The organism is Antrihabitans cavernicola, from assembly GCF_008297975.1.
In the GTDB taxonomy this organism is placed as follows: Bacteria; Actinomycetota; Actinomycetes; order Mycobacteriales; family Mycobacteriaceae; genus Antrihabitans; species Antrihabitans cavernicola.
Genome location: NZ_VLNY01000001.1, coordinates 1 through 57,191, shown reverse-complemented (window position 1 = coordinate 57,191; position 57,191 = coordinate 1). Strand labels below are relative to the sequence as shown.

Annotated in this window: 54 protein-coding genes, 1 tRNA gene, 1 pseudogene and 1 riboswitch (1 of these 57 running past the window's edge); of the genes and pseudogenes, 32 read left to right on the top strand and 24 right to left on the bottom strand. The window is 63.7% G+C overall.

The features are described 5' to 3' along the window. From topA to FOY51_RS00235, 9 genes are all read left to right on the top strand, one after another. On the top strand, window positions 1-2,831 hold the 3' portion of the coding sequence (topA, locus tag FOY51_RS00275) for a type I DNA topoisomerase (RefSeq protein WP_235916008.1). Its footprint begins 85 nt before the window's first position; 2,831 of the gene's 2,916 nt are visible here — the last part of the coding sequence; its start codon lies beyond the left edge, outside the window; it ends in the stop codon at window positions 2,829-2,831. Window positions 2,832-2,857: 26 nt separating this feature from the next. Next, a complete protein-coding gene (locus FOY51_RS00270) occupies window positions 2,858-4,054 on the top strand; it encodes a DNA polymerase III subunit delta' (RefSeq protein ID WP_149428218.1) in 1,197 nt (398 codons plus the stop codon). Window positions 4,055-4,176: 122 nt separating this feature from the next. Then, window positions 4,177-4,252: transfer RNA gene (locus FOY51_RS00265), tRNA-Thr, on the top strand. Between the two features lie 63 nt (window positions 4,253-4,315). Further along, window positions 4,316-4,651, top strand: a complete 336-nt coding sequence (locus FOY51_RS00260; protein ID WP_149428217.1) for an SseB family protein — start codon at window positions 4,316-4,318, stop codon at window positions 4,649-4,651. Next, complete coding sequence (locus FOY51_RS00255; RefSeq protein WP_149428216.1) at window positions 4,648-4,962, top strand: hypothetical protein; 315 nt, start codon at window positions 4,648-4,650, stop codon at window positions 4,960-4,962. Before FOY51_RS00260 ends, FOY51_RS00255 begins: the two co-directional genes overlap by 4 nt. Continuing rightward, on the top strand, window positions 4,962-6,113 hold the full coding sequence (locus tag FOY51_RS00250) for a hypothetical protein (RefSeq protein WP_149428215.1): 1,152 nt from the start codon (window positions 4,962-4,964) through the stop codon (window positions 6,111-6,113). Before FOY51_RS00255 ends, FOY51_RS00250 begins: the two co-directional genes overlap by 1 nt. A gap of 182 nt (window positions 6,114-6,295) precedes the next feature. Then, window positions 6,296-6,730, top strand: coding sequence for a hypothetical protein (locus tag FOY51_RS00245; RefSeq protein ID WP_149428214.1), 435 nt, complete (start codon window positions 6,296-6,298; stop codon window positions 6,728-6,730). Beyond that, the gene (locus tag FOY51_RS00240) at window positions 6,717-7,067 is read left to right on the top strand and encodes a hypothetical protein (RefSeq protein ID WP_149428213.1); all 351 of its coding nucleotides are present in this window, start codon (window positions 6,717-6,719) and stop codon (window positions 7,065-7,067) included. Before FOY51_RS00245 ends, FOY51_RS00240 begins: the two co-directional genes overlap by 14 nt. Window positions 7,068-7,113: 46 nt before the next feature. Next, complete coding sequence (locus tag FOY51_RS00235) at window positions 7,114-8,814, top strand: AMP-binding protein (RefSeq protein WP_149428212.1); 1,701 nt, start codon at window positions 7,114-7,116, stop codon at window positions 8,812-8,814. Window positions 8,815-8,820: 6 nt separating this feature from the next. On the opposite strand, the gene FOY51_RS00230 is transcribed toward FOY51_RS00235, so the two are convergent. Next, on the bottom strand, window positions 8,821-9,339 hold the full coding sequence (locus FOY51_RS00230) for a hypothetical protein (protein WP_149428211.1): 519 nt from the start codon (window positions 9,337-9,339) through the stop codon (window positions 8,821-8,823). Between the two features lie 149 nt (window positions 9,340-9,488). Between FOY51_RS00230 and FOY51_RS00225 the strand changes: the two genes are divergently transcribed. From FOY51_RS00225 to FOY51_RS00210, 4 genes are read left to right on the top strand one after another with little or no spacing between them, the layout of a single operon-like run. Beyond that, window positions 9,489-10,511: a YihY/virulence factor BrkB family protein gene (locus tag FOY51_RS00225; protein WP_149428210.1), complete on the top strand. Its 1,023-nt coding sequence runs from the start codon at window positions 9,489-9,491 to the stop codon at window positions 10,509-10,511. Window positions 10,512-10,539: 28 nt separating this feature from the next. Further along, entirely contained in the window at window positions 10,540-11,145 is a 606-nt protein-coding gene (locus FOY51_RS00220; protein ID WP_149428209.1) for a hypothetical protein, read from the top strand. A 41-nt stretch (window positions 11,146-11,186) separates the two neighbouring features. Next, window positions 11,187-12,401, top strand: a complete 1,215-nt coding sequence (locus FOY51_RS00215) for a cytochrome P450 family protein (RefSeq protein ID WP_149428208.1) — start codon at window positions 11,187-11,189, stop codon at window positions 12,399-12,401. Next, a complete protein-coding gene (locus tag FOY51_RS00210; RefSeq protein WP_149428207.1) occupies window positions 12,398-12,868 on the top strand; it encodes an SRPBCC family protein in 471 nt (156 codons plus the stop codon). Before FOY51_RS00215 ends, FOY51_RS00210 begins: the two co-directional genes overlap by 4 nt. Here FOY51_RS00210 and FOY51_RS00205 read toward each other — a convergent pair. Together FOY51_RS00205 and FOY51_RS00200 are read right to left on the bottom strand one after the other, a co-directional pair. Then, window positions 12,845-13,114: a hypothetical protein gene (locus tag FOY51_RS00205; protein WP_149428206.1), complete on the bottom strand. Its 270-nt coding sequence runs from the start codon at window positions 13,112-13,114 to the stop codon at window positions 12,845-12,847. The genes FOY51_RS00210 and FOY51_RS00205 overlap by 24 nt on opposite strands. Window positions 13,115-13,190: 76 nt before the next feature. Further along, entirely contained in the window at window positions 13,191-13,760 is a 570-nt protein-coding gene (locus tag FOY51_RS00200; protein ID WP_149428205.1) for a hypothetical protein, read from the bottom strand. A gap of 181 nt (window positions 13,761-13,941) precedes the next feature. Here FOY51_RS00200 and FOY51_RS00195 point away from each other — a divergent pair, with 181 nt between their 5' ends. Together FOY51_RS00195 and FOY51_RS00190 are read left to right on the top strand one after the other, a co-directional pair. Then, a complete protein-coding gene (locus FOY51_RS00195; RefSeq protein WP_149428204.1) occupies window positions 13,942-14,238 on the top strand; it encodes a trypco2 family protein in 297 nt (98 codons plus the stop codon). 17 nt (window positions 14,239-14,255) lie between these two features. Next, window positions 14,256-14,672, top strand: a complete 417-nt coding sequence (locus FOY51_RS00190) for a DUF2752 domain-containing protein (RefSeq protein WP_235916007.1) — start codon at window positions 14,256-14,258, stop codon at window positions 14,670-14,672. 117 nt (window positions 14,673-14,789) lie between these two features. Here the strand turns inward: FOY51_RS00190 and FOY51_RS00185 are convergent, their stop codons facing one another. Beyond that, a complete protein-coding gene (locus FOY51_RS00185) occupies window positions 14,790-15,698 on the bottom strand; it encodes a helix-turn-helix transcriptional regulator (RefSeq protein ID WP_149428203.1) in 909 nt (302 codons plus the stop codon). A gap of 103 nt (window positions 15,699-15,801) precedes the next feature. Here FOY51_RS00185 and FOY51_RS00180 point away from each other — a divergent pair, with 103 nt between their 5' ends. Continuing rightward, a complete protein-coding gene (locus tag FOY51_RS00180) occupies window positions 15,802-17,250 on the top strand; it encodes an MFS transporter (protein ID WP_149428202.1) in 1,449 nt (482 codons plus the stop codon). A 207-nt stretch (window positions 17,251-17,457) separates the two neighbouring features. Here FOY51_RS00180 and FOY51_RS00175 read toward each other — a convergent pair whose 3' ends face one another. The 3 genes from FOY51_RS00175 to FOY51_RS00165 form a co-directional block, all read right to left on the bottom strand. After that, a complete protein-coding gene (locus FOY51_RS00175; protein ID WP_149428201.1) occupies window positions 17,458-18,786 on the bottom strand; it encodes a M1 family metallopeptidase in 1,329 nt (442 codons plus the stop codon). Then, complete coding sequence (locus tag FOY51_RS00170; RefSeq protein WP_149428200.1) at window positions 18,787-22,680, bottom strand: Pls/PosA family non-ribosomal peptide synthetase; 3,894 nt, start codon at window positions 22,678-22,680, stop codon at window positions 18,787-18,789. Between the two features lie 94 nt (window positions 22,681-22,774). Beyond that, window positions 22,775-23,227 carry a MarR family winged helix-turn-helix transcriptional regulator gene (locus FOY51_RS00165; RefSeq protein ID WP_149428199.1) on the bottom strand — a complete coding sequence of 151 codons (453 nt, stop codon included), beginning with the start codon at window positions 23,225-23,227 and terminating at the stop codon, window positions 22,775-22,777. 86 nt (window positions 23,228-23,313) lie between these two features. Between FOY51_RS00165 and FOY51_RS00160 the strand changes: the two genes are divergently transcribed. Continuing rightward, window positions 23,314-24,738: an MDR family MFS transporter gene (locus FOY51_RS00160; RefSeq protein WP_149428198.1), complete on the top strand. Its 1,425-nt coding sequence runs from the start codon at window positions 23,314-23,316 to the stop codon at window positions 24,736-24,738. Here the strand turns inward: FOY51_RS00160 and FOY51_RS00155 are convergent. Then, on the bottom strand, window positions 24,735-24,968 hold the full coding sequence (locus tag FOY51_RS00155; protein WP_149428197.1) for a nickel-binding protein: 234 nt from the start codon (window positions 24,966-24,968) through the stop codon (window positions 24,735-24,737). The two genes, FOY51_RS00160 and FOY51_RS00155, sit on opposite strands and share 4 nt — an antisense overlap. Before the next feature lie 139 nt (window positions 24,969-25,107). On the opposite strand from FOY51_RS00155, the gene FOY51_RS00150 reads away from it, so the two are divergent. After that, the gene (locus tag FOY51_RS00150; RefSeq protein WP_149428196.1) at window positions 25,108-26,103 is read left to right on the top strand and encodes an AurF N-oxygenase family protein; all 996 of its coding nucleotides are present in this window, start codon (window positions 25,108-25,110) and stop codon (window positions 26,101-26,103) included. Window positions 26,104-26,121: 18 nt separating this feature from the next. On the opposite strand, the gene FOY51_RS00145 is transcribed toward FOY51_RS00150, so the two are convergent. Beyond that, window positions 26,122-26,739: a LysE family translocator gene (locus FOY51_RS00145; protein ID WP_149428195.1), complete on the bottom strand. Its 618-nt coding sequence runs from the start codon at window positions 26,737-26,739 to the stop codon at window positions 26,122-26,124. Between the two features lie 97 nt (window positions 26,740-26,836). After that, window positions 26,837-26,953, top strand: a riboswitch (SAM riboswitch). Window positions 26,954-26,998: 45 nt separating this feature from the next. Here FOY51_RS00145 and FOY51_RS00140 point away from each other — a divergent pair. Both FOY51_RS00140 and FOY51_RS00135 read left to right on the top strand, forming a co-directional pair. Then, window positions 26,999-28,330: an aminotransferase class V-fold PLP-dependent enzyme gene (locus FOY51_RS00140; protein ID WP_149428194.1), complete on the top strand. Its 1,332-nt coding sequence runs from the start codon at window positions 26,999-27,001 to the stop codon at window positions 28,328-28,330. A gap of 223 nt (window positions 28,331-28,553) precedes the next feature. Further along, window positions 28,554-29,183 carry an LLM class oxidoreductase gene (locus FOY51_RS00135; RefSeq protein WP_149428193.1) on the top strand — a complete coding sequence of 210 codons (630 nt, stop codon included), beginning with the start codon at window positions 28,554-28,556 and terminating at the stop codon, window positions 29,181-29,183. Here FOY51_RS00135 and FOY51_RS00130 read toward each other — a convergent pair. The 5 genes from FOY51_RS00130 to FOY51_RS00115 are packed head-to-tail and all read right to left on the bottom strand — an operon-like array spanning window position 29,153 to window position 31,210. Next, window positions 29,153-29,644 (bottom strand): winged helix-turn-helix domain-containing protein, encoded by a 492-nt coding sequence (locus FOY51_RS00130; RefSeq protein WP_235916006.1) that lies wholly within the window; start codon window positions 29,642-29,644, stop codon window positions 29,153-29,155. The genes FOY51_RS00135 and FOY51_RS00130 overlap by 31 nt on opposite strands. 5 nt (window positions 29,645-29,649) lie before the next feature. After that, window positions 29,650-30,225 carry a flavin reductase family protein gene (locus FOY51_RS00125; protein ID WP_149428192.1) on the bottom strand — a complete coding sequence of 192 codons (576 nt, stop codon included), beginning with the start codon at window positions 30,223-30,225 and terminating at the stop codon, window positions 29,650-29,652. 44 nt (window positions 30,226-30,269) lie between these two features. Next, window positions 30,270-30,341 (bottom strand): putative leader peptide, encoded by a 72-nt coding sequence (locus tag FOY51_RS27895; RefSeq protein WP_353961350.1) that lies wholly within the window; start codon window positions 30,339-30,341, stop codon window positions 30,270-30,272. A 26-nt stretch (window positions 30,342-30,367) separates the two neighbouring features. Next, window positions 30,368-30,841 carry a YbaK/EbsC family protein gene (locus tag FOY51_RS00120; RefSeq protein ID WP_149428191.1) on the bottom strand — a complete coding sequence of 158 codons (474 nt, stop codon included), beginning with the start codon at window positions 30,839-30,841 and terminating at the stop codon, window positions 30,368-30,370. Between the two features lie 36 nt (window positions 30,842-30,877). Next, on the bottom strand, window positions 30,878-31,210 hold the full coding sequence (locus FOY51_RS00115) for a 2-oxo-4-hydroxy-4-carboxy-5-ureidoimidazoline decarboxylase (protein ID WP_149428190.1): 333 nt from the start codon (window positions 31,208-31,210) through the stop codon (window positions 30,878-30,880). Window positions 31,211-31,352: 142 nt separating this feature from the next. On the opposite strand from FOY51_RS00115, the gene FOY51_RS00110 reads away from it, so the two are divergent. From FOY51_RS00110 to FOY51_RS00100, 3 genes are all read left to right on the top strand, one after another. Then, window positions 31,353-32,174, top strand: a complete 822-nt coding sequence (locus tag FOY51_RS00110; RefSeq protein ID WP_149428189.1) for a crotonase/enoyl-CoA hydratase family protein — start codon at window positions 31,353-31,355, stop codon at window positions 32,172-32,174. An 86-nt stretch (window positions 32,175-32,260) separates the two neighbouring features. Next, window positions 32,261-32,773 (top strand): MarR family winged helix-turn-helix transcriptional regulator, encoded by a 513-nt coding sequence (locus tag FOY51_RS00105; RefSeq protein ID WP_235916005.1) that lies wholly within the window; start codon window positions 32,261-32,263, stop codon window positions 32,771-32,773. Next, complete coding sequence (locus FOY51_RS00100; protein ID WP_149428188.1) at window positions 32,770-34,452, top strand: MDR family MFS transporter; 1,683 nt, start codon at window positions 32,770-32,772, stop codon at window positions 34,450-34,452. Before FOY51_RS00105 ends, FOY51_RS00100 begins: the two co-directional genes overlap by 4 nt. 26 nt (window positions 34,453-34,478) lie before the next feature. On the opposite strand, the gene FOY51_RS00095 is transcribed toward FOY51_RS00100, so the two are convergent. Next, a complete protein-coding gene (locus FOY51_RS00095; RefSeq protein ID WP_149428187.1) occupies window positions 34,479-34,907 on the bottom strand; it encodes a MarR family winged helix-turn-helix transcriptional regulator in 429 nt (142 codons plus the stop codon). Window positions 34,908-35,000: 93 nt separating this feature from the next. On the opposite strand from FOY51_RS00095, the gene FOY51_RS00090 reads away from it, so the two are divergent. From FOY51_RS00090 to FOY51_RS00080, 3 genes are all read left to right on the top strand, one after another. Continuing rightward, window positions 35,001-35,408 (top strand): GlcG/HbpS family heme-binding protein, encoded by a 408-nt coding sequence (locus FOY51_RS00090; protein ID WP_149428186.1) that lies wholly within the window; start codon window positions 35,001-35,003, stop codon window positions 35,406-35,408. A 169-nt stretch (window positions 35,409-35,577) separates the two neighbouring features. After that, window positions 35,578-36,897 (top strand): HNH endonuclease, encoded by a 1,320-nt coding sequence (locus tag FOY51_RS00085; RefSeq protein WP_149428185.1) that lies wholly within the window; start codon window positions 35,578-35,580, stop codon window positions 36,895-36,897. A gap of 100 nt (window positions 36,898-36,997) precedes the next feature. Continuing rightward, window positions 36,998-37,744 (top strand): acyl-[acyl-carrier-protein] thioesterase, encoded by a 747-nt coding sequence (locus tag FOY51_RS00080; RefSeq protein ID WP_149428184.1) that lies wholly within the window; start codon window positions 36,998-37,000, stop codon window positions 37,742-37,744. A gap of 128 nt (window positions 37,745-37,872) precedes the next feature. On the opposite strand, the gene FOY51_RS00075 is transcribed toward FOY51_RS00080, so the two are convergent. Continuing rightward, window positions 37,873-38,949 carry a right-handed parallel beta-helix repeat-containing protein gene (locus FOY51_RS00075; protein ID WP_149428183.1) on the bottom strand — a complete coding sequence of 359 codons (1,077 nt, stop codon included), beginning with the start codon at window positions 38,947-38,949 and terminating at the stop codon, window positions 37,873-37,875. A gap of 120 nt (window positions 38,950-39,069) precedes the next feature. Between FOY51_RS00075 and FOY51_RS00070 the strand changes: the two genes are divergently transcribed. After that, window positions 39,070-39,747, top strand: coding sequence for a TetR/AcrR family transcriptional regulator (locus tag FOY51_RS00070; protein WP_149428182.1), 678 nt, complete (start codon window positions 39,070-39,072; stop codon window positions 39,745-39,747). 9 nt (window positions 39,748-39,756) lie between these two features. Here the strand turns inward: FOY51_RS00070 and FOY51_RS00065 are convergent, their stop codons facing one another. The 5 genes from FOY51_RS00065 to FOY51_RS00045 all read right to left on the bottom strand — a co-directional run bounded on the left by FOY51_RS00065 (window position 39,757) and on the right by FOY51_RS00045 (window position 46,764). Next, complete coding sequence (locus tag FOY51_RS00065; protein WP_149428181.1) at window positions 39,757-40,863, bottom strand: YncE family protein; 1,107 nt, start codon at window positions 40,861-40,863, stop codon at window positions 39,757-39,759. Between the two features lie 222 nt (window positions 40,864-41,085). Then, window positions 41,086-42,234 (bottom strand): YncE family protein, encoded by a 1,149-nt coding sequence (locus FOY51_RS00060; protein ID WP_149428180.1) that lies wholly within the window; start codon window positions 42,232-42,234, stop codon window positions 41,086-41,088. After that, window positions 42,216-43,289: a YncE family protein gene (locus FOY51_RS00055; RefSeq protein ID WP_149428179.1), complete on the bottom strand. Its 1,074-nt coding sequence runs from the start codon at window positions 43,287-43,289 to the stop codon at window positions 42,216-42,218. Before FOY51_RS00055 ends, FOY51_RS00060 begins: the two co-directional genes overlap by 19 nt. Window positions 43,290-43,359: 70 nt before the next feature. Further along, window positions 43,360-45,447, bottom strand: coding sequence for a lipoxygenase family protein (locus FOY51_RS00050; protein WP_149428178.1), 2,088 nt, complete (start codon window positions 45,445-45,447; stop codon window positions 43,360-43,362). Between the two features lie 828 nt (window positions 45,448-46,275). Beyond that, window positions 46,276-46,764, bottom strand: a complete 489-nt coding sequence (locus tag FOY51_RS00045) for an inorganic diphosphatase (RefSeq protein WP_149428177.1) — start codon at window positions 46,762-46,764, stop codon at window positions 46,276-46,278. A gap of 182 nt (window positions 46,765-46,946) precedes the next feature. On the opposite strand from FOY51_RS00045, the gene dacB reads away from it, so the two are divergent. From dacB to hpt, 4 genes are read left to right on the top strand one after another with little or no spacing between them, the layout of a single operon-like run. Further along, a complete protein-coding gene (gene dacB / locus FOY51_RS00040) occupies window positions 46,947-48,332 on the top strand; it encodes a D-alanyl-D-alanine carboxypeptidase/D-alanyl-D-alanine endopeptidase (RefSeq protein WP_149428800.1) in 1,386 nt (461 codons plus the stop codon). Beyond that, window positions 48,317-49,423 carry an Rv3626c family coenzyme F420 biosynthesis-associated protein gene (locus tag FOY51_RS00035; RefSeq protein ID WP_149428176.1) on the top strand — a complete coding sequence of 369 codons (1,107 nt, stop codon included), beginning with the start codon at window positions 48,317-48,319 and terminating at the stop codon, window positions 49,421-49,423. The genes dacB and FOY51_RS00035 overlap by 16 nt, the downstream gene beginning before the upstream one ends. Further along, window positions 49,424-50,416 (top strand): tRNA lysidine(34) synthetase TilS, encoded by a 993-nt coding sequence (gene tilS / locus FOY51_RS00030; RefSeq protein WP_149428175.1) that lies wholly within the window; start codon window positions 49,424-49,426, stop codon window positions 50,414-50,416. It abuts the gene before it with no gap. Window positions 50,417-50,430: 14 nt separating this feature from the next. After that, a complete protein-coding gene (gene hpt, locus FOY51_RS00025) occupies window positions 50,431-50,991 on the top strand; it encodes a hypoxanthine phosphoribosyltransferase (protein ID WP_149428174.1) in 561 nt (186 codons plus the stop codon). Here hpt and FOY51_RS00020 read toward each other — a convergent pair. Beyond that, complete coding sequence (locus FOY51_RS00020) at window positions 50,982-53,093, bottom strand: serine/threonine-protein kinase (RefSeq protein ID WP_149428173.1); 2,112 nt, start codon at window positions 53,091-53,093, stop codon at window positions 50,982-50,984. The genes hpt and FOY51_RS00020 overlap by 10 nt on opposite strands. Further along, entirely contained in the window at window positions 53,090-55,543 is a 2,454-nt protein-coding gene (locus FOY51_RS00015) for a serine/threonine-protein kinase (protein ID WP_235916004.1), read from the bottom strand. Before FOY51_RS00015 ends, FOY51_RS00020 begins: the two co-directional genes overlap by 4 nt. A 156-nt stretch (window positions 55,544-55,699) precedes the next feature. Here FOY51_RS00015 and FOY51_RS00010 point away from each other — a divergent pair, with 156 nt between their 5' ends. Continuing rightward, window positions 55,700-57,046: an amidase gene (locus tag FOY51_RS00010; protein ID WP_149428172.1), complete on the top strand. Its 1,347-nt coding sequence runs from the start codon at window positions 55,700-55,702 to the stop codon at window positions 57,044-57,046. Between the two features lie 21 nt (window positions 57,047-57,067). Here the strand turns inward: FOY51_RS00010 and FOY51_RS00005 are convergent. Beyond that, window positions 57,068-57,191: pseudogene (locus FOY51_RS00005) on the bottom strand (IS5 family transposase); the annotation flags it as partial.

Below are 57,191 nucleotides of genomic sequence, written 5' to 3'. Positions count from 1 at the left end.
CCAAGGCCCGCAAGATCGCGCCCTACCTCGGCAAGGACTACACGGTAGAGGCCTCGGTCGGGCACATCCGTGACCTTCCGCGCGGCGCTGCCGACGTTCCCGCCAAGTACAAAGGTGAGTCCTGGGCGCGACTCGGCGTCGACGTCGACCACGACTTCAACGCTCTCTACGTGGTCAGCCCCGACAAGAAGTCGAAGGTCACCGAGCTCAAGAGCCTGCTCAAGGACGCCGACGAACTCTTCCTCGCCACCGACCCCGACCGCGAGGGCGAAGCCATCGCGTGGCACCTGCTCGAGGTGCTGAACCCCAAGGTTCCGGTCCGCCGGATGGTCTTCCACGAGATCACCAAGCCCGCGATCCTGGCGGCGGCCGAGGACACCCGCGAACTCGACCAGGATCTGGTCGATGCGCAGGAGACCCGGCGCATCCTCGACCGGCTCTACGGCTACGAAGTCAGCCCGGTGCTGTGGAAGAAGGTCATGCCGCGGCTCTCCGCGGGCCGCGTGCAGTCCGTCGCCACCCGCGTGATCGTGCAGCGCGAGCGGGAGCGCATGGCATTCCGGTCCGCCGAGTACTGGGACATCTCCGCCAAGCTCGACGCCGGTGCGGAGGCGTCGCCGCGTACCTTCGGTGCGCGCCTGGTCAGCGTCGACGGCTCGCGCGTCGCCGCCGGTCGTGACTTCGGTCCGGACGGTCAGCTCAAGTCCACGAGTGTGGCCGTGCTCGACGAGACTCGTGCGCGCGCCCTCGCGACATCGCTGGACGGCGTCGATCTGACCGTGTCGTCCGCCGAGTCCAAGCCGTACACCCGCAAGCCGTACCCGCCGTTCATGACGTCGACGCTGCAGCAGGAAGCGGGCCGCAAGCTTCGGTTCACCTCCGAGCGCACGATGCGAATTGCGCAGCGGCTCTACGAAAACGGCTACATCACCTACATGCGTACCGACTCGACCACGCTGTCGCAGTCGGCGATCAATGCCGCTCGGGCGCAGGCCACCGAGCTGTACGGCCCTGAGTACGTGCATGATTCGCCGCGGCAGTACACCCGCAAGGTGAAGAACGCACAGGAGGCACACGAGGCGATTCGACCCTCGGGTGACGTGTTCCAGACTCCGGGGCAGCTGCATTCATCGCTCGACAACGACGAATTCCGTTTGTACGAACTGATTTGGCAGCGCACCGTCGCATCGCAGATGGCGGATGCACGCGGTACGACGTTGACGTTGCGGATCACGGGAACCGCTGCCACCGGCGAGGAATGCACGTTCTCCGCGTCGGGTCGTACCATCACGTTCGCCGGTTTCCTCAAGGCGTACGTGGAGAGTGTCGACGAAGAGGCGGGCGGTCAGTCCGACGATGCCGAGTCGCGCTTGCCCGTGCTCACCGAGGGTCAGGCCGTCACCGCGGCCGAGCTGTCGCCCGACGGACATACGACGAATCCGCCTGCGCGATATACGGAAGCGTCGCTGATCAAGATTCTCGAAGAGATGGGAATCGGGCGACCGTCGACGTATTCGTCGATCATCAAGACCATTCTCGATCGCGGATACGTCTACAAACGCGGCAGTGCGCTGGTGCCGTCGTGGGTGGCGTTCGCTGTGATCGGTTTGCTGGAAGTGCATTTCGGCCGGTTGGTCGATTTCGACTTCACCGCCGCCATGGAAGACGACCTCGACGCAATCGCCGGCGGCCGCCAGCAACGCGGAAACTGGTTGAGCAGCTTCTACTTCGGTGGAACCGACGGTGCCGAAGGTTCGGTCGCCAGCTCGGGTGGACTGAAGAAGATGGTGGGGGAGCGGCTCGAAGAAATCGATGCCCGCGAGATCAACTCGATCAGGTTGTTCAAGGACGATCAGGGGCGCGACATCGTCGTCCGGGTCGGTCGGTTCGGGCCGTACCTGGAGCGGATGGTGCAGAATCCCGTCGAAAATCCAGTTCCTGATGCCGAATTCATCTCCCAGCGTGCGAACCTGCCCGACGATCTGCCGCCCGACGAGCTGACCGTCGACTACGCCGAAAAGCTGTTCTCCACACCGCAAGAGGGGCGCAAGCTCGGCGCGGATCCGGTGACCGGAAACGAAATCGTCGCGAAGGAAGGACGTTTCGGCCCCTACGTCACGGAGATCCTGCCCGAGCCGGAACCCGAACCCGAGCCGGACATCGTGCCTGTTTCCTCAGGGGAGGGCTCGGTCGCGACGAAGGCTCCCGCGAAAAAGGCCAAGAAGGCAGCGAAGAAGGCGGCCGGCCCCAAGCCGCGCACCGGCTCGCTGCTGAAGTCGATGGATCTGGCGACGATCACGCTCGAGGATGCTCTCAAGCTGCTGTCGTTGCCCCGCATCCTCGGCGAGGACCCGGAATCCAAGGAAGAGATCACCGCGCAGAACGGCCGCTACGGCCCATACCTGAAGAAGGGCACCGACTCTCGTTCGCTCGAGAACGAGGAGCAGCTCTTCACGGTATCGCTCGAGGACGCGCTGAAGATCTATGCGGAGCCGAAGCGTCGTGGCAGGCAGTCTGCTGCCACCGCGGCGTTGCGTGAACTCGGCAATGACGCGAACTCGGGCAAGCCGATGGTGATCAAGGACGGTCGGTTCGGTCCGTATGTCACCGATGGCGAAACCAACGCCAGCCTGCGCAAGGGCGACGAGGTGGAGTCCATCACCGACGATCGTGCGTCTGAGCTGCTTGCCGATCGTCGTGCTCGTGGCCCGGTGAAGAAGAAGGCCACCAAGCGTGCGCCCGCCAAGAAGACGGCGGCGAAGAAGACTGCCTCGAAAACCACGGCAACCAAGAAGGCGCCCGCGAAGAAGGCTGCTGCGAAGAAGGCGTGACGGAGCCCGTCGCTAAGGTTGACGCCGTGGCGGGAGTATTCGATCGACTTGTCGGCCAGGACGCCGTCGAATCCGAGTTGACGGCTGCCGCCGTCGCGGCCCGTCGCGGTCGGGCCGACGCCGGATCGGCGATGACGCACTCGTGGCTGTTTACCGGTCCGCCCGGGTCCGGTCGGTCGGTGGCGGCGTTGGCCTTTGCGGCGGCGTTGCAATGCACGGACGAGGGCACGCCGGGTTGCGGTAACTGCCATGCCTGCACCACGACGATGGCGGGCACGCACGGCGACGTGCGTCGCGTCATTCCCGAAGGGTTGAGCATCGGCGTCGACGACATGCGCGCGATCGTGCAGACCGCTGCCCGGAAGCCGAGCACGGGACGTTGGCAGATCGTCGTGATCGAGGATGCCGATCGGCTCAGCGAGCAGGCGGGCAACGCGCTACTGAAGGCCGTCGAAGAGCCGCCGGATCGAACGGTGTTTTTGCTGTGTGCGCCGTCGGTGGATCCGGAAGACATCTCGGTGACGCTGCGATCTCGTTGTCGCCATATGCATTTGGTGACGCCGTCCGTCGATGCGATTGCCCAGGTGCTGCGTGAGCGGGACGGGCTGGAACCGGATCGTGCGCATTGGGCAGCCTCGATCAGCGGCGGTCACGTCGGTCGCGCTCGACGGTTGGCGACCGATGACGAGGCGCGGGCGCGTCGCAAGCGGGCCCTGGGACTGGCAGCGGCGGCGTCGAAGCCTGCGGCGGCGTACGAATCGGCGGAAGAGTTGGTCAAGGCTGCCGAGGCCGAAGCCAAGGAGATGAGCGCGGCCCGCGACGAGCGGGAAACCGAGGAGTTGCGGACGGCGCTCGGTGCAGGCGGGACGGGAAAGGGTGCGGCCGGTGCACTGCGTGGCTCAGCAGGGGCGTTGAAGGATCTGGAGAAGCGGCAGAAGTCCCGTGCCACCCGAACCGGTCGCGACTCGCTGGATAGGGCCCTGATCGACCTCGCGGGCCTCTACCGCGACGCCCTGGCCCACTCGTTCGGCTCGATGGTGACGCCGACCCATCCCGACATGGCCGACGAGGTTGCCCGGCTCGCCGACAATGCCGGTCCGGAGGGCTTACTGCGCTGTGTGGAGGCAATCCTCGACTGCCGCGAAGCGCTCGCAATCAACGTCAAACCCAAATTCGCAGTAGCTGCCATGGTCGCAACCCTTGCGACCACCGGTGCACGTTAGCCCGCTCAACTGGGTGAATGTACCTTTCGTTCGGTTAGATCGAACCGAAGGCGCATTCGCTCATGAGGTCGTTTTCGCATCCGGAGGGGTCACGCGTTAGACTCGCCTGCGCCGTAAGGCACGCCGCCTTAGCTCAGTCGGTAGAGCATTTCACTCGTAATGAAAAGGTCAAGAGTTCGATTCTCTTAGGCGGCTCCACAACTAGCATCGCTCACCTTGGACACCAGGTGAGTGCTGCTGCAAGGCCTCGGGGGAGGGCTGATGGACGAGGAAGACGTCGTATTCGTTCCGACGCGCGCGCGTGACGATTCCGGCAACTTGCTGGTCGAGATTCGCACCCTTGCCGACGGCCAGCGAGCGCTTCCCGCGTACACGTCGCTGGATACCCTGGTCCGAGCTCTCGGGCAGCGGCAACCCTGGGTCGCGCTCGATCAACGCGGTATGACGCAGGTCCAGGTCGCCACCGACTACGAAATTGTGCTGATCAATCCACCGAAACCAGAACCGTCCCCGATTGTCGAACTGATCGAGGAACCGGAACCTGGGGATCAACTTCCACATTCGTGGCTCGAGCCATCGAAGCGAGGCAGGCGATGACGACACCGGGAACGAAGATCAAAGTCGATGACCTCAACGCAGTTGCAAGAGCATTGGTCACCGGTGCGCAAGGTTTCGAGGACGCTCCGGCACCGACTGCGCCCGACGCAGGTGTATCCGCCGGCCCGATCGGAGAATTCATGGCGTCGCTCGCGGATGCAACATCGACCGCTGCTGTCTCGACCGGAAACGCAGCGGACACCGTTCAGGCTGCCCTGACGAAGTACGACCACGTCGATCACAGAAATGGTCAACAACTCGACGACGCCGGCCAAAACATTCAGGGAACGGCACGGGGGTCGACGCGCTGATGGCAATCGACTTGTTCGTTGCGGGCGATCCGCAGTCCTGCTATTCCTGCGGCACGGGTCTTTCCGCTTACGCGACTGGAATCGACGGTGGGTCACATGCCATCTCCGACGCGAAGACGAAGTCCGAGCGCGAGTGGGAAGGCGACGCCGGCAATAAGTTTCGTGGTCGAATTGCCACGATGAGCAAAGGCGCCGATGGTTTGGCGGACCAAGCCCGAGCAGCAGGCAAGGCCATCGATGCGCTCGGCGACGGTCTGACCAATGCAAAGGCCCAAATGCGTCAAGCGGCGAACATGGCTGCCGAAGCGGGTCTCGCGGTGACACCCGACCTGTGCAATCCGGAGATGATCGCGGAGCCGCAGCGAATCTTGGGCCCGATGACGATGCCGCAAGAGGTGAGATACGCCAACCAAGTTCGCGCGTACAACGAAGCTCTACTTGCGACGATCACTGCACGCGATATCGAGAAGAAGGCCCATGCCGCGCTGGCTGATGCACTGAAAGTCGTTGGCACCGTTGTCGAGGATGCAAAGAGCCAACTCAAGTTCTTGGTTCTGGGCGAGACCACCGGCGTGATCGGAACAGCAATCGGTCAATCAGATAAATGGGCTGCGGTGGGCGAAGAGAACAGGGCGAAGGCCGCGAAGTTTCGCGCCATCGCGCAGGAAGCCATCGACAGCGGAGATCCGTTCTGGGAGTCGAAGGCATTGAGTCCGGTGCGCTTCTATGAAGGCCAGGCCGATGATGCCGCAAAGGTGGTTGCGGCGAATACCAAACTTGCCGGAGGGGACGGTCTCATCGGGAAGGCGTTGAGGCCGCTCGAGTGGAACCCGGGTAGCCTCGCCCCAGAGGGAACGGCGCTACGTGCGGCAGGTTCGAAATTGCCAGTTGTCGGATTGGCACTGACCGCATGGCAAACCGAAGAAGATCTAAACAAGGCGCAGGACGGCGGACAGGTCGCAAAGGCGATTGGTAAGAATGTTGGCGGGTACGCGGCCGGGACTGCCGTGACCGAGTTGATACTGGCGAGTACTGCGGGCGGGCCTGCGACATTCTTGGCTGTGACCGCTGGGGTAGGAGTCGCTTTCGGCGTCGGCGAGGTCGTCGATCATTGGGGACCCATCACACGATGGATGGCGCACCCATGGTGACAAGCAATGACTTGCCTCCAATGCCCGACTGGACGACTGGCCGACCACGGCCACCAAAAGCGCCGCGCTTGGAAAGCGGATCGGGCTTGACTACGCCCACTGGTGATCCGCGTGGCCGCCCGCCGGCACCCCCCACTGGGTTAGGGACAAGGCTGGAATGGACGCAACCTGCATCGTTCACGATGAAGTCGATTCCGTTTACCATCGCAGTACTCTTCGGTGCCTTTTTTACGATCACCGATGGTGGATTCGGATGGATCCACAATTGGTTTGCATGGTTCCTGTACGTCGTCGTCGTTGGCCTTCTGCTGTTGATCGGCCGACGGATGTGGGTTGCCGCGGGCGCGAGTTGGCTTCAGTACGGCAAGGCGACGCTCGATACATACAATTTGGTATCGATCGAATGGAAAGCGGCGGGTGCGAGCCGTGTCCTCGATCTCGTTGACGTTCACGGTGTTCGGGTTAGAGCAGTCCCGGTTCGTGAGTTGCAAGAGAACCAGGCGCTTTGGGATCTCGTTTATAACGGGATCCTGCATTCGGCAGCATCTGGCAAGTGTGATGTTTCGGACAGGGCAACGATGTTCCTGAAGATTCCCCGGGGCCTTGGTCATTCGTAAATCGCGCGATTCGCTTCATTGCCTTGCTTGGTGTTGTTGCTCGCCGCCTGCGGAAATTCCGAGCAAGAACCCTCGCCGCCACCAACTCGTCCACCAGCGCAGCAGAGTCGCCGCTCGATGCGTTCGTTCATCTCAAAGTGATCTCACGAGCGAAGAAGCGACGAAAGAATTTGCCGAGAATCCGAAGAACAAGGACTTCGGCGACATCACCAGCGGCATGACTTTGGCACCCGAATTCAAAATCCGTGTCGGGTCGCAGGCCGTGTACGAGGAGCTCTACTCAAAACTGATCGGCAAGCCCGGTGTCGAGCAGGTTGGATACGGCCGGGTTCGCTAGCGCTTCGGGGGAATAGGCTCGAATCACGAAACCGAGGAGCGACCCAGTGAGTCAATCGCCCGCACATCAAGCCTTCCGCACCGCCCGCAACACCCTCCTCGACGCCTATGGCGACTACGAGAAAGCCCTGGACACCTTCGCGTGGCCCCAGTTCGACGGTCAATTCAATTGGGCGATCGATTGGTTCGACGCTGTTGCGCGCGGCAATACCAACACCGCCCTGTGGATCGTCGAAGAGGATGGGACGGAGGCGAAGTACTCCTTCGCCGACATGGCCGACCGCTCGGATCAGGTCGGGCGGTGGCTCCTGCAGATCGGGGTGAAGCAGGGCGACGCTGTGATGCTCATGCTTGGCAACCAGGTCGAGCTGTGGGAGTCGATGCTGGCCGTCATGAAGATCGGCGCAGTGCTGATGCCGACCACCACCGCGGCCGGACCCGCTGATCTCACCGATCGCGTTGCCCGTGGCGGAGCGCGCGCTGTCATCGCCAATTCCGCCGACGCCGACAAGTTCGCCGACGTGGCCGGCGACTACCTGCGAATCGTCGTCTCCGGCGCGAGTGACGGTTGGCTCGACTACCGACAGGCGTATGCGGTCCAACCTGAACCGTTCGAAACTGTCACCGCCCCAACGGATCCGATGCTCTACTACTTCACCTCGGGTACGACGAGCCGCCCCAAGCTGGTCGAACACACACAGATTTCGTACCCGGTGGGCCATCTGTCGACGACGTACTTTCTGGGTCTGCGACCGGGCGATGTGCACCTCAACATCAGTTCACCAGGTTGGGCGAAGCATGCGTGGAGCTGCTTCTTCGCGCCGTGGATCGCCGAGGCGACCATCTTCATCTACAACTACACGCGATTCGACGCCAACGCGCTGCTGCAGCAGATCCGTCGCGCCCACGTGACGACCTTCTGCGCGCCACCTACGGTGTGGCGCATGCTCATTCAGGCCGACCTGGGCGGCGGAGCAGGGTCGCTTCGCGAGGCCATCGGTGCCGGTGAGCCGCTCAATCCCGAAGTCATCTCACACGTTCAGCGCGAGTGGGGCCTGACCATCCGCGACGGCTTCGGGCAGACCGAGACCACGGCGCTGGTGGGGAACACTCCGGGATCTGCGCTGAAGTCGGGCTCGATGGGCCGACCGCTGCCCGGCGTGCCCGTCGTCATCGTCGACCCGGCGACCGGCGAACTGGCCGACGAGGGCGAGATCTGCCTCGATCTCGCTTCCGCGCCAACGAATTTGATGACCGGCTACGTCAACGACCAGGCCAAGACGCAGCGGGTGATGGAAGGCGGTTACTACCACACCGGTGATGTCGCGGCCCGCGACAGCGACGGGTACATCACCTACGTGGGGCGAACCGACGACGTCTTCAAAGCATCCGACTACAAGATCTCGCCGTTCGAGCTGGAGAGCGTCCTGATCGAGCACCCGGCGGTGGCAGAGGCAGCCGTCGTGCCCGCACCCGACGAAACACGACTCGCCGTGCCGAAGGCCTACGTCGCCCTCGCCGCAGGATGGGAACCCAACGAGCAGACGGCAATCGAGATCCTGTCCTATGCTCGCCAGCACCTCGCGCCCTACCTGCGCGTCCGTCGCATCGAGTTCTTCGAGCTCCCCAAAACGATCTCCGGGAAGATTCGACGGGTCGAGCTGCGCGCCCGCGAAGAGGCCGCGACCGAGCGAATCGCCACCGAATTCCGCGACGACGGAATCAGGGGCGACCGCGCGTCCGGCTGATCGGGGTCAGCGACCGGAGAGGGATCCGAAGTCCGGGAGCCCGGGTATGGCCGGCGCCGACGCGCCGGGAACTGTGACCACCGGAGATGCCTGCTGAACGGCGAAAGAGGGATTCGGGAACAGCTTCAGCACCGTGTCGAGACCGGGGTAATCCGACACCCACATTGCCGGGTCCGATTGGTCGCGAGCGCAACTCGCCAGCGCCACATAGGAACCGTCCGGAACCGCCGTGACGGATTGCGTCGTAGACCCCGGCTGGATGTCGCTGTGGTCGTAGAGAGTTTGACCGCCACCGAAGACCACCTCGATGGGCGGAAGTACTCCACCCGGGGCAGGCGCGAGCGACGTTGTGCAGCTGATCACCGAGCCTGAATTGTTGGTGATCGTGTTCTTCACGGTCGACCCGCTGACCGAAAATGCATAGGTGACATCGCTTGCCTGTGAGGCCGATGCCTGCGGGGTCGCAGTAAGAGCGAGCGGAATCGAAACTGCGGCAACAAAGGCCGAGCGCGTGATCAATCGCATCCTTATGTCCCTTTTGTCGAGTGCAATGTCTGATTTGTCAGTGTGCACGAGAAGAGACGGGGCCGCGTCCGTTGCGGCAACGACTCGGTTACGGTGCTCGAACCCACTGTCGAGCGGATAACGCCACCGGCGGGATACCGTATTCGCAAATGAACGTCGCAGCCGGCATCGACCGCTTCCAGCAGAAGTATCCGGCTGCGTCGTTCCCGCTTGCGGTGGTCTACAAGTACTTCGACGATCAGGGCAACTACCTTGCCGCCACGCTGACGTACTACGCATTCGTGTCGATCTTCCCGCTGATGCTGCTCGGCACGTCGATTCTCGGGTTCGTGTTGCGCGGCCGGCCACAGCTCCAGCAACAGATCATCGACTCGGTACTGAGCCGATTCCCGATCATCGGCGACGAGATCGGCCGACCGGATGGCTTGCAGGGCTCCACCTCCGGCCTGATCGTCGGTGTGGCGGTTGCGCTCTACGGTGCGCTCGGCCTGGGACAGGCGCTGCAGAACACGCTCCACGTGGCGTGGTCGGTCCCACGGAACAGCCGACCGAACCCGCTGCTGTCGAGGTTGAAGAGCCTGATCTTGCTCGTGACGGTCGGGTTCGCACTTCTGGTGCTGACGGCGGTGTCCGCCATCGGCACCGCGATGTTGTCCCGAGTGTCGATCCGGGGCTGGGATTGGCTCAATCCTGTTCTGCGGTGGGGTATTCCCATCGCTACCATTTTGATCACCGGCGCCATGCTGAGCGTGTTGTTCCGGCTGGGATCGGCGCGCAGAGACAGCGTGGTTCGCACAGCGCCGGGCGGATTCGCGCTCGCCGTGATGTGGCAGGTGCTGCAGATCGCTGGTGCACAATATGTTTCGCGCGTGCTGGTCGGCTCCGCGACGATGACCCGCACGTTCGCATTGGTGCTCGGATTGATCGGCTTCATCTTCATCGGCGCGGTGATGGCGGTAATGGCGATGGAGATCAACGTTGTGCTCACCCGCCATCTGTATCCGCGAGCGGTGTTGACGCCGTTCACCGACAACGTCGAGCTCACCGCCGCCGACAAGCGCGCATATCGCAATTACGCTCGGGCCCAACGGCACAAAGGGTTCGAGACCGTCAGCGTGCGCTTCGGTAAGAAGTCCGACGACGACGATGACGACGGCGATACCCTCGACTGAGCCGCACAAACTCGAGGACGGTCGCGCCATGACGAAAGAGCTGCTCACCGACGAACAGATCGCTGCGATGACACCCGGGGAGCGCAAGGTGCTCATGGAGCGATTGGCGCGTCCGCTCGATCAGATACTGCCTTCGGCCGGATTCGTGGAGTGGGTACGGCGAATTCGGTTGGGGCTGATGATCGGCGGGTCGATCCTACTGACCCCGTGGGTCGTGTTTCTCGCTGTGACGCTTCCCAATTCGTACGAAGCTCGCAATTGGTCGCTCACCTGGGTCGGCTTCGACCTGCTGCTCGTGCTGTTGATGGTGACGACAGCGATATTGGGCTGGAAGCGCAGGCAGTTACTGATCCTGACCGGTTTTGCGACAGGTGTGCTGCTGGTGTGCGACGCCTGGTTCGATGTCATGACATCGGCGCCCGACGACATCTGGGTCTCGATCGCGACCGCCGTGTTCGCGGAACTGCCGTTGGCCGCGATCCTTATCGGCGGAACGTTGCGGTTGATTCGCGTGGTCGCGATGCGGAACTGGCTGTTGGATCCCGGAACGCCGCTGTGGCAACTGCGCCTACCGAACCTTGCCGCTCCCCGAAACTGGGGTACGGGCGCGGCCGGGAATCTTGACCTACGCTAACTGTGTCGGGATTGCAGTCGGTCGATCTGGGGGATTCGCAAGTGGCTACGGAAACGATCATCGAACTCGGCACGGATTTCTACCGTGATCCACACGAGTTCTACCGCCGGGTGCGCTCGGACGGTGGTGTTCACAAGGTGCGACTCGAGAACGGCGTTGTCGGGTGGTTGATCACCGATTACGCACTCGCCAAGCAGGTGTTGGTCGACCCGACCGTGCGCAAGGACGCGTACTCCGACACCGGGGTTGCAGCACGTATCGTCGCCGGTCAAACCGATGCAGGGCAAATCCTCAACCGCCACATCACCGAGCACATGCTCAATTCGGACCCACCGAAACACACGCGACTCCGGAGTCTGGTCAACAAGGCTTTCACCTCGCGCGCCGTCCGGGCGTTGGAGCCGCGCATCGTCGAAATCGCCGATCGGCTACTCGATGACATGGAACGCCACGATTCCGTCGACCTGCTCGACAGCTATGCCTTTCCGCTCCCGATTACGGTGATCTGCGAACTGCTCGGTGTTCCGGTCGCCGATCGCGACGACTTCCGCGACTGGTCCAATGCTGTGGTCAGTGTGGGCAGGCCCGCCGATATGCGCGATGCGAGCGATCACCTCGACCGATACCTGACCGGGCTCATCGAAGGCCGGACGGCTGCGCCCGGCGACGACCTGCTCTCGGAATTGATTGCGGCGACCGAAAACGGTGATCGGCTCACAGCCGACGAACTGGTGTCGATGGCGTTTCTGTTGCTGGTTGCAGGCCACGAAACGACGGTGAATCTCATCGGCAACACGATGATTGCACTGCTGGACAATCCGGCGGATCTGTCTGCTCTTCGCGAAGATCCGGAACGTATCCCAGCTTTCATCGAAGAGTCGCTTCGCCACGAAGGCCCCGTCCACATTGCGACGCTGCGGTACACGACGGAATCGATCACAGTGGGAGACACCGAGATAGGCGGGCGAGAGATGATTCTGGTCTCGCTCAGCGGTGCAAATCGCGATCCCAAGCGATTCGACGACCCCGAAGAGTTGGACCCGACACGGCTGCGCAACAGCCACCTGGCGTTCGGCTACGGCATCCACCATTGCGTCGGCGCACCACTTGCTCGGCTGGAAGGCCGAATCGCGTTGGAGCGGTTGATTGCTCGATTCCCGGACATCGCGCTCGACGCTGCTGCCGACGATCTGGAGTGGCGGCACAGCCTGTTGATTCGCGGTCTGACGTCGCTGCCCGTGAAGCTGGCGCGATGACAGACAAATTCGTCCAAGTAACAGCAGACGTAGCGCCGTCGGCCGCGAGTATCTTTGCGGTACTGGCGAATCCGGCGAAGCACGTTGAGATGGACGGTTCCGGGATGCTTGTCCTCGCACGAGCACCGGAGGTCATCACGGCGGTCGGGCAGATCTTTGCGATGAGCATGAAGGACGAGCAGGGCAGGTCGTACGAGGTGGACAATCACGTCGCGGCCTTCGACGCCGATCGGCATATCGCCTGGCTTCCGGGTGCGGCCGGCGCTGAGCCCCTGGGCATTCGATGGGACTGGGTGCTCGAGCCGACCGAGACGGACACCCGTGTCACGCAGCGATGCGACTGGTCGCAGGTAACCAACGAGCGCTACCTGGCGACGTTCACGTTGCCGCGCGTCTCGGCGGAGAAGATGCGGGCAAGCATCGAGAAGGTGGCCGACTTGGCATCACGCGTCGGGGAACAGCCCTAGCAAGTCCGGGAGCACTAGCGACACCTCGTCGAGTGGGTGAAAATCGCCGACCGTGCCTGCGGCGTGAACCGGGACACGCACGAAAATGACGTCCGATCCGGTCCCGGAATCCAGCTCGATCGCAACAAGCTGGGTGCGCTGGGAGTACTCGGCCGATCCGTGCCACTGGCCGACGTGACCGAAATTGAGTTCGCGCGCCGGCAGGTACTCGGGTGTGCCTGATTGGAGACGATCCACGACTCCCACTCGGCCAAGGATACTCAGCCGAGCGGTCTGTGGCCACCCCTCCAACCAGGACTTACCGCCAGCAGCGAATGATCCGCTACTTGTCGAACTGGGGGCACTGGTACTTCAACGCGGCCTTACTGACCGCCGCGCTGTCGTCGAATGCCTGCTGGTAGGTGACCGACGCTCCGGGTGGGCTTGCCGGCGAGACGTCGGTAAGCGACTTCCCTGCTGCCTTCAGGCCGTCCTTCAGCTGGGCTGTCGTGCGCTCGATCGCCGCTGCGGCGTTCGGATCCTTCTGAGCCGCTATCGACGAGCAAAACGCGCGGCCCATCGCGGGCAGCGCGAAGCTCGACTTGCGCTGATCGTCGGAGAGCGACACCAGGTCGCAGACGGCCTTCGTGAACTGGGCATCGCCGTTGGCGGGCGGCGGATCGAGATTCATGCTCTTCGCGTTGTCCACAGCCGCCTTTGCACCGGGGTCGGTGCTCTCCTCCAGGTTGGGCAGCGTCGAGGCCGCGCACTTGCCGCCCGTGGACGTGTCGACGGCTGCCGCCGCGGTCGTGCCGGAGTCGGACGAGGAATCCGACGAGCTACATCCCATCAGCCCGACCGTCGTCACAGCAGCCAGCCCGGCCACTACCAATTTCACGCCCTGCAAACGCATGTCAACCCTTCCGAAACAAACCGACCGAACGACGGTCAATGCTTGCACGCCCAAGGGGCGATTGTCCTTTCGAGTGACGAACGACGCGTTATCGGACATCGCACGGGATCCAGTCACCGCGCCGAAAGCGCGATCCTCAATTAAGGTCCACATCCATCACGCCCGAGTAGGAAGGCTGTAGATGAGCAATCGCGAGTGGATCGAGCTGACCGACGCCATGCAAATGTTGGAAACGCAGCTGACGGATGCTCAGGAATCCGGTTCCAATGGGCTTTCGCGCTTCGAACTCGGCAAGATCGAAGTGGAGTTCGGAATCGACCTACGCACCAATGCGACAGGCGATACGGGCCTCGAATTCGGTGTGCTGTCGATCGACCCTCTCGGCGAAACGCTGCCGGAAGCGGCGCACCGCATCAAGTTCACGCTCCACCCGAAGGATCCTGCCGCCCAGCTGAAAGGCGCCAGGCACCGCCGCTGACCGGTAGCGTTGATGGGGTGAACCTCACCACCGCATCGCGCCGCAACATCGGCGCGCCGCTCGCCGTCGCGGGCATCGGGCTGGTGGGGGCAGCGATGCTGCGCGTGCGCGATCCGCACGTCGACGGTGCGTACGGGTATTGCCCGTTCCATGCCATCACCGGGTGGTGGTGTCCGGCCTGCGGTGGCATGCGGGCGATCAACGACCTGACTCACGGAGATGTTGTGGCCTCGTTGTCCAGCAACATTTTCGTCGTTCCGCTTCTCGCCGTACTGCTGGTGGTCTGGGTGCGCTGGCTGCATCGTCGGTGGCAGGGCAGCGACATTCGGCCACTCTCGATCGGCACGCGGACGGTAGTCGTCGTGGTCGTCGTAGCCACCGTTTTCACGATCGTCCGAAACACCCCGTGGGGGAGCTGGCTTGCGCCCGCATAAGAAAGGTGAACCGATGTTGCTGCAAATCTTTTCGGTCGTAGTGCTGGTCGGTGCGTTGATCGCGTTGATTCCGGTTGCGCGGCAGGCGTTTCGAAAGTCCGACGACGAGAAGTAGCTTCAGGCGCTGGCGGCGTGGTATTTCGCCTGGTGCGCGAGCAGCGGTGCCAGCTGCTCGTCGTGTGACATCGCCAGCAGCTCTTCGAGTTTGCGCCGATCCGCGTCGGCGGCGGGCGTGAAGATCTGTATCCACGAGTTGGTGAGAGTGGGCACCGTCAGGCTGGTGATGTACATCTCGATGTCGCCGACGGCAAGGCTGCGCAGAATTCGGACCTTGCGCATGATGGGCACGGCGACGTCGTTTCGCTCCCACAGCGCAGCGAATTCCGGACTGGCAGTAGACAATCGACCGATGAAGTCCAACCAGGTCGGATCGCCGACGTTCTTGCCGTACGCGCCACGCAGATAGGCGACCATTCGGCCCTTGTCATCTTGCTGCGGAGCGAATGCGTTGCAACAGCCGGGTGTGGTGAAGACCTCCCACAGTGTGTTTCGCCCGCTCGATATGCAGCCCGGGCACAGTGCCTGATAGGCGTCGTTGTAGCGAAGCACGTCGTAGCGAGGGCCCAGCAGACACGCGGGCAGTGCGCCCAGATGATCCAGGATCGTCTGCAACTCCTCGGGAATCTGCTCACAACCCGACGCGGGCACGGTCGGAACATCGGCGAGCCGATAGAGATGCGCGTGTTCGGCCGCATCGAGGCGCAATGTTCGAGCCACGGCGTCCAGCACCTGAGTGCTGACATTGATGGATCGGCCCTGCTCCAGCCACGTGTACCAGGTGATGCCGATGCCGGACAGCTGCGCGACTTCCTCACGCCGCAGGCCAGGCGTGCGCCGACGCGGACCCGGTGGCAGTCCCACCTCGTCCGGCGATATGCGTCCACGGCGCGATTTCAGGAATGCACTCAGCTCGTCGCGGAGCGCTTTGCGCTCGGCCCTGCGGATATCCACGGCGTCTGGCGTCATGTCACTCATCGTGACCTATCGACAGCACCTGTGCCAGGTGCCACCAGTACTAGTTTCAACGGGCTCCTGTTACCCGTATCGGATCTGCCGCACGCTCGGTCCCATGACTCGAACTCTTGCTCGTCCGATACCGATCCCCGACAACGACGTACCCGACAACAAACCTGGCAGCAAGCGCACCGGCGTTCTGCTCGCCGTCATTTTGACCGGCCAGTTCATGGCAGTACTGGACGCCGCGATCGTCAACGTCGCGATTCCATCGATCCAGACCTCGCTGCATGCTAGTGGCGCAGGCCTGCAGTTGGTGATCGCGGGCTACGTCATCGCGTACGCCGTGCTCCTGGTGACCGGTGCCCGACTTGGGGACCGGCTCTCTCAACGCCGGGTCTTCATGATCGGGCTGGCGCTCTTCACGGCGGCATCGCTCGCGTGCGGACTGGCATGGACCACGGAAGTGCTTGTCGCGTTCCGCTTCGCTCAGGGGATCGGCGCGGCGTTGATGGTTCCGCAGGTGATGACTCTGATTCAGCGCACCTTCACAGGACCGGCTCGCGCACGAGCTCTGAGCGCGTACGCGGCGGTGATCTCCGGGGGTGCCGTCGTAGGGCAGGTTCTCGGCGGTGCCATCGTGACCGCTGACCTGTTCGGATCCGGTTGGCGCGGAGTCTTTTTGGTCAACGTCCCGATCGGTGTCATTCTTTTGGTCTTCGCCTTCCGGATCCTGCCGCGCACCACTGCGCAGCAACCGCGCAAGCTCGACGTCGCAGGCTTGCTCACGCTGTCGCCTGCCGTGCTGCTGCTCGTGTTCCCTCTGGTGCTGGGCCGCGACGAGCACTGGCCGGTGTGGGGCTGGATTGCGCTCGTGGCCAGCGTCGTAGTATTCGGCGCCTTCGTCGTTGTCGAGCGCGGCGTTGCCGCCCGCGGTGGCGCGCCGCTCTTCCCAGGGCGCCTTTTGCGTGTGCCTGGGCTGTTACTCACTGCCGCAACGATGTTCCTGGTGATGGGTACCTTCAGTGGCTGGTTGTTCGTTATGGCGATTCACCTGCAGAACGGGTTGGGCAACAGCCCGCTGCAGGCCGGCCTGCTGTTCATTCCGAACGCAGCCTGCTTCGCGATCGCGAGCTTGAACTGGGAACGGATTCCGGAACGGTTGCACAGCAGCATGATTCGACTGGGAATGGCCGTCGCGGCGATCACGATGGTCGTGTTGGGCGTATTGCTACGCGGCGGTGGTCAATTCGGCCCGGTCGAGCTGATCGTGTTCGGATTCTTCGGTTTTGGTTTCGGCTTTGCATTCAGTCCGTTGATGAATCGGGCGTTGTCGTCGGTGCCTGTCACGGCCGCCGCCGATGCCAGCGGAATTCTGGTCACCTCGGTTCAACTCGGCATGGTGGTCGGTGTCGCCTCGTTCGGCACTCTGTTCCTCGGCATCGTCGACCGCGGACATTCGACGGGATATGCGGTCGGGATCACCGCGATCGTGGAGGGCGTGACCCTCGCGGTGGCAGCCTTTTTGGCTCACCGTGCCGTCAGGACACATCGGGCGGCATAGCCTAGGCTTTTACCCCGGGTAACGAATGCTTTCGGGCGCTCGACATACACCGCAGAGAATCATCGAGGGGAAGGAGCAGGCATGGAGTCTTTGTACGACGTTGCGGTTGCACTCGTAACGCTGTTCTTCCACGAGACGCTGCCGCTACTCGGCCCCATTTGGAGCCAGTTCTGACCGGTGCCGCCGCGCTCTCCTGATCGGATCGACTCAGGCAGAGTGCGGCGGCAACTCCGGTAGTTCCTTCTCGCGAAGCCAGGCATCCCACAGTCGCCGCAGCGGAATGCTCGTGAAATGTGCTGCCAGGTCGGTGAATTCCTGTGTGGTGACCGACGAATGCCGATGTTTCGCAGTCCACTCGTGCAGCAGCGCGAAGAACTGCTCGTCGCCCAGCTCGATGCGCAAGGTGTGCAGGGTGAGCGCGCCGCGCTTGTACACACGGTCGTCGAACATCAACTCCGGGCCTGGATCGCCCACCACGATGTCCTGCGGCAATCGAGCAAGATTGTGCCGAGCCGCTCGGGCAAGTTGCTCCGCCGTCGGACCGCCTGATTCCTCCGACCACAGCCATTCCGCGTAGCAGGCGAAACCTTCGTGCAGCCAGATGTCTTTCCACGCCGTCAGCGTCAGGCTGTTGCCGAACCACTGATGTGCCATCTCGTGTGCCACAAGGCGTTCCGCACCGCGACGGCCGTCGCAATGGTTGGCGCCGAAGATCGAAATACCCTGTGCCTCGATGGGAATCTCGAGATCGTCGTCGGTGACGACCACTGTGTATTCGGCGAACGGGTACGGGCCGAAGAGTCGCGTGAAGGTCTCCATCATCTGCGGCTGCCGTTCGAAGTCGTGCTCGAACGGAACCCGAAGGCGCGGAGGCAGAATGGCACTCATCGGGACGATGCCGCCCACAAATCGGCGGCGCTCGTAGGAGCCGATCTGCACGGTTGCCAGGTACGTCGCCATCGGTTCGGCCTGTTCGTAGACCCACGTCGTATGGCTTGCCTTGGTCTGCTTTCGCAGCAGCGACCCGTTGGCGAGCGCGTAGAACGGCGAGTCCGTGGTGACCGAAATTCGGTAGCTCGCTTTGGAACTCGGGTGATCGTCACAGGGAAACCAGGACGCGGCGCCGTTGGGCTGGCTCGCGACGATGATGCCCTCGGTGAGCTCCTCCCAGCCGACCTCGCCCCACAGGCTGCGAATCGGTTTCGGGGTCCCGCCGTACTGCACCGAGATGGACAGCGCGCCACCGGCCGGAATCTTCTGCTGCGGAGTGATGGTGAGCTTGCCGTGCTGGTGGCCGTGTTTGGCCGCTCGAGCACCGTTGACCGACACCTTCGTCACGGACAGGCTCTGCGACAGATCCAGAGCGAACTTGGTGAGTACCTCGGTGGTGACAGCCGTGATCGTGGCCTTGGCGGTAAGTCGATTGCTGTCGACCTTGTACTGCAACTCGAGGTCGTAGCGCGAGACGCGGTAGCCGCGATTGCCGTTCTGCGGCAGATACGGATCGATGGGGTCCTCGTAGAACTTCGTCGGCATCTAGGCCCTCCCGTCTTTGTCCACGGGCGTCGTCCACGGCGCGATCGGGTTGCCTTGCCATCGCGTCGACGCCGGGACGGTGTCGCCGCGCATCACCAGCGATGCCGGACCCACCGTGGCGCCGTCGCCGATTCCGGCGGCCGGGAGCGCCACACAGTGCGGCCCCAGCGTCGCACCCGCGCCCAATGTGACCGTATCCATAGCCATGATCCGATCATGGAACAGGTGAGTCTGCACGACGCACCCCCGCTCCACGGTCGCTCCGTCGCCGAGAGTTACGAGATCTGCCTCTGGGAGCCAATAGGATTCGCACCACACGCCCTTGCCGATCGTCGCGCCGAGTCCGCGAAGCCACACGTTGAGAACCGCCGTTCCGGTGGCAGCGCGGGCAAACCATGGCGCGGCAACGGTCTCGACGAACGCGTCGGACACTTCGTTGCGCCAGACGAACGAGCTCCACAACGGATGCTCCACCTTGCCGATCCGGCCTACGACCAGCCACTTCGCGGCAACGGACGATGCGCCGGCAACCGCGCCCGCGATCAGCAGCACGATGCCGCTGAGCAGCGCGGCCAGCCAGTAACCGACGTCGGCGGCAAGCGCGGCGAGCGAGAACAGCACCGCGAGGCCGATGCCGAACGTCAGCATCATGGGCAGCAACCGGCAGGTTTCCACCAGCGCGCGGGCGATCTTGAGCCCGCGTGGGGGATCGAAAGTCCGCTCGGAATCGGCGTCGTTGGCGGCCCTTCGCAGCCGTACCGGCGGGCTACCCAGCCACGACGAACCCGCCTTCGCCTTTGATGGCGCTGCGGACAGCACCGCGACCAGCCCGTTCTTCGGGACGCGTCGCCCGGGTGCCGTCATCCCCGAGTTGCCGAGGAACGCGCGCTTGCCCACCTTCGCCTCGGCGATGTGCATCCAGCCGCCGCCCAGCTCGTAGCTGGCGATCATGGTGTCGTCGGCGAGGAAGGCGCCGTCGGCGACGGTGGTGAATTTCGGGAGCAGCAGCACGGTCGATGCCTCGACGTTCTTGCCGATGTCGGCCCCGAGCAGCCGCAGCCAGCCTGGCGTGAGCAGGCTCGCGTAGAGCGGAAACAGGAAGGTTCGCGCAGAATCCATCAGACGCTCGGTTGCCCAGACCTGCCAGCCGACTCGACTCCGCACGGGGTAGTAGCCCTCGTGCAATCCGATGCCGAGCAATCGGACCGCGATGACCGTCACCACGGCAAAGGCCAGCAGGCTCACCAGCGTCGCCACCGGGAGCATGACCAGACCGCGCAGAAACGCGTCGCCCGCGCCTGCCGAGTCACGCACCCACCACGCGATCAGGGCCAGGCCTGCCGCCAACCCGAGAATCGGCATGGCCGCCAGAGCCATGGACGTGATCCCGAAGACCGCGATCCACTGCGCTGCTCGCGGCGGCGTCTGATCGGGCCACAGGTGGGTCGCCTTGCCGACCTTGACGGCAGGCGAACCGGCCCAGTACTGGCCTGCTTTCACCTTGCCGAGAACGGCAGATCCGGCCGCGACTTCGGCGTTCTTGCCGATCTGCGCACCAGGCAACAGGGTGGAGCGCGCGCCGATCACCGCGCCTGCGCCGATGCTCACAGCACCGATATGGATGACGTCGCCGTCGATCCAGTGGCCGGACAGATCGACCTCCGGTTCCACGGAGCAGCCGTCGCCCAACTCGAGCATGCCGGTGACGGGTGGCAGGGTGTGCAGATCGACGCCCTTGCCGACCTTCGCGCCGAGCGCGCGGGCGTACGGCACCATCCACGGTGCGCCGGAAAGGTTTTCGGCACCGCTGGCTTCGGAGAGCCGTAGCGCGACCCAGAGCCGCAGATGCTCCGATCCGCCGCGTGGGTAGGTGCCCGGTTGCACGCCGTGCAGCAGAATCCGCGATCCGATCACACAGATCGCCATCCGGCCGATCGGCGTGATGAACAGCAAGAAGGCCAGCGTGGTCCACCACCAGGACAGCGTGGGCAGCCAGGCAATCGACGGATGCAACAGATTCGACGCGATCGCCAGCCACGTCACCCATTGCAGGCCGGTCAGGGTGGTCAACGGCACCGTGAGGGCAACCTGCAACAGCTGACTCTTCACCGGCGTGGGCGCGACGATGCGGGGTTCGCCGGCCTCGATGGGAGCGAACTCGTCGAGCATGTCGGCCAGCGACCCCAGCCGTGGGTGATCGTAGAGTTGGGCGACCGTGACTTCGGGGAAGCGCTCGCGTAATGCAGTGACCAGCTGGGCCGCCGCCAACGACCCGCCGCCGACCTCGAAGAAATCGTCGTCCGGTCCGGTGATTTCGGCGCCGAGGATCGAACCCCACAACTGCGCGACCCATGCCGACGTCCCGGTGAGCCCCAGGTCCGCGGCGGCATCGCCCGCACCGGGCAGCGGCCAGGGCAGTGCCGCTCGATCGACTTTGCCCGACGTGCGTGTCGGCAGCTCGTCGACAACGGCAAGACGGGGAATCAAGGCCGCAGGCAGCCGGCCAGCCAGGTGATCGCGCGCTGCCTTGACGTCGAAATCGGCGTCGGTGCTTGCGAGGTAACCCACCAAGATCTGATGCCCGGTCGCGGTGGTCCGCACCGCCGCTGCGGCACCGCTGACGCCGGGCAGGTTCTGCAGCGCGGCGTCCACCTCGCCGAGTTCGATGCGGCGGCCACCCAGCTTCACCTGGTCGTCGGCACGGCCTTGGAAAAGCAGACCGGCGCTGTCGAGTTTGACCAGATCGCCACTGCGGTAGGCGCGATCCCAGCCCAAAGTTTCCATCGGAGCGTACTTTTCGGCGTCCTTCGCCGGATCGAGGTAGCGGGCGAGGCCCACGCCGCCGATGACCAGCTCACCCGAATCGCCCTCCGAGACAGGATTGCCGTCGCCGTCGACGACCGCCAGGTCCCAGCCGTCCAGGGGAAGGCCGATACGAACCGGGCCGGTGCCGGTCAGCGGCGCCGCACACGCGACAACGGTGGCTTCGGTGGGGCCGTAGGTATTCCAGACTTCACGACCTTCGACCACCAGACGCTCGGCCAGCTCCGGCGGCACTGCCTCGCCACCGAAGATCAGCAGGCGCACCGCTTCCAGCGCTTCGGCGGGCCACAGCGCGGCCAGGGTGGGCACGGTCGACACGATGCTGACGTCGTGCGAGACCAGCCACGGGCCCAGATCCATGCCGCTGCGGACCAACGCGCGCGGGGCGGGCACCAGGCACGCACCGTGTCGCCAGGCGAGCCACATCTCTTCGCACGACGCGTCGAACGCGACGGACAAGCCGGCGAGGACGCGGTCCCCGGGCCCGATCGGTGCATCCTGCAAAAACATTCGAGCCTCGGCGTCGACGAAAGCTGCCGCATTGCGATGGCTGACCGCGACACCCTTCGGTGTGCCCGTCGAGCCGGAGGTGAAGATGATCCAGGCGTCGTCGTCCGGTGTCGGAGTGCGGGTGGTGCCGTCCGCGCGCTCGTCCTGCAGCACCAGCCCGTCCGCGACGACGATGGCCCGCACCTCGGCTTCGCCGAACACCAACTCCGCGCGCTCGTCCGGATCGTCTGCGTCGACGGGCACATACGATGCGCCCGCGGCGAGGATGGACAGAATCGCGGCGTAGAGGGAATACGAGCCGGACGGCATCCGCACGCCGATTCGGTCACCCGCCTGCACACCTTCGCGGCCCAGCCAGGCGGCGCCGTCGTCGATCGCATCCATCAGTTCGCTGTAGGACAGGCTGTTTCCACCGTCGTCGATCGCGGGCGCATCCGGATATCTGCGTGCCGTGTCGGTCAGGATGTCGATCAGCGTTCGCGCCGGTGGCGCAAAAGATCCGCGCAGCATCTCGCCTGGAATCTGTTGCGATCTGTCGGCGTCCTGCGACTGAATGGACAAGCGGCGTACCTCTCTCGGAGCGAGCCTGCCAAGCGGCGGGTGAACCGTGTTTATCCCATGCTTTCCTTGCCAACGGGTTAACAGATCACGCACCTCACTCGGGCGGTGGAGCCAGATCCTCCGATCGTCCGAGTGCTTTGAGGGCCAGTCGGTGCAGCGTGTACCGCTCGTCGGGGTCCAGAGCAGCGAGCGCGTGATCCGTCGACTCGCGAATCAGACTATCGACTCGACGCCGTTCCGAGCGTCCTGCCGCGGTGATCGACAGCTGGTATTTCCGTCGATCGGTCGAGTCGCGGGTGCGCAGCACGAAGCCGTCGCCCTCCAGACCGTCGATCAGGCGAACGACGTCGCTGCGGTCGATGCCCAGCGAGTCGGACAGATCTTGCTGGGACAGGTTCTTGCTCTCGTCGAGGCAGACGAGCACCCAGTGCTCGCGCAACGACTCGTCGATCTCGGTATGGAAGCCCTTGTGGAGCTGGCCGAGCACGTAGGTAGGGAATCGAAGCAGGCCATCGGGGTGTACGGAATGCGGCTTGGCTTCGGGCATGCGCCGAATTCTACGTATTGCGGGCTCGAAATATTGTAGGTAAGTTCAATGATTGATTGTACCCACTAAATACGTTGGAGAATCCGATGTCAGATCGTGTTGCCGACAAACCGGTAGTAGCGGAGCCGATCCCCGCCCACGTCTGGCGCCTGGCCGTGGTGGTGGTGTTCGGCGCATTCATGGGAACGCTCGATACGTCGTTGGTGAACATCGGCCTGAAATCCATCGGCACCGATCTGCACGCATCGCTGGACTCGGTGCAGTGGGTCGGCAGTGCGTACCTGCTGGCGCTCGCGGTGTCGCTGCCCGCATGCAGCTGGGTGGGAACTCGCATCGGCGTCGGCCGGTTGTGGTTGACGGCGATGGCGGGATTCACGGTTACCTCGGCCATGTGCGCGTTCGCGCCGACGATCGACTGGCTGATCGTGGCGCGAGTGGTGCAAGGCCTGACTGCCGGCCTGCTGTTGCCCGCCGGGCAGACGATCATCGGTCAGGCCGCAGGCCCGCATCGCCTCGGTAGGGTGATGAGCACCGTCGGTATCGCCGTGATCGTGGCGCCGGCGATCGGGCCGACCGTCGGCGGTCTGATGCTCGAGCACCTCGGCTGGCAGTGGCTGTTCCTGATCAACATCCCGTTCGGCATCGTGGCGCTCGTGCTCGGGAGTCGGATCCTGCCCCGCGGAACAGTGTCGGCGGCGACGCCGTTCGATCTAGGCGGGTTCGTCGCGGTGTCGGCGGGGCTGTCGTTGACGGTGTACGGGCTGGGGGAAGTCGGCATCAGGGGAACCCTCGCGACTCCGAGTACATGGATTCCCTTGCTGGCGGGGGCGGGTGCGCTGGCGATCTTCGGGCTGCGATCCGCCCGGCACGCGCATCCGCTGCTGCATCTGTCGTTGTTTCGCAACCCTGTCTTCGCCGCTGCCAACGTAGCGACGGTGTTCTCGGGAGCGTCGCTGTTCGGCGCAATGTTGTTGTTGCCGCTGTACTTTCAGCAGGTGCACGGTGAGGGCATGCTGGCGACCGGGCTGTTGCTCATGTCGTTCGGCATCGGTGGGATCGTCGCGATGCCCGCCAGTGGCAGGCTGACCGATCGCTATGGTGGCGGCATCGTCGCGACGGCCGGCAGTGCACTCGTCGTGGTATCCACGGTGCCGTTCGCTCTGTTGGATTTGTCGGCGAATCCCGTTCTGGTGCAGGCGCTTCTGTTCCTGCGCGGCATTGCCCTCGGGCTTGCGTCTATGCCGGCGATCACCGCTGCGTACGCGTCGGTATCTCGAGATCAACTGCCCGACGCCACCTCGTTCGTCAACGGACTGCAACGCGTCGGCGGTGCGGTGGGTGCTGCGTTGTTGGCCGTAATCCTTTACCGCGGAACGATATCGGGGCTGAGCATCGATAGTGCGTTCCAGCATGCGTTCTGGTGGCTCACTGCGGCAGCTGTCGTCGCGACGGTGGCGTCGGGCTGGTTGTGGCGGACGCAGGCGAAAGGCTCGGTCCGCGGGGGAAGCTAGTGCAGGCTGCCGACCTGTTGCACAGGGCCGCACTGCACACCGAGCGCCTCGTGGTGGTTGCGGATCGCGTCCGCGTCGGGGCCGTCGAGCAGGCAGTAGGCCACACCTGCATCGTTGTAGTAGAGCTCCACCTGGCGGACGCCGAACTCGTCTGTCTCGCCCTTGGCCAGCTCTGCGATGGCTTCGGCGGGCAGATGCAGACCTTCGTGAACATCTATGAACAGGGCCATGTCAGCCTCCTTGCTTGTATGGACTGCGTTGTTGCAGTGCGAGTAATACGGCACAGGCCGATGATCGGTTCATCGAGATATTGCATGAGACTCGCAGTTACACTAATCTGACAGAACCGGTCGAATAGGAGTGATTGCAATGACTGCGACAGCGTTCTCACGGACCAACGGTTCGGACATCGACAGCGCGTATGCAGACCGACTCGTCGGCCTGTCGATAGCCTCGGTCGAGAAGAACTTCGATCCTTTTCGCGACATCGATTGGGACTCGCCAGATTTCGCTGTCGACCCCACCGACACCCGGTGGATTCTGCCGATGGCAGATCCGCTCGGCAGGCACAGTTGGTACAAGTCCTTGCCGGTGGAGCGGCAGATCGAGATCGGGATGTGGCGACAGGCAGGCATCGCGAAGGTCGGCCTGAACTTCGAGCAGCTGCTCATTCGCGGTCTGATCCACTACGTGTCGAAACTCGACAACCAAGATCCGGAATTTCGCTACATCACCCACGAGGCTGCCGAAGAGTGCAACCACACGATGATGTTCCAGGAGATGATCGACCGGATCGGCATGAAAGACGTTGTCGGCATGGGCTCGATCGACATGTTGCTCGCCAAGGTGATCACGCCGGCCGTCAACTTCTTCCCGTCGTTCTTCTTCACCATGGTCCTCGGCGGCGAAGAGCCGATCGATCACCTACAGAAGTCGGTGCTGCGCGGCGGTGAAGAGTTGCATCCGATGGTGTTGCGAGTCATGCAGATTCACGTGGCGGAGGAAGCGCGTCATATTTCCTTCGCGCACGAATACTTGGAAAAGAACGCGTCCGATCTCGCGTTGGTGCCGAAGTTCGCGTTGTCAGTGCTGATGCCGATCACCATGCGCATCATGGTGTCGATGATCGCAACGCCGCCAAGGGAATTCCGCGACAAGTTCGACATCCCGGACTCGGTGATGAAGGAGTTGTACTGGAGCAGCCCGGAATCCCAGCGGACACTGACCGACATGTTCGCCGACGTGAGGGCACTCGCCCGTAAGTCAGGACTGATCAACCCGGTCTCGAAGTTGGTCTGGCGAGCGTGCGGAATCAGCGGCCACGAGTCCCGCTACCGCAGCGAACCGAGTCGCGCGGCAAGCTGAACTCGAGTCGACGCGGGTTCAGACCGCTGACGCAACGGTGCCGATGCCGAGGGCGGCGAGCACGCCTGCGCTGATCCGATCGAGCCGTTGCGTCACCTTCGGTCGTCGCAATATTTCGACCGCGCGGGACGCCGCGAAGGCCAGCACGATCAGGAATGCTCCGGCGACGACACACTCGATGGCGCCGAGCGTCATCGTGGATCCGAACGTCACCTCGGTGAGGAACTGCGGGACGACGGCCAGGTAGAACAGGCCGACCTTCGGGTTGAACATCGTCGACAACATCCCTGCGAGCGCTGCCGAACGGATCGAGGCCGCAACCGGCACGACGGGTGCCGACTCCTTGGCCTTCTTGCGGTGCGCCAACAATGCGCGAACACCGAGGTAGAGCAGGTAGACGCCACCGATCAGCTTGATGGTGCGGTAGGCCGACGCCGACTGCTCCAGCAGGGCCGCGAGCCCCGCCGCCACCACGACAGCCCACACCAGACCGCCCACCGACGAGCCGATCGCGGCCGCGATCCCGGGGCGGACGCCGCCGATGCTGTATCGCAGCACCAGGAACGAGTCGGGCCCTGGCGTGATGGCCAGCAGCAGACACAATCCGGCAAAGCTGAGCAGCAGAGTGAGGTTCACTCGACGATGAGAACGCACTGGTCACTCAATTGCAAGGGAGTTCTCGCGAGAGAGTCGCCTTGACAATTCCGCAATCGTCCTGCCAATCTTGCTCCAAGGTCACGAGTACCAGCGTTCAGCCCCGGCTTGCTGGTCGGCAACCCTCCTCCGCGGTGGGGTGCTCCGGGTGACGACCGGGCCGATGTCCAAATTCCGGACACGGCAAGCGCGGACTCGAAAGGTTTCTCCTGCGGGTCCCTGGTTTCGATGGGATGTCGTGATGACTGCTGTATTGACCGCCGACCGCACCGCCACAGCGCCGATTGCCCGCGTCTCGGGCTGTGAGCTGCAGGTTCCGCTGGTTGCGGGCGGGACCTGCCGATATGCAAATTTCGATTACGCCGCCAGTGCGCCTGCCTTGGAGCTGGTCACCCAGCGTGTCACCGAACTGCTGCCGACTTATGCCAGCGTTCATCGCGGTGCCGGCTTTGCATCGCGAGTGTCGACGGATGCCTACGAAGGCGCCCGTGCCACGGTGGCCCGTTTCGTGAATGCGGCGGACGATCAAGTGGTCGTTTTCACCCGCAACACCACCGATTCGCTCAATCTGCTCGCCGGGTGCGTGCCTGGTGACACTGTGGTGCTCGACGTGGAGCATCACGCAAACCTGTTGCCGTGGAAGAAGAACGGCCGCCGAGTCGTCGAGGCCGCCGACACGATCGAAGAGACGGTTCGCCGCCTGATCGCCGAACTGTGCACCAAGCCTGCAGCATTGGTTGCGATCACCGGAGCCTCCAACGTGACCGGTGAAGTCCTGCCGATCGAACGGATCGCCACTATCGCGCACCGCTGCGGTGCGCGGATTCTTGTCGACGGCGCGCAGCTGTTGCCGCATCGTCGAATCGACCTGATCGCTTGTGGCGTCGACTATCTCGCGTTCTCCGGCCACAAGCTCTATGCGCCGTTCGGCGCAGGTGTTCTGGTCGGTCGGCGCGACTGGCTCGACGCCGCCGAGCCGTACCTGGCGGGTGGGGGAGCGGTGCAGGAAGTCACTCTCACCGAAACCCGTTGGGCGCCCGCGCCGCAGCGTCACGAAGCGGGCAGCCCCAACGTACTGGGTGTCGCTGCGATCGCCGCCGCCTGCGAAGCGTTGTGCGATATCGGCTCGGCTGCAACGACCAAACACGAGCGGGCACTTGCCGATCGGCTCCGGGGCGGTCTCGATGCAATCGACGGCGTCCACCAACTGCGCCTGTGGGCCGATTGCGACGAATCCGTCGGCATCGTCACCTTCACTGTGGACGGCTTCCAACCCGGCCAGGTCGCCGCCTACCTGTCTGCCGAGCACGGTATCGGCGTTCGGGACGGCCGGTTCTGCGCGCACCCCGTGCTGGCTCGCCTCGGTCTGCCCGGCGCGGTGCGGGCGAGCCTGGGGCTCGGCAGTTGCGCCGACGACGTGGACAGGTTGATGTCGGCGGTGTCGACACTCGTCGAGCAGGGTCCGTCCCGGGAGTATGCGAAAACGGATGGCCACTGGAATCCGACGCCCGAGACCCGCGTGTTTCCCTCCTTCGGTGCGCAGCACGGTGACGGAAGTGCTCCGTGCGCGTAGGGCAGGTATCATCGGCGGCATGACAGGGCAGCCCACGGCGCGCGAGATCACATCTCTGTGCCAGCGTGAGGTTGCGCAGCGCTCCCTGCGGAGTGCGAACGTTTTTCAGCGGCGTCGGCATGTGGATCTGTGCCGTACCGCGTCGGGTAGTTGTTTGCGCTGAGGCCTTTTCACGGCCTACCGCGGCACCCCCACCACGTTCGCACGATTTCCGAGGAATCCCATGTCATCTGTTACTGCCGTCGACACCCGTCTCGTCCGCGTTGCCGTCGAGTTGGCGGGTCGCGGACACCACCCTGCCCTTCGCGGCGGGCTCGATCCGAGAAGCCCGCTCGCACAGTCGGATTACTGGATCGAGCTCACCGGTAGGGATCACACCGATCCGCTCGATCTGGTTGCCGATCCGCCGAACGTGGTGCGGATACGGGCCGCCGACCTGCGCGAAGCGCAGCGGGCACGCGCGGACATCCGAGCCGAAATTGCCGCTGACGGACGCGATCCCGATTCCGTGACGGTACTGCTCGATGTCGACACCTTGATCGGGCCGACCGCTCCTGATGCACGTCGAGAACTGGCGCAGCTGGATTCGACGCTGGACCGCGCGAAGAACGACACCGTCGCCTATGTCGGTACCGCGTCAGGCCTTATCAGCTTGATCGCAGATGTGCAGGCAGCAGAGGTCGCGGACGGCGTCACGCTGCGCCCGCTCGCTCTGCCCGGAACGCTGGAACTCATTGTCAGCGATGTGATTCCGTGGCTGGAGTCGCGTGGATCGACCAACCACTCGGACAAGCTGGCAGAGGTGCTCGCGCGGTTCGGCGCTCACGCGGTCAAGCGTGCCGTCGCATCCTGAGCGGTGTCCACAACGCGGATCCGACGGTCCGGGTCGAATCTGTACCCGGCACCGCGGACCGTGCTGACCATCGTGGCGTAGCGGCCGAGCTTGGCCCTGATTCTCGAGACGTGCACATCGATGCGTCGGCCCGCCGACTGGAGCGACTCGGTCGCGTCGGCGAGCGTGAGCAGTTCCGACCGTGCCACGACCGATCGCGGTCGACGCACCAGTTGGGCTAGCACCTCGAACTCGGAGTAGCTCAGGTCGATGTCGACACCCTGGATCAGCACCTGTCGTGCAGGCAGGTCGACGATCACCGCGGGAGCCGCCGAACTCGGCACGACATGCGTCAAAGTGGTTGCTCGCGGAGCGATTTCGTGCGCGGCCCGACGCAGGGCATCGGCGACGGCGATGACATCGCGAGGGGAGCCGACATCGCCGTCGGGCATCTGGACGACGACGGTGACGGTGGTGGTCACGGCGACTACTCGCCGAGCGGAGTGGGCCGGTGGTAGCGCCCGTTGTGATACAGCAAGGGAGCACCCGACGGCCCGTCGCCGCCGGTGTCGTCGTGCACCCGGGTGACCAACGCGATCACCAACGTGTGGTCGCCGACCGGAATCAATTGCTGCACAGTCACTCGTAGCCAGATCGGTGTGCCGTAGAGGACGGGCTCACCGCTTTCGAGGCGAGTCCACAACGATGTGTCGCTGAAGCGTTCTTCCGCCGACCGAGCGAACCGCTGCGCGAGATGCCGTTGGTGCTCGCCGAGGAAGTGGATGACGTACGACTCGGCGGCATGCAAAGCGTCGATGCTCGACGATGTGTGCGCGATGTTGAACGAAACCAGCGGCGGCGCCAGCGAAATGGAGGCGAACGAGGTGGCGGTGAAGCCGACCGGGCCTGTCGTCGAATCGAGCGTGACGACGGTGACGCCTGCGGGGTAGTGGCGCATTGCCGCGCGGTACTGCTCGGCCGCAATCCCGCTTGCATCGTCGGGAATTGCTATGCCGGCAAACTTTTCGGTATCGGAATAGTCGGTATCGGGATAGTCGGACATCGGTGACTCCGGACTCGAGATGTGGTGTTCGGGCCTGATCTACCTCAGGACGAACACATGCTCGCGGCAGTACGGCACAAGTCTACGTGCCGCCGACTCCACACTCCGATACTCATGATGGATCGACTATATGCGATCGCGGTCAGTCGACGTCGATCGCCAACCCGGCGGTGATACGCAGCAACTCCGCAAAGGTGGTGCGGAAGATCGTGTTCGGATGGCCGCCCGCTGCCCAGAGTTCGGGGAACTCAGCGAGGGCGTTGTCGATGTACGTCGGCAGGTTGGTCGGGTGGCCGACCGGCGCTACCCCGCCGATCGGCTGACCGGTCGCATGTTTGACCGCCGCTGCGGGTGCGCGTGTCAGTGTTCCGTCCAGACGGCTGCCGGTGGCGTCGACATCGACCTGATGTGCGCCCGAGACCAGCAGCAACACCGGATCGTCGTCGAGCAGGAACACCAGTGACTTGGTAATCGCACCGATCGCCACGCCGAGTGCTGCAGCGGCCTCGGCGGCGGTATGTGTGGCCTCCGGTTGCGTGACGATCACGCCGTGGTGTCCGCGCGCAATGAGGGTGTCTGCAACGTGGGATGCGTTGGGGTGCAGAAGCCTCGCCATGTCCCCAGTTTATGGCGATTGCGGGACCCCGTCGCGTCAGTAGTCCGGGTAGCCCTCTTCTGGGCCGAGCATCCGCTTGATTCGAATCCTGTTGATTCTTGCGAGTTCGTCGTAGCAGGCTTTGCGTTCGGCGTGATCGTCGATCAGGTTCCGGTAGCCCTGCATCACGGTGTCGATATCGGTATCCGAGAGCGCGGACAGTTCGGAATCAGCGTGCGTGAACAACGTGGCGTAGGAGTCGTACGGTCGGGCGTCTGCGAGCTTGTCCGCCCACACGACCGAGCAACAACACTCGAACAACGCATGCCGCGCGTGGGTGCGCGGTAGGGCGTTGAAACGGTCCAATCCGATTCCCTGGTGCATCAACATCTTGACCTCCGATGGTGATTGCTTGACTACGACCCTTTCATAGTCTGCTGGTCACCCGCTCCGATACCAGCTCTGACCGGGGAATTTGCATACCTTTAACAGTGCCGTATCGAGGCCGGATGCGGCTGGTTAGGCTGCTGACATGACTGACTGGAAAGCGTTCACCGTCGAGACCGAGAACCATGTTGCGCAGGTCACCCTGATCGGACCGAACAAGGGCAACGCGATGGGCCCGGACTTCTGGCGCGAACTGCCGGAGATCTTCACCGAGCTCGACGCCGACCCCGACGTGCGGGCCGTTGTCCTCGCCGGCTCTGGCAAGAACTTCTCCTACGGTCTCGATCTCGGCGCGATGAGTCACCTCTTCGGTCCGCTGCTGGCCGACAAGGCGCTCGCAGCGCCGCGCACCGATTTTCACAACACCGTCAAGACCATGCAGGCGTCCATCACTGCTGTCGCCGATTGCCGCAAGCCGGTGATCGCCGCTGTCCAGGGGTGGTGCATCGGCGGCGGTGTGGATCTGATCGCTGCCGTCGATATTCGGTACGCGAGCGCCGACGCGAAGTTCAGTATTCGCGAGGTCAAGGTCGCGATCGTCGCCGACATGGGCTCGCTGCAGCGGCTGCCTGCGATCATCGGAGACGGTCATCTGCGTGAGCTCGCGTTGACGGCCAAGGACATCGATGCAGCGCGCGCCGAGAAGATCGGGCTGGTCAACGACGTGTTCGACGACGCCGATGCGGTACTTGCCGCCGCTCACGCCACTGCCCGTGAGATCGCGAACAATCCGCCACTGGTTGTGCAGGGAACGAAGGATGTCCTGGGCGAGGAACGTCGAACCGTCGTCGCCGACAACCTCCGCTACGTCGCTGCATGGAACGCGGCTTTCCTGCCGTCGCACGACCTCACCGAAGCCGTCAGCTCTGTCTTCGAGAAGCGGGAGCCCGACTTCAAGGGAGAGTAAAGCCTCATATATCGGTTGCCCTACGGGGTCGCCCACGCACATAATTGCATCTTGCAACTAGTTGAATACTGCAAGCAAGGAATGTTGTGAGTGGTACCGAGGAGTTTGCCGACCAGATCAGCGAACGGCTGGTCAAGCTGCAACGGATGCGCGATCGAACGGTGGCGCAGATTGCGGCGTACGCCAAGGGCGACCTGGAACCGGCCGCTTACGCCAGCCTGTTTCATCTGATCGCCGACGGACCCATGCGCTCGGGTGCTCTCGCCGAATCGCTGTTCTCGGATCCGTCGACGGTGAGTAGGCAGGTCGCGCAATTAGTGGATCGCAAGCTGGTCGAGCGGCTCGCGGATCCGTCGGACGGGCGGGCGAGCGTACTTGCGATCACCGCCACGGGACGCGAGATGGCCGACCACGTACGCAACCGACGCAATGCCAACCTCGGTCGCGTCATCGCCAAGTGGCCTGCGTCGGACTGTGCCGAGCTGATCCGATTGCTCGACAGATTCATCGGTGACTACGAGAAATGTCGACCGGACATGGTCGCCGCGGTCCGCCACGAAACCGCAGCGCGATCCGATAAAGGAGGTGTCACAACGTGACCGCACAAGAAACAGTCGAGGAATCGCCTGCCGGATTCACTCACCGCCAGATCCTGACGATCCTCAGCGGCCTGATGTTGGGCATGCTGATGGCGGCGTTGGATCAGACCATCGTGTCCACTGCGATCCGCACGATTGCCGACGAACTGAACGGCTATTCGCTGCAGGCGTGGGTGACCACCGCGTATCTGATCACCGCGACGTTGGCGACACCGCTCTACGGCAAGTTGTCCGACATGTACGGGCGCAAGCCATTTTTCATGGCGGCGATCACGATCTTCGTCGTCGGCTCGCTGCTGTGTACGGTCGCGAATTCTATGTACATGCTCGCTGCGTTCCGCGCGTTCCAGGGCGCCGGTGCCGGTGGTTTGATGTCGTTGGCGCTGACGATTCTCGGGGACATCCTCGGGCCGCGCGAACGTGCGAAGTATCAGGGTTACTTCTTGGCCGTGTTCGGAACATCGAGCGTGATCGGACCTGTTCTGGGCGGCCTGTTCGCGGGTCAGTCGACCATTCTCGGCATCTCCGGCTGGCGCTGGGTGTTCTTGGTGAACATTCCGATCGGGCTGTTTGCGCTGGTGGTCGTCTACCGGGTACTGCACCTGCCGAAGGTGCAGAAGTCGCGGGTGCGCGTCGACTGGTGGGGTGCGCTGGTTCTCGCGATCGGCATAGTCCCGATCCTCATCGTCGCCGAGCAAGGGCGCGAATGGGGTTGGGGGAGTGGCAGAGCCATTCTTTGCTACGTGATCGGTGTGGTCGGCGTTCTCGGCTTCATCGGCATCGAGGCAAAGCTGAAGGATGCTGCGCTGATTCCGCTGCGAATGTTCAAGAACACGACTTTCGCTCTGGGCGTTGTCATTTCGATCGTGGTCGGCGCGGCGATGTTCGGTGGCATCTCGTTGGTGCCGCAGTACCTGCAGGTGGTTCGCGGTGCCAGTCCCACGATGGCGGGCCTGCAGATGCTGCCGTTGGTGCTGGGTTTGATGTCGGGGTCGATCGTGTCCGGTCAGCTGATCTCGCGCACCGGTCGCTATCGCGCGTTCCCCTTGATCGGCGCGACGATGCTGACGCTAGGACTTTTCCTTCTGCACTTCGTCGCCGTCGATACTCCGCTTTTGCTGACCATGTTGTTCATGCTGATCACCGGCTTCGGTTTGGGCAACCTGATGCAGCCGCTCACCTTGGCGCTGCAGAATGCGTTGCCTCCCAAGGACATGGGTGTGTCGACCGCGGCTGCCACGTTCTTCCGGCAGATCGGCGGCACGCTTGGTGTAGCGGTGTTCCTCTCGATCCTGTTCTCGCAGTTGACGCCGAACATCGGCAACGAATTGCAATCAGCGGCAAAGGATCCGGTGTTCCAGCAGGCCGTAGCGCTGGGCGTGCACAGTAGCAATCCGGCCGACGCGGCATTGGCAACCGGGCTTGCGAATCACGATGTGTCAGCGGCAGGCAGTGTGCTGAGCGACAGTTCGGTGATCCAAAAGCTGAGCCCGGCGCTGGCGCATCCGTTGAAGGTCGGTTTCGCCGACTCGATGTCGACGGTGTTCCTTGCCGTCACGGCGATCGCCTTGATTGCCCTTGTCCTCGTGTTGTTCTGGAAGGAAGTGCCGCTGCGGCTCAGCGGCGGTATCGCATCCAGGGCGAACGATGATGCTGCTGAGGCGGAGAAGAGTCGGTAGGTCGCAGCTTGGGCATTCACGTTGCCCTAGCTGAGAATTCGGGTCAGCAGAGCGGTGAGGATGTTCCGATCGGCTGTCGATAGCGCCTTGCACAGGTTGTCCTGAACGTCGCTCAGGGCGGCGTCCAACTCATCGAGTCGGTGCCGCCCGGCGGCGGTCAGCGTGATCAAGTTGCGACGGCGGTCAGCGGGGTCAGGCGCACGGTCCACGTGACCTTGCGCCGCCAGTTCGATCACCATGGAGTGCGTATCGCTTTGGTCGATTCCACACCGCTGGCCGATCTGCACCTGACTGCTCGGGCCGAACTCCTCCACGGTGGCGAGGATCGCGAAGTGGTAGGCGTGCGCATTCGCTGCGCCCATCGCTTCTGCGACGAGCTGGTGGGCTCTTGCCGACGCTTTGTTGATCAGCCAGCTGGGCTTGTTGCGCAATCGGGTCGAGGCATCCGTCTCCATGGCGGAATTCTAGCCAATCCCTTGGTCGAACCAACCGATTGCGCTATCCTTGGGCTGACCAAGCTTGGTTGACCCAAGGATTAAGGCAGGGAGATGTCACTAACTCTGAACGAAGCAGGCGCTATCAGCCTCCGGGTGCGCGAGCACGCCGAAACCCTCGGCGCCCTGGTCACCGTCGCGATTGTCGACGGCGGTGGGCACTTGCGGGCTCTCGATCGTATGGACGGGGCATCGCCCTTGTCGGCTCGGGTTGCTCCGGCCAAGGCGTCGAGCTGCGCGCTGTTCCACCGCGACGGCGCTGACCTGATGGCGATGCAGCAGGCGTGGCCTGCCGTGTTTACGCAGATCGATCAAATAGCAGGAGCGCCCATCATTGCCGGCGCCGGCTCTCGGCTGATCAAGCACGGCGATGTCGTCGTCGGCGCGATCTCGGTCAGCGGAAGCACCCCGGAACAGGACGACGAGTGTGCCGACGTTGGGCTCGGTCTCGAAACGACCTGAATCGACTCCGTCGACGATCGCCGGAGTGTGTCGGACCGTGTCACCTCTCAGGACATCGGTGACAGTTCTGTGTCGAGACACCGGTGACGTAGATGTCTTGATGAAGAACTGTCACCCATGTCCTGAGACATCACAAAGTGTGTCGGACACCCGGAGTAGTCTCGAATACATGTTCGATACAGGGGTGGTTGAGGAGGCTGACGCGGCGGGGGTTGCTGCGTTGGTCGGGTGGTTAGCGGGTGTGGGTGGTGATGTCGACGATGGTGCACGGATCGATCTGTTGCGGGCGCTCGAGGATGTGAAAGCGGCGTGTGTGGCGGCGCAAGCGAAGACGGCGGCGGATTTCGAGGCATCTCGGATCGCCTTGCGTGCGGCGGCGGGAGTTCCCAAGTATCGACGCAACCGCGGAATCTCGTCGGAAATCGCGTTGGCACGGCGTGATTCACCGCATCGTGGCAGTCAGCATCTGGGGTTTGCCCAGGCGATGGTGGACATGCCGCACACGTTGGCGTTGTTGGAGCGGGGGTTGCTCAACGAATGGCGGGCCACGATCCTGGTCCGCGAAACCGCGTGTTTGGACCGTGAGGACCGCACCGGGATCGATGCCGAACTCTGCGCCGACCCGACCACGCTCGACGGGTTGGGTGACCGGGCGTTGACGGCGACAGTGCGGGAGCATGCGGCCCGGCGTGATGCCGAGGCGATGGTGAAGCGGGCCAGCAAAGCTGTCGGTGATCGGCGGGTCACGACCAGGCCTGCCCACGACACCATGGCCTACGTCAACGCCCTGCTCCCGGTCGATCAGGCGGTCGCGATCCAAGCGATCCTGGGTCGGGATGCAGACAGTCTCCGGGCCGGCGGGGACGAGCGGACCAGGTCGCAAATCATGGCGGATCTGTTGGTGGAACGGGTCACCGGGATCAGCGCGGTGGTGGGTCCGCCGATCACGGTGAACTTGGTGATCTCCGACGAATCACTCTTCGCGGACGGGACCGATGCTGCCCACGTCGAGGGTTACGGGCCGATTCCGGCGGGGTTGGCCCGGCATTGGGTCAAGGACCGCAACAACCTCGAATTACGCAGGGTGTATGCCAACCCGACGACGGGTGCGTTGACGACCATGGAATCGGTGTCGCGGTGTTTCCCACCGGGATTGGCGCGGTTCATCGATGTTCGGGACCGGTACTGCCGGGCACCGTGGTGTGATGCGCCGATCCGGCATCGTGATCACATCGTCGAACATCAGGCGGGTGGACCGACCACCGCCGACAATGGGGCCGGGTTGTGCGAGGCGTGTAATCATGCGAAGCAAGGCGCAGGGTGGCAGTCGCAACCGGTGACACAGAAACCGGGCGAACGCCATTCCTACCGATTCACCATCCCGACCGGGCACGAGTACACCTCGACTGCACCACCGACACCGACACCACTCGATATCTACATGCCCGCCGAACGATGGGTCAGAACCGTCCTCTACGAAGCAGCCTGACTTCGCGCTGACCATATCGGCCGTCGACGGTGGGCTACCGGTAGCATTCGGGGTCGTTCGCATGCTCGAATGTCGTTTTGCTACGCGAGGAGAAGTTCGAATGCCGCTGCCTGAACCGCCAGAGACAGTGCAGGTTCCAGGGGCGATCTTCACAACATCGTGGCCGGTCCGAAGTGCCGATGTGGATCCGGAACGAAATCTCAGACTCGACGGCGTAGCCAGGTACCTGCAAGACATCGGCTTCGACAACCTCGATGCAAACGGTGCCAGCGAAGCGCATCCGCTGTGGATCGTTCGGCGAACGGTCATCGATGTCGTTCGACCGATCGTGTGGCCGAGCACAGTTCAGCTGACGCGCTGGTGCTCCGGATTGTCGAGTCGCTGGTGCAACATGCGTGTTCGGATCGAATCGGACAACGGCGGCCTGATCGACACCGAGGCGTTCTGGATCAACATCAATCCGGACAGCGGAATGCCGTCGCGAATCGAAGAAGAGTTCATGGCGCCGATGGCCGACACGGCCACCGATCACCGGCTCAAGTGGAAGCGGTTGTTGACCGAAGACGCTCCCGCCGACATCGCGGACGTGCCGTTCGTGTTGCGCGGCAGCGACATCGACCCGCTGCAGCACCTGACCAACTCGATCTATTGGCAGCCGATCGAGGACCTGGTGCGCGTCAAAACCGATCTCCATGCGGCGCCGTTTCGGGCAGTGCTCGAGTACATGAAGCCGATCGAACCCGGTTCGACCATCAACATCCGTTCGCGCGACGAAAGCGACGGTCTCAGTGCATGGTTCGTGTCCGGCGACGACACGATGGCCATCGCGCGCGTGACCGCGCAATAGGAGGTGCTAGGAACCGGATCCCGTACTGGATCCGGTCACTGCGAGCCCTGACGCGGACGCGCCCCAGCTGAGCAGGGTGGTAAGCCAATCGCCGAAGTTCAGTACTCCCATGGTTTTTCGACCTTCTGCTAGTTGGGGACAGGTCCGGTCACGTCGCCCACTCCGGCGAACCCGCAGGTGGCGTCATCTGTCTTGTTTCCGCCTTGACTGACAATGCCCGCAAACGCGATGCCGCAGTTACCGGAAGCGCCCGCGACCTTGTTGTTCGCAACCACCGAATCGCGAATGTAGAGATGGGCCAACTTCGGATCGCGTTGGTTGCTCAACGAGTCGAGATACCCGGGTGCGATCAAGATGCCCGCAGCCGAGTCGGTGGCCGAGTTTCCGGTGATCGTGGTGTTGTCGACATGGACATCCGCGAACCCACGAAGGTCGAGTCCGCCGCCGTAGCCGGCCTGACTCCTACCCAGGTACCACTTGTGCGGATTGCTCACGTGGTTGTCGGTGATGGTCGTATGGCTGATGACGCAGGTGTTGTCACAACGAACGCCGCCGGTCTCGTTCGCATGATTTCCGGTGACCAGGCTGTTCGTCATCACCATGTCCGACCACGGCAGATTCTGAATCGCACCCGCGAAGTCCGAAGTGTTGTTGGACAGGGTCACGTGATCCAGCGTCAGACGTGAGCTGTTGAGAATGCCACCACCGCCGGTGTCGTAGAACGGAATTTCGTGTTCGCGCGCCACGCCGCCGGTGACCGTCAGCCCCCTGATCGTGGACACGGCGGTGACCATGAAGACTCGGTCCACGCCGGCGCCGTCGAGGATCGTGGCATCGGCCCCTGCTCCCTCGATGGTCGTCGGCGCTGCGATGTCGAGATCGCCCCGCGTCGGATCGATGACAGGGCCGTTGGTGGTCAACGGATTCGGCGGCAGCGCAAGGGTGTAATGGCCCGCCGGAATGGCGATGGTGCTGCCCGGGCGAACGTTCGCAGCCTGTATGGCGGCTCGTACGCTGCAACCGCCACTCGCGGTGACGCACCGGCCGCTGAACGGTTGCGTCGAAGCCTCGTCGATCGTGGTGTTCACGGTGAATGTCGGTGCGGGAGCAGCCGTTGCGGTCGCGCTACCCAGGGCGGCAGTCGACGCGCCGATCACAACCGCGATGGCTGTGAATCCAACGAAAGTTCGTGTTCGGTGCGTCATCTGCGTCCCGACTTTCTTCTTCGATCGAACGAATTCCGCACAACCGTATAGTGAGGTGCATCACCTCTGCAACTATCGTTTACAACAACAGTTGCAACGGGTCGGATACTCTTGCTCTCGATGAACGCAGAAACCCCGGCGACGCCCCGATCTCTTGGCGGTCGGCGCGAACAAGAGGATCGAATCGTCAAGGCCGTTCGCGCCCTGTTCGATGAGCGTGGGTTGCGCGACCCAACAACCGACGAAGTCGCGAGGGCGGTCGGAATCAACAAGGCGACGATTTATCGTCACGTGGCCTCGAAAGACGAGCTGTTTCTCCTGGTGTTGTGTAGTTATCAGGACGAGCTCGACGAATGGGTGCGCGACGTGGACGAGGATCTCGATCCGCTGACTCAATTCGATCGCATCATCGAGAAGTACATCGAGTTCTGCCGTCGCTACCCGGCCTACATCGATTGTGTGGCTGGGCTGACGGCCCGTCCGTACGAAGAGTTGTCGCGAGAGGTGTCGCTGGCCGTGATGTTGCAGGTGGGGCGCAGTACCGCACCGGTCAACACTCGACTCGCGCGGGTGATCGCTGCCGGCAACGAGCAGGCGGTCTTCCACGCCGACAACCCCGACTACGTGATGCACATCTGCTATTCGTCGATCCTTGGCGTTATGCAACTGCTCAGGCTCGGGGTCGGGATCCAAGAAGGGCACGGCCAGTTTCCGACCGTGGCAGAGCTGGACTACGAGCCTGCGATCGAAGTGCTCATGCGCACCATGCACGCCCTGCTCGGCGTGCACGGTGCGTGATCGAACGCGTCAGCCCGGGTAGACGCCACCGAGCGGTCCGGCCGCAGTTTCCATCCGGGCGGTTCTGGTGCGGGTCGCGACGTCGTAGGTGTCCAGGTAGCCGTTGGTGTCGGCGCGCAGGTACATCTGCGGAATCTTGATCAAGCCGACGTCGCCGAACGGCAGATTGGAGAAATCGCCGAGGCTGCTGACGTACGCAGTCTTGCCATCGGCCGAGAAGCCGAGATACGTCGGCGTCACGTCGGTCTTGATCACTCTCTGTATTGCACCCGTGTGCGCGTCCATCACGGTGATGTCGTTGGTGCCGAAGTTGCAGATCCACATCTCGTTGCCGTCCGGAGTCAGCGTCGCCGACAACGGCATCGAGCCGACCGGTTCGAACATCGTGCGCTCGATGACCCACTTCTCGGCGTCGATGATCGTCACTCCGGAAACGGCGTTCACCGCGTACACGTGCTTTCCGTCGACACTCATGGCACCCCACCCGGGTCCGACACCGTTCAGGAACAGCGGCGGTGCGAGCAGCGCACCGGTGTGCGTGTCGTACTTACTGACGATGCCGCCGAGTGCGAACACGTACATGACCGAATCGTCGCGAGACAATTCCAGGTGAACAGGTCCGGGCGGCAACACGATCGGCAATGTGCGGACGATCTCGTCGGTGGTCGTGTCGAGAACCTGCACCACCGAAAGCGCGGTGGGAATGAACAGGTACCGGCCGTCGTAGGACATCTGCGACACCGCGTACGGCGGGCCGATTGTCGGAACCTTCTTGATCACCTTGTTCGTGTGCGGGTCGATCACGGTGATGTTCCAGACAAGCGGACCGAAGTTGCTGGCGTACAACTTCGAGTGATCCGGCTTCTCCTTCAGAACGAGCGGATGATCACCGACTCCGGTGATGGTCTTGACGACCTCCTGCTTCGCCGGATCGATCACCTGCACCGAACCTGTGGGCCAAGACGGCAGATACAGCAGATCGTTTCCGGTGGTGCTGCCGGAGATCGTCGGATTCGCAGCTGCGGTTCCGGCGGCGAGGGCGACTGTCGTGACGACCGCCGCGGACGCAAGAGCCGTCCTCGCGACGGCAGCCTGCCAAGGCTTGCGCACTGTCATCTACTTTCTCTCGTTGAATAGTTCGAAACGGTCAGGAGTACAGCATTCGGAGTGGCGGCGAGCGTGCCGAACGACGGGAAGGCCCACCATCAACCATCGACCACGCATGCCTGGCGCCTTTCGCTCGGTGACCCCGAACAGACGAGTGGGGTGATGCCCGGCGGAACCGGCCATCACCCCACTCGCTTCACATCGCCCTCCCCGGGAATCGAAGCATCGATGTCAGCCCGGATATGCTCCGGCGATCGGTGTTCCGTCCAGCGGCAACGACTTCTTCATCTGGAAGGTCGTCGTATCGTACTGATCGAACGAGCCCTTGGTGCCGATCGTTCCGGAGAAGAACGCCGCCCCGAACTTCAAGGCCTGCAACAGGTCCGGGATGTTGCTGGTCCACGGTCCAAGCGAACTCAGATATGCGGTCTTGCTGTCCGGCGAGAATCCGGCATAGATGACCGCGCCCGTCGGATCCTTGAAGATCCGCTCCGTGTGACCGGTCTCCGCGTCCAACACCCGGATCTGACCATCACCGACACCGCACACCCACAGCTGTTTGCCGTCCGGAGTCAGCGTCGCCGAGATCGCTCCCGCGAGCGGTTCGAAGAACGTCGTCCGATCTACCGACCAGGTTGTCGTGTCCACGACGGTGATGCCCGACAAGTAGTTGACCGCGTACAGTTTGTCACCCCGCGCATTCAGTGCGCCCCACGCGGAGACCGCACCGTTGAGGAACAGTGGCGGCTTGGTAACCGCGCCTGTCACGGTGTCGTACCCGGTGACCGTTCCAGGCCCTGACATCACATACAGCGTCTTGTCGTCGTTCGACACCTCGAGGTGCGCAGGGATCGGCGGCACCAAGATGGGCAGCGTTCGCACCACCTTTTCCGTCTGGGTGTCGATGACCTGAGTGACCGAAAGAGCAGTCGGCACGTAGAAGTACCTGCCGTCGTGCGACAACTGCGACACCGCCCATGCGGGGCCGAGCGTCGGAATCTGGGTCACCACACCGGTATCGACGTGAATCACCGCGACCGACCACCCCACCGGTCCGAAGTTGCCGACGAAGACCTTCTTCTGGTCCAGCGACATCTTCAGCACCAGCGGATGGTCGCCGATGCCCGGGTAGGTGCGCACCACCTTGTTGGCCACGGGATCGACGGCGATAACGGAGCCTTCGCCGTACATCGGAAGGTAGACAAGGCCGTTCGGGCCGGTAGTGCTACCCGGGATGGTCGGATTCGCGGCCGCGGTCGCAGGGGCGACGAACAGCCCCAACGCCAATGCCACCACTGCAATCCGACGAGCCGCTCTACCGAGGGAGATCTGCCTGCTCATCATCGTGGTCTTCTCTCTGATCACAGATCCGGAACCCATACCGGAACGCCTGGTGCGAGGCCGGTCGGCGTCGTCGTGACGACGTGGTCGTCGGCCGTGTCGAACGTGATCATCTGACCTGGCGAGAAGACACCGACAGTGACCATGTTGAAGAACGTCGTGTACTCACCGGGAGGGCCCGGAATACCGTTGGAGGAAGGTCCGCTGTCCGAGATGTAGCCGCGGGACCCGTCGCCGCTGAACGTCATTCCGATGACGTAGCCCTGGGTGGGAATCGAGTGGAGGTACCTGTCGGTCTTCGTGTCGAAGACCATCACGCCGGTGCCGCCGAACAATGCCACGTACAGCTTCGACCCGTCCGGCGAGATCTCCGAGGTGAATGCGCCGGGGTTGGACAACCGGCCGACGTTGTCCGGCCATGTCGCGATCGTCTTGGTCAGCGTCCACGACTTCATGTCGATGACACCGATCGAGTTGATCGCATCGGTGTACATCTTCGACCCGTCCTTGGTGATGCTGAACCAGAACGGAGCCAGACCACCACTCCAGATCTTCGGACGCACCTGGGCACCGGTCTTCGGGTCGTAGCCGCCGATGAGACCGGTGCCGAAGGTGACGTACATGACCCCGTCGGGTCCGGAGATCGCACCGGTCGGAACATCGAGGAACCGGAGTTTGCGAACGATCTTCTCGGTCGCGATGTCGAGAACCTCGACCACGAAGCCGACCTCTGGGATGAAGATTTCCTTGCCGTCACCGGAGGTGAAGATGCCGAGCGGAATGCTCTCCACGCGCATGTTCTTGGTGGTGTTGGCACGGCGATCGATGATCGAGATCGACGGCGTGATGGCACCGAAGTTGTCGACGTAGATCTTGCTGCCGTCCGGTGACTTTGCCGTGACAGCAGGTCGCGACGGACCGAGATCGGTCTTGATCGGAATCTGCTGCTTCATGGTGCTGGTCGCGGCGTCCATGACGGCGACGTTGTCGCTGTCGACTTCAGGGATGTAGATGTCACCGGCAGGTCCGCCGACCGGTGCCGCGCCGGCACCGGTCGGGGATCCGACGAGTAGTGCACACGCTGCAGCGAGCACCAGTGGGACTTTCAACGAAGAACGGCCGCGCCGGCGAGACCCAGATCTGTGCACTTGTCAATCCTTTTGTCTAGATATTCGTACTCGTCGGGATGTTACTGGGCAAAAGGTATTCGTAGGGCTGATAGCGAGATTTGTTGCGCTCGTTGATTGTTGCTTCTGCCTTCTTCAGGTTCGCCCGAAACGTCGCGAGCGGCGCATCGGCACGTTGATCCGTCAGCGCCGAGTTGAAGGGGAAGATGTTCGTCCGGTAGTCACCGAGCGGCCGGTAGTAGATAGTAGCGAGCTGATTCAGAAAGTAGAACTGTGCCAACGCAACTACGACGCCGGGCAACATCTTGATCCAATCGGCCTCGCTGTGGCCGGTGATGGTGGTCGGAGCAGGCGCGCTCGTGACGCCCGCGGCAAAGGGGGCGTACGTCATCAGGTGGCCCTGCGGGAAGTTGACCGACGCGTGGTATGCGCTGGCCGTGTAGATGACCATCGTCAGAACCTCGACCAGTTGATCCACCGAGGTGATACGGCGGAAACCCTTCATCTTGCCGATGTTGGTGATCTCGTCGGCCCAGGACGCGAGCTCGTGATCGGCGACCACGTCACCGTCGTTGTGGTAGTAGAGCCGAACGTAGTCGTCGACCCACTTGTGGGTCTGCTCCCAGATCAGCAGAGCGTCGTCGCGGTAGGGGAACTGCGGAAGCATGTTCGCGTTGTCGACACCGCGTCGCGCAAAGTCGTTGTGCGGCATGCGTTCGTAGAAGTCCCAGTCCAATCGAGCCTGGCCGACCGTCTCGACGATATCGTCCAGCGGAGCCGCGAGAATGACGTCGGCGAACAGGTTCGGCGGCATGATGACCGTTGCGGCAAGGAAATTGATGAAGAGGTCGCCCTCCGCGTGCGGCACCAGCAACTGGTTGAGCGGATGATTCGGCGCGAGAGTTCGGTGCGTCGCGACGGCGAACACCTCGGAGACCAAGTGCGCGCGGGTAAGGTGAGCAAGCATTTCGTGGTGGTTGAAGTCGGCGGTCTGCACCACCGTCTTCGCCATCTGCCAACCCCAGAACCGATCGCGGTCGTCCGGCTTGGGGCGCACGAATATCGATGCGCTGGATGGGTTTTGACCGCACTGGATGGCCACTGGTTCCAGCTGGGACTTACCCGGCGGGATGGCGAACAGCGCAATCGGTGCGCTGTTGTAGCCCTCGCCGGTCAAGATCTTGAAGGTCGCACGCTCGGGAGCCATCTTGCCGAGCTCGATGAAGTCGCACATGTACAGTCGACCGTCGCTGATCGCCTGTGCCAAACTGTCGTTCGCCTGGATGCCTTCGCGGTATTGCGCATCCGTCAGCGGCATCTTGGCAGGCAGGCTGCCGCGCACCCGTTCGATGACGTTGGTGTTCCAGCCGCCGACTCGCATCCATGCGAAAAGTTCGTCGTCGTGCAGGTTTTCGGCGACGTCCGGGATCGGCATCGTCTGCCAGATGGCGTTGAATCGCGCAAGGCCGTCCTTGGTTCCGAAGTCACCGATGCCTTGACTCGACGACAACAGCAGCTGGACGTTGGTGCGGATGTTGCCGATGACGATCTGTGCCTCGTTGAACAGCTTCATCATCTCGGCCTGCAGGATGGTCGCCTGGGCCAGGTCCTCCGGCGGTGCGTCGACGTACGGAGCTCCGGGGCGTTCGCCTACCTGGTTGTACACGCCGCCGCCCAGGTTCTTGAACCTGGTGCGGACGCCTTCGGTCCGCTGCTTGATCGACAGCAGCTGCTTCTGCGCGTCGGAGAGAGTGCTGGTGTTGGCGGCATTGAACTGCGGGATAAGCGATCCCAGCAGATTCAGGCCGAGCGTGAACACACCGGACGTGCCTTCGAACAGCCACTCGATGGTCGGAAAAGCGTCTGCGGGAACAAGATTCGCGGCTGGAACACCTTTGAGGAACGGCACGTCCTCGGTCCAGGTATACGCGCTTTGGGCCTGCACGATTGCGGCTTGGCGTCCCCACGGTGCGGGGTCGACTTGTGGGAGCAGTGGCGGCGGCGGGCCTGCCGGCGCGGGTGCGGCGTCGGCGGTCGAACCGGAGAAGGCGGCGAGTCCAGCACCCGCGACGGGGGCCAGTGCGGACAGTTTGAGCAGACGGCGACGGTTTATCTTGTCCTGCATATTTACAACTCCAACGCGGTGAGAAATTCGAGCATTCGACAACAAGAAGCGAGGTGATCGAGGCTTCGCATTGCTCGACGCCGATCTGCGTGGCGCATGCGGATTTTGGGTGACAGCTCAAATCGCGACAGTCCCCGATCCGGCCGTCTCCACGGCCGAGCGTACTTCCTCCATTCCAGCGGAGGGCGCCCATGAATCATGGGATGCCTCGCAGGTTTCGTTAACGTACATCCCCCGTCGATATCGTTCGCATGACGTTGGTTGTCCTGAAATCGGACAACTCAGGGATGGATATGGCGAGTCGGGACGACGAACCATCGTCGTTCTGCCGCACGTGATTTCGTGCTCGTCCAACGGTGGTTGTCTGCAGATGTGCACTCGCTCGTGGCGAGGCGCGTCGGAAACGATAGCCCACGATCGCCGGTGAGGGCGATCACCTTTACGGCGGAATCGGTTTCGAGAACCCGCTGAGCAGCGTCTCGCGGAGTCGTTCGAGTCCGGGGTTCCAACCGTGGCCGGGTGAGGCTTGCGTGCTCTGGTGAAAGACGCAATTCTTACGTTGTAAACCGGTGTGGGACTCGGTATTTCGTCGGCGGCGTCGAGGTCGAATACACGATCGGAAGTCCGACCGGCGTCGGTCGATTCGCTGGAAATGTCTCGACCGGATGTGCACGCGCCGTCATGCGCACTGCACCACTCGGTGATAGGCGCACTGCATGCCGGTGAAGCCGGTCACGAATTGTTCCACTCTGCGCCAGGATTGGCTGCAACGCATCGAGCACCCACCCGAAACGGGCAGGTGCTCGATGCGTGCGTTGCGTGTTCGGGTCAGTGGCCCTGGTCCTGCAGCCGCTTGAACGAGGCGTCCACCTCGGCCTCGGCCTCGGTGCGACCGACCCACTCCGAACCCTTGACGTATTTGCCGGGCTCCAGGTCCTTGTACCGCTCGAAGAAGTGCTTGATGGCATCCAGTTCGAACTGCGAGACATCCTCCAATTCCTGGATGTGATCCCAGCGGGTATCGCCGGCCGGGACGCAGAGCACCTTGTCGTCGCCGCCCTTTTCGTCGGTCATCTTGTACATCGCGACCGGGCGGACGTTGATCAGAACGCCGGGGAACACGGACTCGGGCAGCAGCACAAGGACATCCAGCGGATCGCCGTCTTCGCCGAGCGTGTTGTCGATGAAGCCGTAGTCGGCCGGGTAGACCATCGACGTGTACAGGTACCGATCCAGTCGTACTCGACCGGTTTCGTGGTCGACCTCGTACTTGTTGCGCTGACCCTTGGGGATCTCGATGGTGACGTCGAACTCCACGCCTATGTCCTCACTTCGTGTGTTGGCTGTCTCCGGGCAGTCCAGGCAGTTCGCGAAGGAAGTGCCGGCCCGTCAAGGATAGTGTGGGCTGAATCGAAGAAGCGCAAAGCCCGCGGAATTCACCCGCGTGGCCGGTGCGCGGAGCTGGAAGAGGGACCTTGACGGGCGAGACCAAGAAGAGCATGGGTGGATTGGCCACTCGGCGTCGCCGCAAGATCCAGGCACTGCTCGGCGGTCTGGTGGTGCTGGTACTCCTCGCGGCGGCCGCGTTCGTGGTCGTGCAACGTCCGTGGGACGCCGACGCGTCACGCGGTGAGTTGACCACCGCGGCCGAGCCGCCACCCGTCGTGGCCGCGCCATTGGTAGCGCCAGTGCCCGCGTCCGCGCCGGTACCGACGCCTGCTGCGCTGGCCGCCGCCCTCGCGCCGGTCGTCGGCAATCCGAATCTCGGGTCGTTTGCGGGTTCTGTCTCCGATGCGGCGTCGGGGACACAGCTGTGGAGCGCCGATCCCACCAAACCGATGACACCCGCGTCCACCACCAAGGTGCTCACGTCCGCGGCGGCGTTGCTTGCGTTGCCGTCAGATCATCGCGTCGAAACGCGGGTGGTTCGCGGCGCGACGCCGAACGAGCTGGTGCTGGTCGGCGGCGGTGACGTGACCTTGACTGCGCAGCCACTCGGATCGCCCAACATCTTCCCTGGCTCCGCGCACATCGCCGACCTGGTGGACCAGATCAAGAAGAGCGGCGCACCCGTGGACACGATCGTGGTCGACACCCGCGCCTTCACCGGACCGGAATTGGCGCCAGGCTGGCTCCCGGAAGACATCGGCAACGGATTCATCACACCGATGCAGCCGTTGATGCTCGACGCGGGCAGGATCAAGCCGCTGGAGGACGAATCGCCGCGGACGCCGACGCCTGCGCTCGACACCGGACGCGCACTCGCGACCGCACTCGGGCTGGACCCAGCCAAGGTTGCGCTCGGTTCGGCGCCTCCGGGGGCGGCTCCGGTCGCCAGCGTGCAATCTGCGCCGTTGCGCGATCGCCTCCGACAGATGATGGTCCTCTCCGACAACATCCTGGCTGAAGCCGTCGGCCGCGAGATTGCGATCGGGGAGGGCGTCGACCCCTCGTTCACCGGCGCGGCATCGGCCGTCATGGATACCCTCCGCAAAGCGGGTTTCGATCTCGGTGGCGTGACCCTCCACGATGTCAGCGGCATGTCGACGGACAATCGTGTTCCCGCGGGGGTGCTCGACTCCATCCTCAACGCCGCGGCGGGCGACAAACAGCCGAAGCTCCGCCGGATGCTCGACTATCTGCCCGTCGCGGGAGCAACCGGAACCCTCGCCGATCGATACGCATCGGGCAATCGGTCTGCCGCGGGCTGGGTGCGCGCAAAGACTGGCACCTTGTCGGTCGCGAGCGCCCTTGTCGGCTACGTGGTCGACGACAGCGGACGCATTCTCACCTTCGCGCTGATGTCCAACGATCGACCACCGGACGCCAGCCGACCTGCACTCGACGCGATCGCGTCTACCCTGCGATCATGCGGTTGCCAGTGATGTCCGACGACAGCGAAGCCACTACGAGCGGCGACGGGGCGAAAGCCAAACGAAACGGCTTTGCCGGCGCCATCGATTGGGACCTCGCCGCGAAAACCGGGGCGACACTGTCCCCACGCGGCCCCAGCACCTCGCGCTACTCCGCCGAGCAGGCGGTCACCGAACTGTCCGACGCGTCGATTCGCGCGGAAGGGCCGGTTCGTGAGGTGACCGGCCTTGCCGACGGGCTGCCGATTCCGCAAGCACAGGTCGTCGATCGTGCCGGCTGGATACAGGCTGCGGCGCAGTCGATGTCGCAGCTGACCGGCACGGGTGCCGACGGTGAGGATCGCGGTCTGCTCGGCGGCAAACCCGGCGGTGTGCAGGCGGGCGCGATGCTCGCGTTTCTCTCGACGGCGATCCTCGGCCAGTACGATCCGTTCACCGGCGAAAACGGCACACTGCTGCTGGTTGCGCCCAACATCGTCTCCGTCGAGCGGATGTTGAAACTGGATCCGAGCGACTTTCGACTCTGGGTCTGCCTGCACGAGGTGACACATCGCGTGCAATTTTCGTCGACGCCGTGGCTCAGCGACTACATGCAGGAATCGGTCGGTGTGCTCGGCGAAGTGGGCGAGGAATCCGCATCCGACCTGATCGGTCGCCTCACCGACGCGCTGCGCGAGCGGCGCAAGGGCGGCGAGCAGCCTGCCGAACAGCGCGGCGTCGTCGGCCTGCTGCGCGCCACCCAAGCACCGCCGCAGCGCGAGGCGCTGGATCGGCTGTTGATGCTCGGCACCCTGCTCGAGGGCCACGCCGATCACGTCATGGACGCCGTCGGCCCGTCGGTCGTACCCAGCGTCGAGCAGATTCGAGCCGCGTTCGATAAGCGTCGCAAGCGCGCCGCCAATCCGCTGCAACGGCTGCTGCGTGCCCTGCTGGGGATGGACGCGAAGATGGCGCAGTACGTGCGCGGCAAGGCGTTCGTCGACGCCGTTGTCGCTCAGGTGGGGATGGCGAACTTCAACACCATCTGGACCAGTGCCGAAACCTTGCCGCTGACAAGCGAAATCGAAGATTCGGCGGCGTGGGTCACGAGGGTGCTGGGGTAGGTGCGTCCGGAAACACCGCACATCCTTGCGGTGCGGCACGCTGTCCGTGACTGGCTCGATCGGTTCCCGCACGACCGGCTTGCGGTCGCTCTCTCCGGTGGTGCCGATTCGCTGGCTTTGACCGCCGCCGCGGTTGCCGAGGCGCAGTCGGTACGGGCGCTTGTCGTCGATCACCGGCTGCAAGAGGGTTCGGCCGCAGTGGCTCGAAGCGCTGCGCAGTGCGCGCTCGAGCTGGGTTGCATCGAGGCCGAGGTACTGACGGTGTCCGTCGGGACAGTTGGTGGCATGGAAGCCGCGGCGCGACGAGCCAGATACGACGCCCTCGACACCGCCCGCGCGGGAATGCCGGTGCTGCTCGGCCACACCCTCGACGATCAGGCCGAAACGGTGCTGTTGGGGCTTTCCCGCGGATCGGGTGGTCGATCCATTCAGGGCATGCGCGACTACGACGACCCGTGGGGGCGTCCGCTGCTGAAGGTGCGCCGCGACACGACGCACCGTGCCTGTGTCGATCTGGGTGTGCAACCACATCAGGACCCGCACAACGAGCGGTCCGAATTCACAAGGGTGCGGTTGCGTGCGGAGGTGTTGCCGCTGCTCGACGACGTTCTCGGCGGTGGTGTGGCAGCTGCCCTTGCGCGTACAGGGGAGCAGTTGCGCGAGGACGGCGACGTGCTCGACCACCTTGCGCACCAGCTGGCCGAGTCGGCAGCCGTCGACGACCAGTTGGACGTCGCTGTGTTGCAATCGGCCCCGCCCGCGCTGCGGCGTCGGGCCATCAGGGTGTGGCTGCTACGCGGTGGTGCGACATCTCTGACGGCGGAACACCTCTACGGCATCGACCGCCTGGTCTCGCACTGGCGAGGGCAGGGCGGCGTCGCTGTCCCGGGCGGCACGCCGGAGGCCAGGTTGGTCACATCCCGTAGCCGTGGCAGGCTGATCCTGGGTTTGCAGGTCGACGATCGCTACGTCGACTCCCGCGAAATCGACTGAAGGAGACCGCTGGCGTGTACGAGGGCGACATCGCTTCTGTGCTGATCACCGAGGACCAGATCCAGGCCAAGGTCGCGGAACTGGCCGACGACATCGCGAAGCGCTATCCGGTTGACGCGCCCGAAGGTGACTTGCTGCTGGTCGGCGTGCTCAAGGGCGCCATCTTCTTCATGACCGATCTGGCGCGGGCGCTGCCGATTCCGACGCAACTCGAGTTCATGGCGGTCAGTTCCTACGGCTCGTCGACGTCGTCGTCCGGTGTCGTGCGCATCCTCAAGGACCTCGACAAGGACATCGCGGGCAGGCACGTGCTGATCGTCGAGGACATCATCGACTCGGGGCTGACCCTGTCGTGGCTGATGCGCAACCTGTCCAGCCGCAACCCGGCATCGCTGCAAGTGGTTGCGCTGCTGCGTAAGCCGGACGCGGTGAAAACCGAACTGGACGTCGCGAACGTGGGGTTCGACATTCCCAACGAGTTCGTCGTCGGGTACGGCCTCGACTACGCGGAGCGCTACCGCGACCTGCGCTACATCGGCACGCTCGATCCCGCCGTGTACAGCGATCAGTCCTGAGAGACCACTCGCTCCAAGGCTCGTAGGTCCTGCTCGAGCAGTCGGAACAGCCAGTAGGTGAAGACGAACGCGACGATGCCGCCGACGCAGAGGATGCGCAGCGACACCAGGACGAGTGGGATCTGTTCGGCGCCGATGAATGCGACTCGCGCGACACCGAGCAGCGGAACCGATGCGGCGACGGCGAGGAAGAAGTTGGACAGCCGAGACAGGCTGCGCAGCTGGCGTGCGTCCGCCGAGCTGGTGCGGCCGAACGGTAGGAACACCGGATAGATGCATCGCACCGCGTAGAACGTCATGAGGAAATACGGATACGCGATCGCGATGGCGGCGCAGATCACCTGTCCGGCAATGAAATGCAACTCGACGACCGTCGGAACACTGCCTGTGAAGTAGAGCGCGGTCTGCCAGGCGAGCCCCGCAACGATCCACAATGCGAAGCAGATCGCGACGATGCGTACACCCATGAACAAGGCGTCCGTGCGTGCGTGTGCCATCGTCACCGCGTCGTAGGTCTCTCCGCGTCGCAGTCGACGAGGCATGCTCAGCAAACGTCGGCACATGTATGCCATCGCGATCCCACCGATCGCGAACGCGATCACGTTGATCGGCGGACTGACGTTGATCATGGTGGTCGTGGCTTCCGGACTGAGCTTGGTCAGCACCAGCGCGCGATTCTGCTGAATCAGATACAAGCTCGCGATTGCGTTCGGAATACCGACGCCTGCAACGACGAACGCGACAAGCCAGCCGCGCAGCCGCGGCCGCCAACTGGTCGCGGGTGGATCGACGAGGTCGCGGGCGTGTGCGTCGAGGCAGAGATCGAATTGCGTGGCGAGTTCGCGGCCGTTGGCCCACCGCTTGTCCTTGTCCGGATGTAGACAGGCGAGCAGCACGCGTCGCAGCGCGGCGGGTGTGTCCGGCGGCAGGTCGGCGAGAGCGTCGGCACCGACCCCCGCCCTTCGGCTGGCAAGCATGGCGTCGAGTGCATCGATGTCACCGGCTTGCGCAACGTCGGACGGAAACGGTTTGCGTCCGGCGAGCAACTCCCACAAGACGACACCGAGCGAGTAGATGTCGCTTCGAGCATCGAGTTGTGCTGCGGTGCCGGGTGTCTCGGGGTGGCACGCGTCGAGTTGCTCCGGTGACATGTAGGACAGCGAACCGCCGAAATCCGCCATCGGGTCGGCACCGACGACGAAGCTGGTGTTGAAGTCCGCCAGCTTGGGAACGCCGTCCGCGGTGAGCAAGATGTTCGCGGGCTTGATGTCTCGGTGCAGAACGCCGCGGCGGGCGGCGTAATCGAGAGCATCGGCGAGACGACGCCCAAGCCACGCAACGGTTTCCGGCCACGACAGCTCGGCAAGCTCGGCCCGAACACTCGAACCGCTCGGCCGTGCCGCACCCCTGGCCTCCATCGAGTCATCGATGGCGTCGAGCAACAACTGCCCGCTGCGATCAGGCGTCCAGGTGACCTTGCGAGCCTTCTGTAGGACGCCGAGCAGCGTCCCGCCGGGCAGAAACTGCATGTACAACAAGCGCAGATTCCGTTCGGGCACCAACCGCTGGTCGTAGACGCGGACGATGTAGTCGTGATCGAGCTGGGCCAGTGTCTGCGGCTCCGCCCCGTAGTCCTCGGAGATCTTGACCGCGACCAATCGCTGCATCGACCGTTGCCTGGCCAGAAACACGCGAGCGAAAGCGCCGACACCGATGGGCGCGACAAGATCGAAGTCGTCGATGCGCTGGCCGGCGTCGACGTGATCGAGGGGATCGAGCATAGGTGGCCCGTAGCTGGTCACCGTGCCGTGTGCGAGCGCGGTGCGGTCGTCGTCGGGGTCTGCGGTTGCCTCGTCGTCGAGTTGTCTTGTGAGCGAGGGTGACTCGAGAAGAACCGATCGCAGCTCCGGGTACTCGTCGCAATAGTCGTCGAGGGACTTGGTGAGACCGCCGCGCAGTTTGCGCTCGCGGATGTCGACCCGCACCAACTCGACGAGTGTCGTGATCTGAACCGCGTCCGCGGCGTCGGACAGGTAGAGGCCGAGGTCGGGTGGCGACTGTGCGTCGGCCCACGCCGCACTGAATCTATCGTCGACTGTCACCGCGGTTGGACACCGTTCGCCACGACGCGTTCCAACGCGCGCAGGTCGTCCTCCAACTGCCGAAACAGCCAGTAGACGCCGACGAAGGCGATGATGCCGCCGACGCACAGCACGCGGACAGCGGTGATCACCTCGGGGATTTCGTCGGCGGGGATGAACGTGAGACCACCGACACCGGCGAGCGGAACCGATGCGGCGACAGCGAGATAGCGGTTGCTGCGCCGGTCCAATCCGCGCAGGGCCGCAGCGTCTTCGGGCCCGGTCTTGCCGTAGGTCAGCAGGGCCGGATACAGGCTGCGAACCGTGTAGAGCGAGATGAGAAAGAACGGATAGGCGACGGCGATGGCGCCGCAGACGACGATCGACGCGAGAAAGTGGACGTACGCGCGCGGCGGAATGAAACCGGCGGCGACGCGCAGCGAAATGGGCAGCGCAAAGCCCGCCAACACCCAGAGCCCGAACGCGACGGCGACGATGCGATCGCCGATCAGCAGGGTGTCGCGTCGTGTGATCGCGAGAGTCTTTGCGTCGAAGGTCTTTCCGGTCCGCAATCCGCGCGGCACTCGCAGCACGTTTCGGCAGTAGTACAGGATCACCAGGAAGCCGACGGGCCACGCAATCGCGTTCACCACCAAGGCGATCAGCTCGAACCGGGTCTGGGCGTCCGGTAGCAACTTGCGCACGATCAAGGCGTTGTTGTGCTGGTAGTTGTTCACGGCCGCAAGGATGTTGGGTATGCCGGCCGCGAGCGTGAGGGTCAGCACGATCCAGGTGCGCAGGCGGAGTCGCCAACTACCGGGCGGCGGATCGACCAGATTGCGTGCCCGCTCGTCGAGGCACATGTCGAACTGCTGGGCCAGTTGTGTTCCGGTGGACCACCGCTTGTCGGGGTCGGGGTTCATGCACGTCAGCAAGACACGTCGAAGTGCTGCCGGGCAGTCCATCGGCAGGTCGGCCAAATGGTCCGTGTCGACGCCGCCCTCACGGCGAGACAACATGGTGTCGAGCGTGGATCGGTCGCCGCCCGTGCTGCCCTTGTCATCGAAAGGCTTTCGACCGGTGAGCAATTCCCACAAGACGACGCCGAGCGAGTAGATGTCGCTGCGTGTATCGAGATCGGCGGCGGTGCCCGCACGGCCCGGGTGGCATGCGGACAGTTGCTCCGGCGACATGTAGGACAGCGATCCACCGAAGTACGCCACCGGTGAGTCTCCGGCCGTCCCCGCGCTGAAGCTGATGTTGAAATCGGCCAGCTTGGGGATCCCCTCCGCGGTCAGCAACACGTTGGCGGGCTTGACATCTCGGTGCAACACCCCGCGCGCGTTTGCGTGATGCAGGGCACTTGCGAGGCGGCGTCCGAGCCAGGCAACCGTCTCCGGCCACGACAGCTGCGCTATCTCCGCGCGGACGCTGGAGTCGCTGGGTCGGATCTCGCCTTTCGCCTCCATGGCGGCGTCGATCGCGTCGAGCAACAGTTGCCCGTTGCGGTCTTCGATCGGCACAGTCCGCAGGTGTTGGAGCACACCGAGGAGGGTTCCGCCGGGCAGGTACTGCATGTAGAGCAGGCGCAACTTGCGCTCGGGCAGCAAGCGCTGATCGAAGACGCGCACGATGTAGTCGTGATCGAGCTGGGCAAGAGTCTGGGGCTCGGAGCAGTGATCTTCGGAAACCTTCACCGCCACAAGCCGTTGCATCGATCGCTGCCGAGCAAGGAAGACTCTCGCGAATGCGCCGCTGCCGATGGCGGTGAGCAGATCGAAATCGTCGAGACGCTGGCCGACATCGACTTCTTCCAGCGGCTCGAATGCGCCGGGCTGAGTGAGGTCGGACATTGTTCCGGTCGCGGTGAAGTCCATGTCGTAGGCGGCACCGGTATCGCTCTGCACAGTTCTGTCGGACAGGGCGGTCGTGTCCGAGAGGGCGGTGGCGTCTGACAGAGCGGTCGCATCGGAGCGGGCGGTGGCGTCGAGGTCGGCCCGCACCGTGACATCTGACCGCAACCGCACCGTGACAACTGACCGCACCGTATCATCCGAGCGCACCGTCGGATCGGTAGCGAGAAAAGTCTCCGTGCCGTCGTCGGCGTTGAGCAGTCGTCCGAGCTCGGCGGCATGATCGGGATATTCGCGCAGGTACTCGCGCGGATCGACAGCTTGCCCGACGTGACGGCGGATGACGAACTCGTCGTAGACCAGGCCTACCGGAAGATCGCGAACAGCCAGTTCCGGAAACTCGATGCAGTATTCGGCGAGCCGCTTGCCCAGGCCCTCGCGCAACCAGCGATGTTGCAGATCGACGCGGATCAACTCGATAAGCGCTGTACGTCGAGCCTCATCGGTGCTCGGAACGAACTCGTCGATGTTCGGCGGGAGCAGCGCGGAATTCCACGCCGACTCGAAATCGGGGACCGCGCCGCCGTTGTGCGCGCGGCCGTCCGGCGCGGCACTCACGGTGGTCCCGTGAAGGCTGGCGTCCCCCCGGCCGCATGATCGTGTGTTGCCATCTCACTGGCTCCGTCCGAGAGGCATGAAAAATGATAGCCCGCATCCGACGTTCACGGGCAGGCATGCCTGGTCGGTTTCGGTTCGGCAGGGTTTACTCGACACATGCTCAGCGACGCGCAGTTCACCGCGACTTCCATCGCCGATCGGGTCCGATCGGGAACGTTGAGCCCGGTCGACGCGGTACGCGCGTCGTTGGACCGCATCGACAAGCGTGACGCCCGGATAGGTGCGTTCGCCCTCGTCCGCTCGGACAAGGCACTTGCCGAGGCCGAAGCGCTGAGCGCGCGAACCGATCTCGCAGACCTTCCGCTCGCAGGTGTGCCGATCGCGGTCAAGGACAACGTCGCCGTCGCGGGCGAGCCCATGCGATCGGGCTCGGCAGCGACGAGCGCGACGCCGGCCACTGCCGACCACGCTGTCGTCGCCCGGCTTCGTGCTGCGGGCGCCGTCGTCGTCGGGATCACGACGATGCCGGAACTGGGGGTGTGGAGCGCGACGGACGGGCCCAACCGCATCACGCGCAACCCATGGAATCTCGATCGGACGTGCGGTGGTTCGTCGGGTGGCGCTGGTGCCGCCGTCGCGGCAGGAATGGTGCCGGTCGCGCAGGGCAACGACGGCCTCGGCTCTATCAGGATCCCGTCCGCCAGCTGCGGGATCTTCGGCATCAAGCCCGGAAAAGACCTGGTACCTGCGGATATCGGGAAGAATTCGTGGTTCGACATGGCCGAGAACGGCCCGATGGCAACGACGGTGGCGGATGCGGCCCTGATGCTGTCGGTGCTGGCCGACAACCCCGATTTCGCTCAGATCGCGGACCCGGACAAGCTCCGGATCGGCTTGGCTGTCGGCGCTCCGAAGCGCGGTAGCGGTGCCGACCGGCATTGGACGGCGGCCGCGCGCAAGGCCGGATCGGTGATGGTGTCGGCGGGGCACCTGGTCGAGACCGCCACGCTGCCGTACCCGTCGTTGCTGCCGGTGCTGTTTCGGTGGACAGCAAGTACGAGTCTGGACTCGAAGGGGCTCGATCGATCGAAACTCGAGAAGCGCAATCGTCGACACAGTGCGATCGGGCGGGTTGTCGGCGGGATCGGGCTGATCGGGCCGGTGCAGGTGGAGAAGGTACAGGCGGAATTGCGCGTGTTCTTCGAGAACCTGGACCTCGTCATCACACCGACGCTCGCGAGGATGCCACCGAAAGCGAAGGCGTGGAGCGAAGCATCGTGGGCGTCCAACATCGTCACCAGTGCGCGATTCGCACCGTTCGCACCGTTGTGGAACCTGGTCGGTTGGCCCGCGGCGAGCGTCCCCATCGGTACCCATCCCAAGTCGGGAACGCCGATGGCCGTCCAGATTGCCGGCCCGCCCGGGAGCGAAGCGAAGATCCTCGCACTCGCCGCGCAGCTGGAAGTGCGGCGTCCGTGGGTGCGGATCGCCCCGAACGTGTGAAAACGGACCACCCGGATCTGGTTAGGGCGTGTCTCTCAATTGGTTGGCTCCGACGCGGGCGTGGATGACGGCGCAGGCCAGCAGGACACCACCGAGGTAGGTCAGGGCGTATTTGTCGTAGCGGGTCGCGATACCGCGCCACTGC

Bases quoted from the DNA above. Each gene is read 5' to 3' on its own strand.
- FOY51_RS00260 (WP_149428217.1), top strand. From the start codon at position 4,316: ATGGACGAGGAAGACGTCGTATTCGTTCCGACGCGCGCGCGTGACGAT.
- FOY51_RS00245 (WP_149428214.1), top strand. From the start codon at position 6,296: ATGAAGTCGATTCCGTTTACCATCGCAGTACTCTTCGGTGCCTTTTTT.
- FOY51_RS00120 (WP_149428191.1), bottom strand. From the start codon at position 30,841: ATGGCGAGGCTTCTGCACCCCAACGCATCCCACGTTGCAGACACCCTC.
- FOY51_RS00115 (WP_149428190.1), bottom strand. From the start codon at position 31,210: ATGTTGATGCACCAGGGAATCGGATTGGACCGTTTCAACGCCCTACCG.
- FOY51_RS00075 (WP_149428183.1), bottom strand. From the start codon at position 38,949: ATGACGCACCGAACACGAACTTTCGTTGGATTCACAGCCATCGCGGTT.
- FOY51_RS00060 (WP_149428180.1), bottom strand. From the start codon at position 42,234: ATGGGTTCCGGATCTGTGATCAGAGAGAAGACCACGATGATGAGCAGG.
- FOY51_RS00180 (WP_149428202.1), top strand. From the start codon at position 15,802: ATGACTCGAACTCTTGCTCGTCCGATACCGATCCCCGACAACGACGTA.
- FOY51_RS00165 (WP_149428199.1), bottom strand. From the start codon at position 23,227: ATGCCCGAAGCCAAGCCGCATTCCGTACACCCCGATGGCCTGCTTCGA.
- FOY51_RS00140 (WP_149428194.1), top strand. From the start codon at position 26,999: ATGACTGCTGTATTGACCGCCGACCGCACCGCCACAGCGCCGATTGCC.
- FOY51_RS00225 (WP_149428210.1), top strand. From the start codon at position 9,489: ATGAACGTCGCAGCCGGCATCGACCGCTTCCAGCAGAAGTATCCGGCT.
- FOY51_RS00195 (WP_149428204.1), top strand. From the start codon at position 13,942: ATGAGCAATCGCGAGTGGATCGAGCTGACCGACGCCATGCAAATGTTG.
- FOY51_RS00250 (WP_149428215.1), top strand. From the start codon at position 4,962: ATGGCAATCGACTTGTTCGTTGCGGGCGATCCGCAGTCCTGCTATTCC.
- FOY51_RS00085 (WP_149428185.1), top strand. From the start codon at position 35,578: ATGTTCGATACAGGGGTGGTTGAGGAGGCTGACGCGGCGGGGGTTGCT.
- FOY51_RS00200 (WP_149428205.1), bottom strand. From the start codon at position 13,760: ATGCGTTTGCAGGGCGTGAAATTGGTAGTGGCCGGGCTGGCTGCTGTG.
- FOY51_RS00110 (WP_149428189.1), top strand. From the start codon at position 31,353: ATGACTGACTGGAAAGCGTTCACCGTCGAGACCGAGAACCATGTTGCG.
- FOY51_RS00255 (WP_149428216.1), top strand. From the start codon at position 4,648: ATGACGACACCGGGAACGAAGATCAAAGTCGATGACCTCAACGCAGTT.
- FOY51_RS00125 (WP_149428192.1), bottom strand. From the start codon at position 30,225: ATGTCCGACTATCCCGATACCGACTATTCCGATACCGAAAAGTTTGCC.
- FOY51_RS00050 (WP_149428178.1), bottom strand. From the start codon at position 45,447: ATGCAGGACAAGATAAACCGTCGCCGTCTGCTCAAACTGTCCGCACTG.
- FOY51_RS00080 (WP_149428184.1), top strand. From the start codon at position 36,998: ATGCCGCTGCCTGAACCGCCAGAGACAGTGCAGGTTCCAGGGGCGATC.
- FOY51_RS00135 (WP_149428193.1), top strand. From the start codon at position 28,554: ATGTCATCTGTTACTGCCGTCGACACCCGTCTCGTCCGCGTTGCCGTC.
- FOY51_RS00095 (WP_149428187.1), bottom strand. From the start codon at position 34,907: ATGGAGACGGATGCCTCGACCCGATTGCGCAACAAGCCCAGCTGGCTG.
- FOY51_RS00090 (WP_149428186.1), top strand. From the start codon at position 35,001: ATGTCACTAACTCTGAACGAAGCAGGCGCTATCAGCCTCCGGGTGCGC.
- FOY51_RS00150 (WP_149428196.1), top strand. From the start codon at position 25,108: ATGACTGCGACAGCGTTCTCACGGACCAACGGTTCGGACATCGACAGC.
- FOY51_RS00185 (WP_149428203.1), bottom strand. From the start codon at position 15,698: ATGACGCCAGACGCCGTGGATATCCGCAGGGCCGAGCGCAAAGCGCTC.
- FOY51_RS00160 (WP_149428198.1), top strand. From the start codon at position 23,314: ATGTCAGATCGTGTTGCCGACAAACCGGTAGTAGCGGAGCCGATCCCC.
- FOY51_RS00155 (WP_149428197.1), bottom strand. From the start codon at position 24,968: ATGGCCCTGTTCATAGATGTTCACGAAGGTCTGCATCTGCCCGCCGAA.
- FOY51_RS00220 (WP_149428209.1), top strand. From the start codon at position 10,540: ATGACGAAAGAGCTGCTCACCGACGAACAGATCGCTGCGATGACACCC.
- dacB (WP_149428800.1), top strand. From the start codon at position 46,947: ATGGGTGGATTGGCCACTCGGCGTCGCCGCAAGATCCAGGCACTGCTC.
- FOY51_RS00210 (WP_149428207.1), top strand. From the start codon at position 12,398: ATGACAGACAAATTCGTCCAAGTAACAGCAGACGTAGCGCCGTCGGCC.
- FOY51_RS00070 (WP_149428182.1), top strand. From the start codon at position 39,070: ATGAACGCAGAAACCCCGGCGACGCCCCGATCTCTTGGCGGTCGGCGC.
- FOY51_RS00230 (WP_149428211.1), bottom strand. From the start codon at position 9,339: ATGCGATTGATCACGCGCTCGGCCTTTGTTGCCGCAGTTTCGATTCCG.
- FOY51_RS00175 (WP_149428201.1), bottom strand. From the start codon at position 18,786: ATGCCGACGAAGTTCTACGAGGACCCCATCGATCCGTATCTGCCGCAG.
- FOY51_RS00010 (WP_149428172.1), top strand. From the start codon at position 55,700: ATGCTCAGCGACGCGCAGTTCACCGCGACTTCCATCGCCGATCGGGTC.
- FOY51_RS00035 (WP_149428176.1), top strand. From the start codon at position 48,317: ATGCGGTTGCCAGTGATGTCCGACGACAGCGAAGCCACTACGAGCGGC.
- FOY51_RS00065 (WP_149428181.1), bottom strand. From the start codon at position 40,863: ATGACAGTGCGCAAGCCTTGGCAGGCTGCCGTCGCGAGGACGGCTCTT.